Origin of the sequence: Tenacibaculum sp. SDUM215027, from assembly GCF_050566205.1 — a bacterium.
In the GTDB taxonomy this organism is placed as follows: domain Bacteria; phylum Bacteroidota; class Bacteroidia; order Flavobacteriales; family Flavobacteriaceae; genus Polaribacter.
In genome coordinates this window covers 908403-966073 of record NZ_JBNXUE010000001.1, presented here as the reverse complement: position 1 = coordinate 966073, position 57671 = coordinate 908403, and the positions used below count along the sequence as shown (strand labels likewise).

The following is a 57671-nucleotide window of genomic DNA, read 5'->3' as shown; positions in this document are numbered from 1 at the left end:
GCCCCAAGCCATTCCATTATTCTCCGTAAAATGGATTCTAAACCAATCACTAAAAACAACAACTTCTTCTCCTAATTGGAAATGTGTTTTGATATAAATTTTACTTATTTGATCAATTAAAATTGCCAAAATTACGGTAAGTATTGCGATGTTTTTTTTAGACATTTTTTTTATTTAATGGAAACAAAAATAAGAAAACTATTTTTATGTTTTTCTTCTGATTTTTAGAAAGAAAAAAGACCAATATGCCTTTTAGGCATATTGGCCTTTAATATATGGTTAGTTAAAAGATATTATCCTTTTAACCAAGCTTTTCTTAGCTCTCTTTGTTCTTGTGTTGCTTTTGGGTTTTCTTTTAAGCTAGTTCCTTTTGTATACGATTGAGTTAATATTGCTTTAATCATTACCTCTTTACCACCTCTTTCTAATTTTACCTCAACTTTATTTCCAGGTTGCCACATAAACATTTTAGTAAAGATTTGGTTTGCGCTTTCCTTTGTTACAGCTACTCCATCCACTTCTTTGATAGCATCGTTAGGTTGTGCTCCGTTTTCAGCCCAAAAACTATTGTCTTTCACTGCTTCTGTAAATTGGATAGTTTTTGTCGCTTGATCTGCTCTCACAATCATAGCTCCATTATTTTGGATATAATTTGTTTTCACTTTTGATTCGTCTAACACTAATCCTGCCTTAGCAAAAAACTCATTGTAGTTTATCGGTGTATTTCCTACCACATGTGTATTCAAAAATTCTCCTATTGAAGGGTATGTCATTTTAGTAATCTCCTCAATTAACTTATCGTCTTCAAATGGTTTGTTTTTTCCATATTTTAATGACAATTCTTTCATTAAAGATAATACTCCTCTATTTCCATTACTTTCTTCACGCATTAAAATATCTATACACATTCCAATTAAAGCTCCCTTTTGGTATACATTATAATATTGAGAAGCATATGGTTCGTCTAATACATTTTCACTCATTTTAGTAAAACTCATTGAGTCATTCATAGAAGATGCTGTTTTAATTTTACCCATAACTTTACTGTAAAATTCATCTTCTGTAACCAAGTCTTGATTTACTTGAAAAAGTGTTGCGAAATATTCTGTAATCCCTTCATACATCCATAAATGTTTAGAGAATGTTGGTTGATTATAATCAAAATAATGTACGTCTTCTGAATGTACACTCAACGGAGTTACAATATGGAAAAACTCATGAGAAACAACATCTATCATACTTTTTGATAATGCTTCATCTGGCATTGCTTCAGGTAATACTACTACTGTTGATGTATGATGCTCTAATGCTCCAAAGCCTTTAGGTGCTTTTTCTGTTCCGTCAGATAAGTATAAATAAATGTCATAACGTGCAGTACTATTAACACTTCCTAAATATGCTTTTTGTGCTTGCATCATTTTCTCCATAACTTTTTTAAGCTTCTCTGCTGAGTGCTTTTTGTTTGGAGAGTATACACTTAATACAATTTTAATATCGCCAACTTTGAACTCTTCTACATCTAATTCTCCATAAAACATTGGATTATCAGTAATATCAAAATAACGTGGTGCAAAATAACTTGAAGTTAACGTTGAACCATCCTCACTTGTTTTTGTTCCTACTTCTTGTAACGCAGATGTTCTTGCAAAATTGGTAGGTGAAACAACATCTAATTTGTACTGATTACTTTTTAAAGAATCAAAATATCCTACAAATCCATGAAGGTTTAATACATAATTTGTAGACTCAATATTGGTTCCTGCTGGTGAAAATGGTGTATCTCCTCCAATTCCTCCTGAAACTTCCATATCAAAAGTATCGTTTACCAAATAGGTTACTTTATCTAATGTTTGGGCATTGGTGATTTCCCAAGTATTGGTATCAACTTTTGTTACTTCTAATTCGTTTCCTTCGTAGTCTAAAGCCTTAAAACTATCAATATATTTACCAAAATCACTTACAGAATAAGTTCCTTGTACCACTCTTGGTAAACGATAGGTTACTTTTTCAATTGTAAATCTACCCGGGTTTACTGTTACAGGTACTTTATCGTTATCAACCTTAGTTAAATCTAAAGTAGTTACAATTGGAGTTTGAACGGCTAAATCGTTTGTTGTCTTTTTTGTAGAATTACAGCTTGTTAATATCAATGCTGCAATAGCTGAAGCTAGTATACTTTTGTTCATTTCTTAGTTTTTAATTACTCATTAGACAAAGTAGCTCTTCTTTTGTTACGTGTAAAAATTATAATTTTTTGTTAATTACTCAAGTTCTATGTTAATATTAGCATGAATGGAGTTTATAGTAAGTGTATTGGGAGCAGATGAATTTTCTTTAAGAAAAGGAGATGCTTTTTTTTCATCATTTATAAGAATTGCTCCTTTGTTAGTTGTTAAACTTAGTTTACTTCTTAGGGTTGTTTGTGCAAATACATTTCCTTGGAAAAGATGCACACTTGTATTTCCTACAATAGTATTCAATTGTATATTTCCTCTTTCAATATAAATACTTAAATCCCCCGCATAACTTTTTGAGTTAACACCAATAGTTTCTCCATGAACACTTATATGTTTATTCTTAGGAACTTTTATAATTACTCTGGCTCTTTCTAGTCTTCTAGTTATATATTTTCGAAAAACATCATCTTTAAATGTTAAAAGGTGTAATTCAAATGCCACTATAAGAACTTCTTTTTCTTTTTTAAAAAGTATATTATGTTTATGTGTATTTTCATCAAGTAAGATTACCTCTAATTTGTCATCTTTTGAGTTTTCTATTACAATATCATCCAACCCGTAAGTAATTATTTCAAGCTCATTTGCTAATATTGTTCTTTCTTGTATTATTTTTTCTTGACAGAAAAGAAATCGAGTACTTAGAACCAGTAATAAAAACACATATTTTTTCATACAAAAAAAGCCTCTAAAAGAGGCTCTGTTTATTTTTAATTTTAATAAGTTATTGTTTGCGTTTTGCTTCAATACTTAAAGTAGCATGAGGCACTAACTTTAAGCGTTCTTTCTGAATTAACTTACCAGTAACTCTACAAATACCATAGGTTTTATTTTCAATACGAACTAAGGCATTTTTTAAGTCACGAATAAATTTTTCTTGACGTATGGCTAACTGCATATTTGCTTCTTTAGCCATAGTATCTGATCCTTCTTCAAAAGATTTAAATGTTGGCGACGTATCGTCGGTTCCATTATCTGAACCGTTTTTATACGATGCTTGTAACAATTTTAAATCTTCTTCAGCTTTTTCAATTTTCTTTTGAATGATTTCCTTAAACTCTAGTAAATCACTATCTGAATATCTTATTTTAACATCATCCATAATGCTATATTTTTTCAATTAACATTCTACTTTTAATGGTATCAAACTCAATTTCTGTACCATTCTTTAAATCATTAACAAAAACTAATTCGTTTGTTAATGTTTCTGCTTTTATGTAGTTTTCATTTGCCAATACCGATTCTCTTAAATCATCAGCTTGTAAAATGGTTAATTTTATTTTATCAGTTACTTCTAAACCTGTGTCTTTTCGTGCGTTTTGAATTCTATTGATTAATTCTCTTGCCACACCTTCTTTGCGTAATTCGTCGTTTATTGTAACATCTAAAGCTACGGTTAACCCTTCTGCATTGGCTACTAACCACCCTTCGATATCTTTCGATGAAATCTCCACATCAGCGGTTTCTAAAGTAATCAATTTATCGTTAATTTCCACAGAAATCTCACCTTCTTTTTCAATTTTGATGATATCCTCCTGTCCAAACCCTTGTATCATATTAGCTATCAGCTTCATATCCTTACCAAACTTTGGCCCTAAAGCTTTAAAGTTTGGTTTGATTTGTTTTACTAAAATCCCTGAAGCATCGTCTAATAGCTCTATCTCCTTAACGTTAACTTCTGATTTTATTAAGTCTGCTACTGCTAAAATTTCTTCCTTTTGAGTTGCATCCAATACAGGAATCATAATTTTTTGTAACGGCTGACGTACTTTTATCTTTTCCTTTGCTCTTAGGGATAAAACTAACGATGAAATAGTTTGTGCATTTTCCATTTTACGTTCCAATGACTTATCTACTAAATCAGCATTGTACTTAGGAAACTCTGCTATATGTACACTTTCAAAGCTTTCTACTCCCGTAGCTTTTGTTAAATCCTTGTACAAACGATCCATAAAGAAAGGCGCTACTGGAGAACCTAACTTAGCAACTGTTAACATACAAGTATATAAAGTTTGGTATGCCGATATTTTATCTTGTGCATATTCTCCTTTCCAGAAACGTCTTCTACATAAACGCACATACCAGTTACTTAAATGATCTTGTACAAAGTCAGAAATAGCTCTAGTTGCTTTGGTTGGTTCATATTCAGCATAGAATTTATCTACTTTTTGAACCAATGTATTTAATTCAGATAAAATCCAACGGTCGATTTCTGGTCGTTCATTAATTGAAATTTCTGCTTCGCTATAGGTAAAATTATCAATATTCGCATATAAAGAGAAGAATGAATAGGTATTGTATAAGGTTCCGAAGAACTTACGTTTTACTTCTTCTATTCCTGCTAAATCAAACTTTAAGTTATCCCATGGATTTGCATTGGATATCATATACCAACGTGTAGCATCAGGTCCAAATTCAGACAATGTAGTAAATGGATCAACAGCATTTCCTAAACGCTTCGACATTTTTTGTCCGTTCTTATCTAACACTAATCCGTTAGATACTACATTTTTATAAGCTACAGAATCAAACACCATAGTTCCAATGGCATGTAATGTATAGAACCATCCACGAGTTTGGTCTACTCCTTCAGCAATAAAATTAGCCGGATAACTTTCTTTATTATCAATTAATTCTTTGTTTTCAAATGGATAATGCCATTGTGCATACGGCATAGAACCAGAATCGAACCAAACATCAATTAAATCGCTTTCACGGTGCATTGGTTTTCCTAAGGCAGAAACTAATACGATTTTATCAACTACATTTTTATGTAAATCAATTTTATCATAGTTATCTTCTGACATATTTCCTACTTCAAAATCAGCAAAAATATCTTCAGATAGTACGCCCGCATCAACTGACTTTTGAATCTCTTTTTTTAATTCAGCTACAGAACCTATACAAATTTGCTCTGTTCCGTCTTCAGTACGCCAAATTGGTAATGGAATTCCCCAAAAACGAGAACGTGATAAGTTCCAATCATTCGCATTTTTTAACCAGTTACCAAAACGTCCTTCTCCTGTTGATTTTGGTTTCCAGTTAATAGTTTCGTTTAAATCGAACATTTTATCCTTTACATTGGTTACCTTGATAAACCAAGAATCTAATGGATAATATAAAATTGGTTTATCCGTACGCCAACAGTTTGGATAGCTGTGCACATATTTTTCAACCTTAAAGGCTTTGTTCTCTGTTTTTAATTGAATCGCTAGCTCTACATCTACCGATTTTTCTGGAGCCCCACCATCAGTATAGTATTCGTTCTTTACATATTTACCTGCATATTCTCCCATTTCTGGGCGAAACTTCCCTTGTAAATCTACTAATGGAACTGGATTCTCATTTTCATCTAACACTAACATTGGCGGTACTTCTGGAGTTGCTTGTTTTGCTACTAAAGCATCATCAGCACCAAATGTTGGGGCTGTATGTACGATACCTGTACCATCTTCTGTCGTAACAAAATCTCCTGAAATTACTCTAAAAGCGTTTTCTGGATTTTGATATGGTAAAGCAAATGGTAATAATTGCTCGTATTTAACACCTACCAAATCTTTTCCTATAAATTCTTTTACAACTGCATATGGAATTTGCTTATCTCCTTCAGCATAATTTGCTAATTCCGCTACATCTTCTACTTGATTAAACTTCTTCCCTGCAAATTGTTTTGATACTAAGTTTTTAGCCAATACTACTTGAATTGACTCAAATGTATATTGATTGAATGTTTTTACTAAAACGTATTCAATCTTTGCTCCCACAGTTAATGCTGTATTAGATGGAAGTGTCCACGGTGTAGTTGTCCATGCTAAAAAGTGTACATCTCCATCAACTTGTAAAAAGTCTGGTAATGTTTCTTTTATCGTTTTAAACTGAGCAACTACCGTAGTATCTGTAACATCTTGATACGTTCCTGGTTGATTTAACTCATGCGAACTTAATCCTGTTCCTGCTTTTGGTGAATACGGTTGAATCGTATATCCTTTATATAATAAATTTTTATCATAGATTTGCTTTAACAACCACCAAACCGATTCCATATATTTTGGCTTATAAGTAATATATGGATCTTCCATATCTACCCAATACCCCATTTTTTGAGTTAGGTCATTCCAAATATCGGTATAACGCATTACAGCTTTTTTACACGCTTCGTTGTATTCTTCAACCGTAATTTTGGTTCCGATATCTTCTTTGGTGATTCCTAACTCTTTTTCAACCCCCAATTCTACAGGTAAACCATGCGTGTCCCAACCTGCTTTACGCTTAACTTGGTATCCTTTTTGGGTTTTATAACGACAAAAAATATCTTTAATGGCACGTGCCATTACGTGGTGAATTCCTGGTAAACCGTTTGCTGAAGGTGGCCCTTCAAAAAACACAAATGGTTCGTTTCCTTCACGTGTAGTAATACTTTTTTCAAAGATGTTGTTTTCCTCCCAATAGTTTAATATTTCTTCTGCTACTTTTGGTAAATCCAAGCCTTTGTATTCAGTAAACTTCTTACTCATTTTGTCGGTGTATTAATTGAATGTGCGAAATTACGTATTTTCTTGTAATTGTTGAATTTGAGACATAAAAAAACACCTCAACATTGAGCTGTTTTTTACATAATTCTTAATTTTATATGAAGATATTAATTAATTCCTCGTTCTTTTTTAATTTGTTCGTAAGCTGCCTGTATTTTTTGAAACTTCTCTTTTGCTCCATTTCTATGCTCGTCTCCTAAGTTTTGTAGCTTATCTGGGTGATGTTTTTTTGCCATTCTACGATATGCTTTTTTTACTTCATCGTTAGTTGATTCCTTCGTTATTTCAAGCATTTTATAGGCTCCATCAGACTCATCATAAAACATAGCTTTTATTGATGAATAATCATATTCGTTAATATACAAATAACTTGCTATTTTTCTGATTTCTTCTTCTTCAACACTAGTTACTTGCCCATCAGCTTTTGCTATTCCAAACAAAAAATGCAGTAATTGTAATCGCGTAGCATGCGACATATACTGACGTATTTGTAGACAAACTTGGCGTGTAGATATTTCCTTTTTAATAATCCCACTAAACAATTTGAATGCATGATTTGCTCGTTCTTTGCCATACATTTTCACAAAGTATGAACGAACATAATCTAACTCACGTTTATCTATCTTTCCATCAGATTTTATAACTACAGACGCTAATATTAATAAGCTTATTTCAAAATCACCTGACGTGGCTCTTCCTCTTCTTGGTTGACCTCCTGTCTTTTTTTGATATTCTTGCTGTTCTTGTACGAAATCTTCTGCAGAAATTCCATCAATAAAACTTCCTACAGCAAACCCAATAATGGCTCCTATTGGCCCACCTAATGTAAAGCCAGCTCCTGCTCCAAGCCATTTTCCAAATTTTCCCATTGTTTGTTTTTTTAGAGGCCACAAAGATAAAACATTACCAATCTATCTCCATATATATTTCAAGTTGATTGTTGCCATGAAAAGAAGTATCTTTGCCTTAAATTTTAATTCAAAAATATGTATCCAGAAGAATTAGTAAAACCAATGCGCGATCAATTAATCGATGCTGGTTTTGAAGCTTTATATACTGCTGAAGATGTTGACAATGCTTTAGCTAAAGAAGGAACTACGTTAGTAATGGTAAATTCTGTTTGTGGATGTGCTGCAGGTACTGCGCGACCAGGAGCTATCGCTTCATTAGGAGCTGATAAAACTCCTACTAACTTAACTACAGTTTTTGCAGGTGTAGAAAAAGAATCTACAGCGAAGGCAAGAGAATATATGATTCCTTTTCCTCCATCATCTCCTGCAATTGCTTTATTTAAAGATGGTAGTTTAGTACATATGTTAGAGCGTCATCACATTGAAGGACGTTCTGCACAAGCTATTGCACAAAATTTAGCAGCTGCTTATGACGAGTTTTGTTAATTTTTATTTAGAACAAAACCTATTGAAATAAAAAAATCCAGCAGTTTGCTGGATTTTTTATTTTCGTTTTTTTGCCAATAATTTTCTAATAATCTTGACCCAAAAATTCCATTTACTTTTTTTATGCTTTTTTGAAAAGTTGTTTTCAAGTTTATCGAATCCATCTTCAATTAAAGCATTGTGTAAGGAATGAATTGCTAAAAACCAAATTATTGTTCCTTTTCCAGCTGTGTTCATATCAATTGTATGCTTGATCTCCGTTTTTTCTTTAGACAATTCTTTTATCTCAAACTTATGAATTCCGTTAAATCCAGTTGGTTTTAAAAACCTAAATTGAATAATTTCATTCGGGTTATACTTTTCAATTGAATATCGTATTGGTCCATGCCCTCCTTTTTCCCCAACATTAATCCCTCCTTTAAATCTCATTGCTGGCCATTTTTCTTTTGGCCAAATTCTATCATTTTCAGTCGCTAAGGTTTTTAATAGTTCTGCTATCTCGCTTTTTGGTTGATTTAATGTTCGTTTATGAATATTTAATACTCTCATTCTTTTTCAATTTTTAATACAAATTCGGATATAGTTTTAATTTACACATCACCTTTCAGCAAAGCAGTCTTAATTCTCCTTTTTTACACTTTCTTAATTACATTGGTTACAACCCCCCAAATGATAAAATTGTTTTCCTCAGTGATTTTTATAATGGGGTAATCTGGATTTTCAGGTTGTAGCCAAACTTCACTACCTTCTACTCGCAGACGTTTTACGGTAAACTCACCATCTAAAAAACAAACTGCAATTTTATTATTGGTTGGTGGAATACTTCTGTCGATTACCAGCAAGTCATTATCATCCAAACCCGCACCAATCATCGATTGTCCGCTTACTCGTGCAAAAAAAGTAGCTTCTTTATTTCTAATCAGCTCCTCATCTAGCGAAATTCTAGTTTCTCTGAAGTCATCCGCTGGAGAAGGAAATCCTGCAGAAATCCCTGTATCCATTAAAATAGCTCCTTCGCTTTCATTTAACTCTTTTGGTAAGAAAAAAGTTAATGCTTCTGATGCTTTTACTGGTTTTAATTTTCGTAACATCTTATTGTTTCTTATTTAACTAAACTTACTTTGCCTTAATAATATCGTTAATATTAGTGGTGTATTTGGGTGATAATCGTTCTTGACGCATCTTCCAAGTACGTTGTAAATCTTGATTGGCTAATTTAATCTTATCTGCTTTATAAGTTTGATTAATTTTATCAATCGCACTCATTAAAGAAGCATGTTTTGGGTTTTCGCTTGCAAACATATCTATCTGATAATTATCTGAAGGAACCAATCCTGTTACAATAACTCCTGCTCTTTTATACTTTATTTCTTCTTTAAAAATAGTTGTTACTGCTTGTACTGCACTTTTACTTATTGTTAGTGTGGAATTTGTTGGATATGGAAACACAACTGTTTTACTTACTCGATGTTGTTCAGTATCTTTTTTATGATAATCACTTCGTAACAAAACAATCACCATATGACAACTAGAGTTTTGTTTGCGTAATTTTTCTGCACAACTCACTGCAAAGGTTGAAATTCTTTCTTTTATATTATCTAAGTCAGAAAATGTGTACTCAAAACTTCGTGTTGTTGCTATTGCTTTTTTGTTAGTAGGTTCATCTAACAATATTTTAGATTCTCCTTCTAAATCTTTTTTCAACTTCCAACCAGTTATAGAAAGATTTTTCAACACCCAGTCATCATTTAACTGCGTAAAATCGTATGCTTTTTTACATCCTTTGGCGAGCAACCTCTTCTGTATACCTCTCCCAATTCCCCAAACACTTTCTATAGGAGTCCATTGCAATGCTTTGATTCTTTTTTCTTCGGAACTGATTACATATACTCCACCTGTTTCTTTCGGAAATTTACGAGCAATTTTGTTGGCTACTTTACTTAGCGCTTTTGTTGGCGCAATTCCTACACAAGTTGGAATCCCTGTCCACTGCAACAGCCGTTCTCTAATTTCTTTTCCGTAGGAATCAAAATTATACTCATCAAATCCTTTAAACTGTAAAAAAGCTTCATCAATAGAATACACTTCAACATCAGGAGAAAACTGCTCTAAAATTTTCATTACTCGAGCACTCATATCTCCATATAAAGGATAGTTTGAGGACAACACCGAGATATTGTTGTTTTTACAAAACTGATCCCACTTAAAAATAGGTGCTCCAAATGGAAGTTGTAACTTTTTTGCTTCATCACTCATTGAAATAACACAACCATCATTATTGCTTAAAATAGCTACTGGTTTTCCTTGCAAATTCGGATTAAAAACCCGTTCGCAAGAAGCATAAAAGTTATTACAATCTACCAACGCATACATAACTGTAAAGGTACTGAATCTTCAGTTTTACTCCTCTACAAACTCTAAAATATCTGCTGGCTGACAACCTAATGCTTTACAAATAGCTTCTAACGTAGAAAAACGAATAGCTTTGGCTTTTCCTGACTTTAGAATAGATAAATTTGCCGTAGTAATTCCCACAACTTCTGCCAGTTCTTTGCTTTTCATCTTCCGTTTAGCAAGCATTACATCTAAGTTTACAATAATTGGCATAATTATATTGTTAAATCATTTTCTTCTTTCAATACATTCCCCTTTACTACAATAAATGAGATAAATTGTACAAATAAAGCCATTACAAATACTGATAAAACTTTATTTACCGCTCCCCCTATAAGACGTCCAAGATCATACCCAGGACTAGGTTTGTTTATTAGAATTCCTAAAAGAACATAAAAAAGAAACATAATAACTCCGTAGATTATCCCACCCCGACCTACTCTTCTTAATTGATTACTATTTTCTTCAGTAAACACTTCGTTCTTTGAAAAATTAAAAATTACTTGTCTAAAATCAACCATTAAAAGAACCATATAAATAATTAGAATTAAAGAAGTAATTGATAAAAGGTTATACACACCATCGGGCCAATTACCCGGTATTTGCATATTAAAAACTAAAGATCTTTCTCCTCCATTAAACAAATAATAGAAAATTTTATGTAGCCTTTTTATAAAATCGACAAACACGCTAACTACTAATAATGTACAAAAAACTTTTAAAATACTTAATATTGATTTCATCTCTATTCTTTTCGTAAACATATTTAAATCGTTAAGTTATTCTCCTCTTGCAGAGCATTTCCTTTTACTACAATGAAAGAAATAAATTGCACAAATAAGGCCACCACAAATATTGGTAACACTTTACTTATTGAAGTACCTATTGTATACCCAAACACATATCCTGCACTATAGACTGGGTCTGAGTTCATACTTAAAGGTCTACCTCCATCAATTACTAAACCCAATATTGTTGCCAAACACAAAACTATAACTCCATAAATAATTAAACCTTTTCCTACTTTTCGCAATCGATTACTATTTTCTTTTGTAAAAACATCATTTTTCGAAAAATTAAAAATGACTTTTCTAAACACTACTACTAAATATAGTAAGTATCCTATCAGGATTAAGGTTATCAATAATAAAGAGTAATAATATCCGTCATTCCAGCTTTCTGGGATTGACAACTTAAATACTTTTGTTTTGCTCCCTCTATAAATAGCATAATGAAATATTCTAAATAATTTTTCGAAAAACTTTACACTTATACTGACTACTAGCAGCGTACAAAAAACTTTTAAAATACTTAATATTGATTTCATATTCAATTTTTGATTAATTAATGAGGGTTCAAATATAACAAAATTATTGAAAAACAATAATTTATTGTTTTTTATTGATAATTAAACTTTCCTTATTTTTGTTTCATGGTTAGAAAATTAAAAATTGATGGAATTGATAAAATCATTATCAAACGCCTTGTAAAAGATGCACGCACTCCTATTTTAAGCATTGCTCGAGAAGTGGGGATATCTGGTGCTGCCATTCATCAACGATTACGAAAGTTAGACGAATCGGATTTAATTGATGGTTACAAAATGATATTAAATCCAAAAGCATTAGGATATACTACTACGGCTTTTGTTGGGGTATTTTTAGATTCTTCTAGCCTATACTCTTCAGCAATTAAACGTTTAAAAGAAATTCCTGAAATTGTAGAAAGTCACTACACTACGGGTAACTATGCTATTTTCATTAAAATACTGTGTAAAAACAACGAAGACTTAATGCATTTGTTAAATAAGGATATTCAAACCATAAAAGGGGTTTCAAGAACCGAAACTTTTATATCTTTAGACCAACAAATAGATCGACAAATAAAAATTTAAAAACCCCGAATGAACGATTTTATCTTCTACTTTAAAATGGGCTTGTTTCATGTACTAGATTTTAAAGCCTATGACCACATTTTATTCTTAATTGTATTAGCTGTTGTATACCAATTTAAACAATGGACAAAAGTTTTATGGTTAATTACCTTATTTACTATTGGACACTCAATAACTTTAGCACTTTCAGCTTATGGAATATTAAATGTCCGAGCAGATTTAATTGAGTTTTTAATTCCATTAACCATTTTTATTACTGGATTAATGAATGTATTAACTGCTAAAAAGGCATCAGTAGGAAAAGAAAATCAGAATTTATTTTTTGCTTTATTTTTCGGATTAATTCACGGACTTGGTTTTTCTAATTATTTTAAAATTATGATTGGAAAAACTTCTGATAAATTTTTACCTTTAATAGAGTTTGCATTAGGTGTAGAAGTAGCACAAATTATTATTGTGTTAGGTATTTTATTAATTGGAGCACTAGTGCAATCAATCTTTAGTGTAAACCGTCGTGATTGGATTTTAATCATGTCTTCTATCGTTATAGGCTTTGCTTTACAAATGATGTTTGACCGCGTTTTTTGGTAAAAATTAACACCTAACTAACTCAAATCTAATTACCTTAGCTTATCTAAGAAAAATCACACCAAAAATTTTGAAGAAAAAACAATTAAAATATGACATTGCCTATTTAAAAATGGCAAATGAATGGGGACAACTTTCTCACTGTATTCGTAAAAAAGTAGGTGCCTTAATTGTTAAAGATCGAATGATTATTTCTGATGGTTATAATGGTACTCCTTCTGGTTTTGAAAATTATTGTGAAGATGAAGAAGGGTACACAAAATGGTATGTATTACATGCCGAGGCAAACGCCATTTTAAAAGTAGCTTCTTCAACACAATCGTGTAAAGGTGCTACTTTATACATTACACTTTCACCTTGCCAACAATGTAGTAAACTCATACATCAAGCAGGAATAAAACGTGTAGTATATTCCAATGCATACAAAGACCGATCAGGATTAGATTTTTTAGAGAAAGCAGGTGTTGAACTGACGTATTTACCTTATGAACAAGAATAATTTACCTATATATTTATCTATTGCTGTAGTATTCGGTATTCTTATCGGAACTTTTTTTAGCAACGGAAACCCAAGTAATCTTATTGGAAAAAGCTCATCAAGCGAACGAAAAATAAAACGTTTGATTGACTATATTCAAAGTGATTATGTTGACAGTGTAAATACTGATGAGTTACTAGACGGAGCGATTGCAGAAATGCTAGGTAAATTAGACCCACACTCAGTATATATTCCGAAAGAAAACTTACAATTGGTTACCGAAAACATGCAAGGTAATTTTGTTGGAATTGGTGTTCAATTTCGTATGATTGGTGACACTATAACAGTTATTGAACCTATTAAAGGTGGTCCAAGTATAGAAGCTGGCATTAAAGCAGGTGATAGAATTTTGCTTGCAGATAAAGACACCCTTCATGGAAAAAAACTGCAAACTTCCCAAATAATGAAAGCTTTAAAAGGGAAGCCAAATACTAAAGTTAATTTACAGGTTTACAGAAAAACCAATGATAGTATTTTTGATATTACTATTAATCGTGGTAAAGTAAACATTAAGAGTGTTGATATTGCTTATATGCTAAACGATAGTGTTGGTTACATAAAACTAGATCGTTTTGCACGTAACACCTATATTGAATTTAAATCTTCTTTAAATAAACTACTTACCAAAGGAATGACTGACTTAGTATTAGATCTTCGTGGGAACGGTGGTGGTTTTATTGATATTGCTAATGATATTGTAGATGAGTTTTTAGAAGATGAGAAACTCATTGTATTTACAAAAAATAATAAAGGTGATATTGTAGAGTCTTTCGCCACCGATAAAGGTGATTTTGAACACGGTGGTTTATATGTGTTGATAGACGAAAACTCTGCTTCTGCTTCTGAAATTGTAGCCGGTGCTTTACAAGACAATGACAAAGGAATTATTATTGGTCGTCGCTCTTTTGGAAAAGGATTGGTACAACAAGAGATGGACTTAGGTGATGGATCTGCAGTACGATTAACTACTGCTAGATATTATACTCCAACAGGGAGATCTATTCAAAAGCCTTATAAAAAAGATGCAGATTCTGAAGAGTATAGTCACGATTTTGAGCATCGATTAGAAAATGGTGAATTATTCACCAAAGACAGTATTAAAACTGTTGATAGTTTAAAATACACAACACCTAAAGGAAAAGTAGTATATGGTGGAGGTGGAATTATTCCTGATTATTTTGTCGCTGTAGATACCTCAGCATATGTTCCTACAATCTTTTTCCGTCCTTTAAATGATTTCGCTTTTTCGTATGTAGATGATAACCGTAAAAAGTTAGCTTCATTAACAGTTGAAGATTTTATTAACAACTTTGATAAAAACAATGAAATTTCTAATAAATTCTTGGTTGAACTAAAAGACTTTAGACTTTCTGAAAGAACAAAAAATCAACTTCGTAGTAATTTAAAAGTATTGATAGCTCGTGAACTTTTTAGCGATGAAGGATTGTATAAGGTAGATCAAAAAGATGATAAAATGCTTCAAAAAGTGTTTGAATTAGAAAAACGACAAAATAAATAAGAAAATATTTAAACTCATCGGGGTATTACTTCAATAATATTGACTTATGAATTCTTTAGTTTTATTATAGAGAACTTCATCTACGGATGGAATACCCCTAGCTAAAATCTCTTTTTAACCTAAATTTTAGTTTTAGCATTACTTTGTTATATACATAATAGTAAATTTGTACTACATGTAAATTAATAAAGAGTACGCTACAACGAATGAAAAAATCTGCGAACACAAGAGCAACTATTTTACAACAAGCTTTTGAACTTATTTATAAAAAGGGATATCAATCAACCAGTATCGATGAAATAATAGCTACTACTAAAGTTACAAAAGGTGCTTTTTATTATCATTTCAAGAATAAAAAGCAAATGGGAATTGCTGTTATCAAAGAGGTTATACAACCAAAAACTATTGACTTATCTATTAGCTCTCTCTCTTCTTCTAATAGTTTATGTGATTCTTTATACACAATGATTGAAGAATTACTTTTACACAACTCTTTTTTAACGATAGAACATGGTTGTCCTCTAGCCAACTTAACTCAAGAAATGTCTCCTTTAGATAATGATTTTAAAGAGGCTCTTGATGAAGCTAAATCATTGTGGACAAATGCTATTGCCACTTCTATTACCAAAGAACAACAAAACAATACTATTAATATAAATAGTAACGCCGAAGAAATTGCTGATTTTATCATAGCTAGCTATTGGGGCGCTAGAACTCTTGGTAAGTTAAGTTATAAAACAAACTCGTACAATCATCATTTAAAGCAATTAAAACTTTACTTAACTACTTTAAAGTAATCTTAATCAAAAAAAACATACCGCTTAGTATGTTTTTGTTTTATCTTTGTTTTGTCTTAAAAAACAAACAATGCAAATACATAATAACCATAGTCCATCTGTACTCAACAGAAAAGAAATCCAGCAGTTTAAAAAGCTCTTAATTACTTCTAAATTAAAAGAAACTTATACTAAGTTCTTATATAAAACTGGTATTAAATCTAAACTAAATTTTGATATTGACGTTGTTAAAATTCCAGATTCTAAGCTATCTCATCTTGCTTTAGAAGAAGCAAAAGAGTTATGTAACCCAATACTTTTATATCACTCTTATAGAACCTTTTTTTGGTCTGCTGGAATTGCTCTTTCAGAAAAATTACATTACGATAAAGAATTACTTTTTGTATCTTCAATGCTACATGATATCGGTTTAACTGATTCTCACAATCATATATGTAGTCAACAATGCTTTGCTAATTATGGTGGTTCTTATGCTAATGATTTCGTAAAGAAAAATGACACTGAAAATAAAGCTGCCATTATTAAAACTGCTATTGAAATGCACTTATACCCTTCTGTAGATAAAAATAAATTTGGTAATGAAGCTTATTTACTGTCAAAAGGGGCAGCTATGGACGTGATTGGCTCACACTGTTTCCAAGTTCCCACTCCTTTTATTAAAGAAGTTCATAAAACTTATCATAGAAATGGTTTTAAGGAAGATATTATTGAAACTATGGAATCATTAAACCATAAAGAGAATACCAGAGCAGATATTCTATACAAAATGGGGTTTGCCTCTATGGCTTCTAAAAATATTTTAGATTCTGAAAAGTTTACTTCTTAGGTTTAAACTTCGCTTCCCTCTTACTCTTATAAACCTCTTTAATGGTTGGGTTTTGAGGGCAGCTTTTTATCTGTTCAAATTCATCTCCAGCTTTTACAAAACCTGTTTGAAGTATTTTAAAATAAACTCCTGGTATATTTTGTTGCCAAAACTGTTTTACAATTTTCATATCGTTAAAACGAACACCTAATTTCATACAAGGTTGACGCGGCTTGGTAACTTCAATAATAACCTCACCCACTTTAAAAGTATCACCTACATGTAGTTGGCTTTCATCTAAATCATCTATAGTTAAGTTCTCACCAAACATTCCAAGCTTCCAATCTAAATTAGGGTACAGTTCTTTCCAGTACGAATAATGGTTCTCTGAGTAAGCATAAACTGCTTGATCTATTCCTCCATGATGTTCTCTATTACAAATAACATCATCTTTTACTTTTTCAACATCTAAAAAGATAGGTTTTTCTACAGGAAACTTAAAAATACCTGTGGTAACAGTTTTTCCTTTCCAATCAATTTCTTTTCTTTCTCCTATATTTGTTGCTACTATTTTCATTTTCTTTATTCTACTAAAAAATTTTGTAATACTTCTGCTATTTTTCGATTGTCTGATAATTGTGGAATCTTATTCTGGCCTCCAAACTTTCCTATGTATTTCATATACTCGTGAAAACCTCCCTTTATCACTTTTCTAATGATTAGAGGACGTAAAATTTTACCTTCAATTAAATCGAAGTAATATACATTTTGCTCTTGCATAGAAGCATCAATTTTAGATGTTAACTCATCCAAATTCTCAGGTTCATTTTCAAACTCAATAAACCACTCGTGATATGGCAATCCGCTTTCTGGGTTCACTTGCGGAGCAACTGTAAACTCACTCACGTTAACACCTGTTCCTTTTATAGCATCATTTAACGCTTTTTCAACCTCTTTCCCTATAACGTGCTCTCCAAAGGCAGAAATAAAGTGCTTTATACGTCCTGTTACTTTTATTCTATAAGGTTTTAACGAAGTAAACTCAACTGTATCTCCAATATTATATCCCCATAATCCGGCTGAAGTATTAAGAATAATAACATAATTCACTCCTAACTGAACATCTTTTAATGATATTCTTGTCGGGGTTTCATCAAAAAACTCATTCGCGGGAATAAACTCATAAAACATTCCGGAGTTTAATTGTAATAACATACCTTTTTCGGTTTGCGAATCTTGGTATGCAATAAACCCTTCAGATGCAGGATACAACTCTACATAGTCTATTTTCTTTCCTATTAACGCTTCAAACTTATTTTTGTATGGTTCGAAGTTTACCCCTCCATACACGAAGAAGTTAAAGTTTGGAAAGAGTTCAGAGACATTTTTACCTGTTTTCTCTATCAAACGTTCAAAATACATTTGTACCCACGACGGAATTCCGCTTATGACCGTCATATTCTCTGGTAACGTTTCTTCAACAACTTTATCTACTTTGGTATCCCAATCTTCAATACAGTTAGTTTCCCAACTCGGTAAACGGTTTTTTAAGAGGTAATTTGGGACATAGTGCGCTGCTATACCACTCAAACGTCCTAATTTCACTCCGTTTTTATCTTCTAAAACTGGACTTCCTTGTAAAAAAATCATCTTCCCATCAACAAAGCTAGCATCGTTTGTTTCTGTTATATAAAACAACAAAGCATTTCGAGCTGCTTTGATATGTGTGGGCATGGATTCTTTACTTATAGGAATATACTTTGCTCCTGAGGTTGTTCCTGAAGTTTTAGCAAAGTATAAAGGTTTTCCTTTCCACAAAACATTCTCTTCTCCGGCTACAACTCTATCTACATAATGACGTAAACCTTCATAATCATTAATCGGAACTCTTTTTTTAAAATCTTGGTAATTATTGATTGATATAAAATCATGATCTTTTCCAAACGCTGTTTTACATCCTTCTGTAACCAAATATTCAAAAACTTTTTCTTGAGTTTTGTGTGGGTTGTTTGCCCATTTATATACTTGCTTACGAATAATTTTCGCAAATGGAATTGCTAATGCTGATTTTATACTCATTATCTCTTTACTATTTTAAATATGATTCAATGCTGTTTTTAGCTATATCATCTTTACTCTTACTTACTGAAAATCTATATAGTTTGTTGGGTTAACTGGAAATCCGTTATTCCACAATTCAAAGTGTAAATGAGGCCCTGTGGTTAATTCTCCTGTAGAACCTACACTTGCAATTGCTTCTCCCGATTTTATAACATCACCTTGTTGCTTTAATAAAGTTCCATTATGCTTATAAACTGATATAAATTCGTTAGAATGCTGTATAGTTATTACATACCCTGTTTCTGCAGTCCATTCCGCTAAAATAACTGTTCCGTCTGCTACTGCTTTTACAGGTGTACCTGTTTTTGCTACTATATCAATAGCATAATGTTTGTCATTAACATCAAATGGTTGTGATATACTTCCTGTTAAAGGAGAAAAGAATACATTTTTAGCTCTATTTGCCCCACCATTATACAAAGGAAACAAGTCCTTTCCTTCAATTTTTTCTCTAAACAATGAATCTTCCCTAGATGCCTGTAACTTACTTTCATCAAAAGCAATAGTTTTCATTTCATTTGTTATGGAATCTATTTTTTCTGGCTTTATTTCCCCTGTTAAAACAGGTTTCAACGCTTTTGTGTAGCTTTCAAGAACCGACAACCTAGTTTTTAGTGAATCTGCCTCATACGTTAATCTGGTAGCCTTCTTTTTTAAAGCTGTTGAAGAATATCCTGGTATGTATTCTCGTATACCTGTGAATGCTATTAACAAAGTAGTAAGTACAATGAGAAGTACGGAAAAAACTCCTCCAAATACAAAAACATTTAATCGTGATAACTTTAAAGAAAATCGTTCTTGAAACGTATCTTCGTTTATAATTACTAAGCGATATTTATCAGTAAGTTTTTGTTTAAGCTTTCGCTTTTTTTTATCTTTTGCCACGTTTTATACTTGTTTGGATTTCAAATATACAACGAAAAAACGGCGAAACTATTTTTTATAAAAATTCATCTCATCTATATACTTCCACACCTTCTCAGACAACAAAGGTTTGCAGTTTTTTTCTTCATTTATCGCATTACGAATCATGGTTGAAGATATTTGTACAATAGGTGCTTCAACTCTATGAATTTTCTTATGATTTTTAAATTGATTTTCTACAGTACCGTTTGACACTCTAGGGTAAACATAAATATTATAATCCTCTAAAATAAACTCATAGTTTTTCCATTTGTGTAGACTTTTCAGATTGTCTTCCCCCATAATTAAGCTAAACTTATAATTAGGGTGTTTTTCTGAAATATGAGCTAACGTATTTATGGTGTAATTTGGTTGTGGTAGTTTAAACTCGATATCTGAAGGCTGAATTTTCTCATATCCTTCAGTTGCTAAATACACCATTTCTAAACGATGATGATTATCTAACAACGAGCTTTTCTTTTTAAAAGGGTTATGGGGTGTTACCACCATCCAGATTTCATCTAAATCTGAGTTTTCAACCAGATGATTGGCTATAATTAAATGCCCTATATGAATTGGATTAAAAGTTCCAAAGTATAATCCGATGTTTTTCATATTTATAGATACTAGAGTCTAGATCTAAAAGATGCTAGACTTATCCTTTAACTTCTTTTTCTATTTCTAAAAAATCATCTACTAAATCTTCTGCTTCTTGTAAAGCTACTGGTAAATCGTAGTTTTTGATGATTTTATCAAACTGTGGCGCTGTAGCTAATTCTACTGATGCTTTAGCTATACGCATATTAATTTTGTCTTCGCTTTCGGTGCTTCTTTTCTTTAAACGAATCTTCAATTCATCAACACTAGGTGGCTTTACAAAAACAGCTAAGGTTTCTTCTGGAAACTTCTTCTTAATACGTAAACCTCCAACTACATCAATATCAAAAATCACATGTTTTCCTTGTGCCCAAATTCGTTCAACTTCTGTTTTTAACGTTCCATAAAAATTATCACGATACACCTCTTCCCACTCTAAAAATTCGTCGTTTTTTATTTTTTGCTTGAATTCTTTTGCAGAGATAAAATAATAATCTTTCCCATCAACTTCTTCACCTCTTGGGGCTCTTGAAGTAGCAGAGATTGAAAACTCCAAATTAAAACGTTCTTGTGCCAACAAGTGACGCACAATAGTAGTTTTACCTGAACCTGATGGTGCTGAAAACACAAATAATTTCCCTTTAAACTCTTTCGACATTTTTATAAAACGTTTAAAATTTGCTCTTTTATTTTTTCTAACTCGTCTTTCATTTGGATTACTAGCTTTTGCATTGGTGCAAAATTAGCTTTCGATCCTGTTGTGTTGATTTCTCTTCCTATTTCTTGTACGATAAATCCTAACTTTTTTCCATTAGAGTCCTTTGTATCTAACTGTTCTAAGAAATACTCTAAGTGATTGGCTAAACGTACTTTTTCCTCGTTAATATCTAGCTTTTCTAGATAATAAATTAACTCTTGTTCAAAACGGTTCTCATCAACCTCAACTTTTAAATCAGTCAATGCTTTTTGTAAGCGTTCTTTAACATTTTCTATTCTATCACCGTCTAATTTTTTAACCTCTTCTAAAGCAGATTGAATATTTAGTATTCTAGTTTTAAAGTCTTCTTCTAACGATTTGGCTTCGTCAATTCTATACTGAATAATTTCTTTTAATGCTATATCGATGTGTGCATCTATCTGTTTCCATTCTTCTTCATCTAACTCTTCTCTTTCAGTTTTTAATGCATCTGGCATTCTAACAGCCATTTTCATTAACTCAACATCATCAGAAGATCCTACTTGAGTTACATTTCTTAATTGTTGCATGTACTCTTTTACCACACCTGTATTCACCGTAGTTGAAGTTTCATCTGCAGTCATTTCTACATAAATAGAAAAATCTACTTTACCTCTTACTAAACTACTAGCTAGCTTTTTTCGAACATTTAGTTCCTTTTCTCTATAATATGAAGGAATTCTTGTGTTTAAATCTAAATTTTTACTGTTTAAAGATTTAACTTCGATTGTTACTTTTTTTGAGGGTAAATGTAGTACGGATTTACCGTAACCCGTCATAGACTGTATCATAACTTCGGTTTAATAATCCGCAAAGATACGTTTATTTATTGGGAGTTTCAGTTGGGCGTTTGGTAACTAAAAATACTCCTAAAAATATTAATAATGCTGCTCCTATTTTAATCAAATCTAAATGATCGCTTCCTACAATCAAAGCATAAATAGCTGCTACCACTGGTTGTAAGTACATAAAAACACTTACTGTCGTTGGTTTTAGTTTTGATAATGCAAATAAGTTAAACAAGTAAGTAATGCAGGTAGTGAATAACACTACAAAACCTACTTTTAAGAAAATTGAAACTGGCATCATTTGCCATTGTACTTCTAACAATTCAGAAAAACCGAAGGGAAGCACAAGTATCAACCCAAAAAGATATAACCATTTTACAAAAACAATAGGATTGTATTTTGTTATCAGTTTTTTAACAACAACCAAATACATACCATACGATGCTGCATTAATGAATACTAAGAAATTCCCTAACACCATGTTGGTTGCATCTCCTTTAAGCGGATTCCCGTAAGCTATTAAAACTATTGCTCCCACCATACCAACAATAACTCCTGCAATTTTTCTTAAAATTAGCTTTTCTTTTAAAAGAATACTCGCAAAAATCAACACTAAAATAGGTGTGGTTACCATCATTACTGATGCATTGATGGGTGTAGTATAACTTAATCCTTTAAAAAAAGTAAGCATATTAAAAGCAATTCCAAAAAAGGCTGCCATTGCTACTCTTTTGTAATCTCCTTTATCAATAGATGGTGCTTTCACAAAAAGCCCTAATAACCAAAAAATTATAGCAGCTCCTCCAACACGAATTAATATAAACCCGAAAGGCTGAACATATCCTTCCATCACTTCCTTAGCAACAGTAAAAGTAATTCCGTAAATAAGTGTCGCGATAGATGCTGCGGTAAGTGCTAACGCTCTTTGGTTCATTTTTATGGTTTTAAGAACAGGTGCAAAGATGATGATAATTTTATTCTTTTCTACTACTTTTTTATCCTATACCGTTCTTTAAATACCTTATTTTTTAAACTAAAAAAGCACTGCAAATGCAGTGCTTTTCCCTTTGGTTGATTAACTTCTGATTAGTCCACTAAAGGTGGTATTCTTAATACTTGTCCTGGATAAATTTTGTCAGGGTGTGTTAACATTGGCTTATTAGCTTCAAAAATTACTGGATACTTCATTGCATCACCATAAAATTCTTTAGCAATTTTACTTAATGAATCACCACTTACTACTGTGTGAAACTGAGCCATTGCAGCTTCTTCAATTACTTCAACTTCCGCAACCGTCATGTTATCTTCTACAGAAGCAATACCTTCTGTATTACCTACTACTAAAACTACTTTTTCTTTAGTAGCTAAATCCGAAGCTTCACCTACTACTGTAGCTTTATCATCATCTACATTAATAGCTAAGTTTTCAACAGAAAGCTCTAGTTTTTTTACTGCATCTACTAATTTTGCAGCTTTTTCTGTAGCTTCTTCTTCAGTTGTTTTTCCGATACCGAAAACTTTTGCTCCGGCATTTTTAATAAATGAAAAAATTCCCATTCTCTTTTTTGATTTTTTGTTAATAATCTTTTTTCTGTCTGACCAAGATACAATTTTTATACCAAAAATTCTACTCCATAAATAGTTTAAAAGAATTCTCTTTAACAAAAAAAGCATCCCAATTAGGATGCTTAATCTATTTATTTTGCTGCTCTTTTTACTCTTTATTAAAAGAGTTCCAACCTTGCGCTTTTAGTTCTATTTCTTGATTAGCACGAGTTACTAAATTCATTCCTTCGTTTTTCTCGGTAATATGACCAATAACTGTAAAGTTAGGATTTCCTTTTATTTTATCATAATCATCTATAGAAGCTGTAAACAATAACTCATAATCTTCTCCTCCACTTAAAGCTATCATCGTACTATCCATGTTAAACTCTTCTGAAGTAGAAATTACTTGAGGATCTAAAGGTAATTTATCCTCATATATCTTACACCCTGTTTTACTCTGTGTACAGATATGCATGATTTCTGAAGACAATCCGTCAGAAATATCAATCATAGAAGTAGGTTTTACTTCTAACTCTTCTAATATCTTAGGAATATCTTTACGTGCTTCAGGTTTTAATTGACGTTCTATTATGTAAGTATATTTACTTAAATCTGGTTGATTTTTAGGATTCACCTGAAACACTTGTTTTTCACGCTCTAATACCTGTAAGCCTAAATACGCTCCACCTAAATCACCAGAAACAACAATTAAATCGGTAGGTTTAGCCCCATTTCTATATACAATATCTTCTTTTTTAGCTTTACCAATAGCTGTAATAGAAATTAATATTCCTTTCGTTGAAGATGTTGTATCTCCTCCAATTAAATCTACTTGATATGTATCACACGCTAATTGTATTCCTGCATATAATTCCTCAATAGCTTCTAATGGAAAACGGTTAGACACAGCAATTGACACTGTAATCTGTTCCGCATTAGCATTCATAGCATACACATCTGATAAGTTAACCATTACCGCTTTATACCCTAAATGCTTTAAAGGCATATAACTCAAGTCGAAATGCACACCTTCTACCAATAAATCGGTAGTAATTATAGTTTCTTTATCCGATGCATTAATTACAGCTGCATCGTCTCCAACTCCTTTTACTGTTGAAGAATGATACATTTTAAAATGCTTTGTTAAATGGTTTATTAACCCAAACTCTCCAAGCTCAGCTAACGAAGTTCTTTCTTGATTTTTATCTTCTAACATGCTGCAAAGATAACGACTAGCAAATAAAGAAACCTATTTTGCTTAACGTAATCTACACAAAATAAAAATAGGGTTTTGCTGTTTTTGTATGTTATATAAATAGTTAATTACTTAATTTAGTGATTTTAAACCCCGATTTATGAAAAACCTTAAAATTCTATTTGTTTTAGTTGGGATGTTATTTTTAACTTCTTGCTCATCCTCTTCAAATGAAGATCCTGTAAAGGATCAGGATAACGACGGTATTGTGGATACTCAAGATAACTGTCCAGCAACCGCAAATCCAAACCAAGAAGACGCAGATGGCGATGGCATTGGTGATGTATGTGATGATAATACCCCTACTAATAAAAAACCTTGTGAAAATGGAATGGCAGATGGTTTTCCTTGTAGTGGTTACGACCTCCTATTAAATATCCCTGTAAATACGTTTAATGCAACAGAAGTAAATGATAGCTGGGGATGGACAGATCCAACAAGTAATAAAGAATACGCTATTGTAGGTTTAGATAATGGGACTGCTTTTGTTGACATAACTGACACTGAAAACCCAGTATATTTAGGCAAACTTCCTACTCCTACTATTAGCAGTGATTGGAGAGATGTAAAAGTATATAATAATCATGCGTTTATCGTTGCCGACAATAACCAAGGAGATACTGGGCATGGTATGCAAGTGTTTGATTTAACTAGATTAAGAAATGTTACTAATCCTCCCAACACGTTTACAACAGATACACATTTTACCGATTTTGGAAAAGCGCATAATATTGTAATTAATGAAGATACTGGTTATGCATATCCTGTAGGTACTGATAGAACTGGAACGTATAAAGGAGGTCCTTTATTCATCAATATCCAAGACCCTAAAAACCCTGTAAGTGAAGGCGGTTGGGGAACTGATAATTACAGTCACGATGCTCAGGTAATTACTTATAATGGACCTGACACCGATTATACTGGTAAAGAAATTTTAATAGGAAGCAATGAAAATGAAGTTGTAATTGTTAACATTACCGATAAATCAAATCCTGTAACTATTTCTAAAATTTCATATGCAAATGTAGGATACACCCATCAAGGTTGGTTTACTGAAGATCAAAAATATTTTATTTTAGGAGATGAGTTGGATGAACAAAAATTTGGTAACAACACAAGAACAATTGTTTTTGATTTTTCCGATTTAGATAACCCTAAACAACATTTTACTTATAACGGACCTACCAAAGCAATCGACCATAATTTATACGTGAGTGGAACTACTCTTTATTTAGCTAATTACACTTCGGGTATTCGTTTTATTGATATTTCAAGCATTGAAAGTAAAAGCATCACTGAAGTAGCTTATTTTGATACCCATCCAGAAAATGACAATGCTAATTTTAATGGAGCTTGGAATGTATACCCTTTCTTTAAAAGTGGTAAAATTGTTGTAAGTGATATTAACAGAGGCTTATTTATCCTTAAAAAACAATAAATGCTCAAAAAACTCTCATTATTACTTCTCATATTAATCGTTTATAGCTGTAATAAAGGTGAAGGCATACAAATTAGCCCTTCTTCAAAAGCTCCTGAAGTTAGCTTAATTAAAACTCTTGGAGGTTCAGTAAATGAAAGTGGCAGAAGCGTAATTAACACTCCTGACAATGGTTATATTGTAGCTGGCTTTACACAAAGTATTGATGGTGATATAAAAACAACTAGAAGTTCAATTCAATATGATTTTTGGCTTTTAAAGTTTGATGCAAACGACAATCTTCAATGGCAAAAGACCTACGGAGGCTCAAGAGACGACAAAGCATTTAAAATTATTCAAACAAATGACAATGGTTTTGCTATTGTAGGCTATGGAAAAAGTGATGATGGAGATGTAGACACCAATCAGGGCTTTGATGATGTTTGGATATTAAAACTAGACAGTAACGGTACAATAGTTTGGAAAAAAACCACTGGTTTCTCTGGAGCTGACCAAGGGTTTTCAATCATTCAAACTTCTGATGGGGGTTATTTTATTGGAAGTATTATAGACGTTACAGCATCTGGTGGTTTAGGTAACTCTAAACAATCAGCAAAGCATGCTGGTGGAGACTATTGGGGTATTAAACTTAATACTAATGGAGGTATTGAATGGAGAAAGTATTTTGGAGGAACAAATACCGATACTTGTTACGACATAACAGAAGCTACCAATGGCTATTTATTAGTTGGTTCTTCTGACAGCAATGATGTAGACATAAAAAAAAATAAAGGCTCTTATGACTTTTGGATTGTTAAAATTGATAAAAGCGGAAATTTACTTTGGGAAAAGTCTTTTGGTGGTACAGAAATTGATGAAGCTAGAGCAATAACAAAAACCAACGATGAAAATTTTATTATCGTAGGAGATACACGAAGTTCAGATAAAGATATTTCCCAAAACAATGGTGGCGCCGATTTATGGGCATTAAAAATAACTAGCCAAGGTGAACTACTTTGGCAAAAAAACTATGGTGGCTCAAGCTTTGATGTTGGTCGATCGATTAAAAAGACTTCAAACGGAAACTTTTTAATATCTGGAAGTTCAAGAAGCGCTGACAACAATTTTACCAATAAAGGTCAAAATGACGCGTTAATTATGAAAATTGATACAGATGGAAATCTCCTTTGGCAAAAAACAGTTGGAGGAACAGAAATAGATTTTTGCTACGATGCTGTTGAACTAACAAACGGAAATATTATTGCTGTGGGCGAAAGCAGCAGCAATAATCAAGATATAATAACTAACAAGGGATTTTCAGACCTACTAATTATCAAACTAAAATAATAAATGAAATATTTTTTAACTTTCTTCCTTAGTGCATTACTATTTTCTTGTAGCTCAGACAATGATGAGTCTATCAAAGAAGTTTCGGTAAAACTAAAATTCAGTCAAAACTGGGATGGTACATTGATTGAAAAATCTGACTTAGAAAACACCGAATTCACCAACAAAACAGGAAGCAAACTCTCTATAAGCAGGCTACGCTATTTAATCTCACGTATTAGCCTTGTTAACGGAGCAGGAGACACAACTAAGTTTGACAGTTACAAGCTAATTGATGTAAACAAACCAGATAGTTTAACCTACGCCCTTTCTAAAAAAGTATCAGAAGGAAGCTATAAACTCCTTTTTACTTTCGGCTTTAATAATAATGACAATGAAAGTGGAGTATATCCAGATTTAAACTCTGCTGATTGGAATGTACCCGATATGATGGGGGGAGGGTATCACTACATGCAACTAGACGGTAAATACAAAGACACTTTAGGAGTAGAAAACCCATATAATTTTCATACTGTAAGAGCTTACGATAAAGAAAAAGACTCTATTTTAGATACTTCTTTTGGAGTTGAAACTGGTTCTATTCTATTAAAAAACAATGCTACTATAGAAATAAAAATGAATGTGGCTGGGTGGTTTAAAAGTCCTAATGATTGGGATTTAAATGAAAAAAGTGTTGATTTAATGATGGACTTTGAAGCTCAGAAAGAGATATCAGAAAACGGTAAAAGTGGTGTATTTAGTTTAGGACCTATTTCTCAGTAAAAATAAAATGACACAAAAAAGTATATATATTTTCTCATTACTACTCTTTTTAATCAGTTGCTCTTCAAAAGAAGAGGAAGAAAATGTATACACTCCTGTTTCTGCTAATTTAGAAATCCCTGAGTTATTTCAACAAAAATTAATTGCTCCTATTATTCCAACCAACAACCCTTTAACAGAAGAAGGCATAACGCTTGGTAAAAAACTGTTTTTTGATCCAATTTTATCTAAAGACAATACGCAATCTTGTGCAAGTTGTCACGACCCAAAAAATGCTTTTACCGACGACACTCGTTTTAGTGAAGGTATTGACGGTAAATTTGGAACAAGAAATTCAATGCCACTATTTAATTTAGCTTGGAACTTTGATGAACGTTTTATGTGGGATGGAAAAGAACTCAGTATTGAACGTCAAGCATTTTCACCTGTTCGTAACCCAATTGAAATGCATAGTGATTGGAAAAATGTAGCTAAAAAACTACAAGAACACGCTGAATACTCAACACTTTTCCAACAAGCTTTCGGAACATCTAAAATAGACTCAACCTTAGTTACAAAAGCACTCGCTCAATTTGAGAGAACCTTGATTTCAGGAAACTCAAAGTTTGATCAATTTCTTTTAGGAAAAGTTGAATTGACTCCTGAAGAACAAAACGGATTTAATGTTTTTATGGAGGAAACTAGAGGTGATTGTTTTCATTGTCACGGAAGCGACAACAACCCACTTTGGACAGACAATCAATTTCACAACAACGGATTAGACGAAACTTTTACTGATTTAGGCCTAGGTGGTGTTACAGGTGACCCCAACGATAATGGAAAGTTTAGAAGTCCATCTTTACGAAACTTAAAATTCACTGCTCCCTACATGCACGATGGACGATTTGCTACTTTAGAAGAAGTAATTAATCATTATTCTGAAGGATTAAAAAACTCTTCAACTATCGATCCTTTAATGAAAAAAGTGAATCAAGGAGGTGTACAACTCTCAAACAAAGATAAAGCTGACTTAAAAGCTTTTCTTTTGAGTCTTTCTGATACAAATTTTGTAAACAATCCTGATTTTCAGCAATAATCTTCTAACAATCAGTAAGTAGATTTAAAGTATAGACAATTTTTATCGCTTAATAACTATATTCATTTCAAAAAATGATATAAATCATATTTTGTCATTATCTTTGCAGTCACTTAGATTTAATCTATTTAAACGATGATAAAAGTTTCAGACACAGCAAAAAAGAAAGTCATTGAACTAATGACCGATGACGGATTTGATACCACAACCGACTTTGTTCGTGTTGGAGTGAAAAGTGGCGGTTGTTCAGGATTATCATACGACTTAACTTTTGACAAATCCCAACAAGAAAACGATAAGGTTTTTGAAGATAATAACGTAAAAATTGTTGTTGACAAAAAGAGTTTTTTATACTTAGTTGGAACAACTTTAGAATATTCTGGAGGTTTAAACGGTAAAGGATTCGTATTTAACAATCCTAATGCTAACAGAACTTGTGGTTGTGGAGAGAGTTTCTCTCTATAAGCCTTACATCACAAAAAGAATACAAAAAACTGATGAGTAAATACACCGAGGACGATTTAAGAGAAGAATTAAAAACCAAAGAGTACGAGTATGGTTTTTATACTGATATTGAAAGTGATAAGTTTCCTAATGGGCTAAACGAGGATATCGTTCGTGCCATTTCTAAAAAGAAAAATGAGCCAGAATGGATGACTGAATGGCGTTTAGAAGCTTTTAGAATTTGGGAACAAATGGAAGAACCAGAGTGGGCAAATGTTACCTATAAAAAACCAAGTTTTCAAGACATTTCATACTACTCTGCACCTAAACAGAAACCCAAATTAAACAGCTTAGACGAGGTTGATCCTGATTTACTAGCTACGTTTGAAAAACTTGGAATTTCTTTAGATGAGCAAAAAAAACTAGCTAATGTAGCAGTTGATATTGTAATGGATTCTGTTTCAGTAGCCACTACATTTAAAGAAACACTGGCTGAAAAAGGCATCATTTTTATGCCTATTTCTGAAGCAATTCAAGAGCATCCAGAATTAGTAAAAAAATATATTGGTTCAGTAGTACCTCCAACAGATAATTTTTATGCTGCATTAAATTCAGCAGTATTCTCTGATGGGTCTTTTTGTTACATTCCAAAAGGAGTTCGTTGTCCTATGGAACTATCTACCTACTTCCGTATTAATGAAGGAGGAACAGGTCAGTTCGAGCGTACATTAGTAGTTGCTGATGAAAGCAGTTACGTTTCTTATTTAGAAGGATGTACCGCCCCACAACGTGATGAAAACCAATTACACGCAGCAGTTGTTGAACTTATTGCTTTAGACGACTCTGAAATAAAATATTCAACGGTACAAAACTGGTTCCCTGGAGACTCAGAAGGAAAAGGGGGAGTTTTCAACTTCGTTACCAAAAGAGGTTTATGTGAAACCAATGCTAAAATCTCTTGGACACAAGTTGAAACGGGTTCAGCAATTACCTGGAAATATCCAAGTTGTATTTTAAAAGGGAATAATTCTGTAGGTGAGTTTTATTCAATCGCTGTAACCAACAATCATCAACAAGCTGATACTGGTACTAAGATGATTCACTTAGGAAAAAACACCAAATCAACTATTATTTCTAAAGGAATTTCAGCAGGTAAATCGCAAAATAGTTACCGTGGTTTAGTACAAGTAAATTCTAGAGCAGAAAACGCTCGTAACTTTTCACAATGTGATTCTTTATTAATGGGTAATGAGTGTGGTGCACACACTTTCCCTTACATAGAAGTTAAAAATAAATCAGCTCAAATTGAGCACGAGGCTACCACTAGTAAAATTGGTGAAGATCAATTATTTTACTGTAATCAGCGTGGTATTGATACAGAAAAAGCCATTGCATTAATTGTAAACGGATTTAGTAAAGAAGTATTAAATAAGTTACCAATGGAGTTTGCAGTTGAAGCTCAAAAACTATTAGAAATTAGTTTAGAAGGAAGTGTAGGCTAACAAAAAATCGCAAGTAAAATGAAGAAAATATTTTTATTGGCTCTTATAGGTATTATTACAATTAATTGTAAAAACGCTGAAAAGAAGCAAACAACAGAAGAAAAAACAATTGAAAAGCCTCAGGTAAAACTTCATGTTTTAGATGGTGGATCAATTTTAGTTAACAAACTTGAAGTTTTTTCTCAAGACACAACATATACAGGACAGTCTAAAAAACTTTCAGATGGTTTTTATGTAATATCTCACCCAAAAGGAAACTTAATGTGGGATGCTGGCTTACCAGAAGCTTTAATTGTAAATGAACCTTTTACTGAGCCTACTGGTACTTTTACATTACAACGTAAAGACTCTTTAAAAAATCAGTTAAAATCTTTAGGTTTAACTATAGATGATTTTAAATACATTGCTCTATCTCACCCACATTTTGATCATACTGGTCATGCTAACTACTTTAAGAATTCAACGTGGTTAGTTCAAGAGAATGAGTATGATTTTATAACTAGTGATTCTGCAAAAGTTAAGGACCCTGACACATATAATTCCATTAAGGAATTAAAAAATGTAGAAAAAATAAATGGTGACCATGATATTTTTGGAGACGGTACAGTGATTATAAAATATATGCCTGGTCATACCATAGGTCATCAAGCTTTATATGTTGAAGCTGGTTTAGAAAAACCAATCTTATTAACGGGTGATTTATATCACTTTGAAGAAAACAGAGAAACTAAAGGTATTCCTTCTTTTAATTATGATGTTGGGCAAACTCTAGAAAGTATGAAGAAGTTTGAAGCTTTCGCAAAAGAAAAGAATGCTGAGGTGATTATACAACACTCACCAAAAGATTTCAAAAAATTACAAAATCTATTAAAAAAGTAACTATACAGTAATGTTAAAAATAGAAAACTTACACGCACAGGTAGAAGGTAAAGATATTCTTAAAGGAATCAACTTAGAAGTAAAAGCAGGGGAGATTCATGCAATTATGGGTCCAAATGGTGCTGGTAAAAGTACCTTATCATCTGTAATTGCTGGTAATGAAACTTACGACGTAACTTCTGGTTCTATCGAGTTAGAAGGTGAAGATATTAGTGAATTAGCTCCTGAAGAAAGAGCTCATGCTGGTGTATTCTTATCATTTCAATACCCAGTAGAAATTCCTGGTGTTACTGTTACTAACTTTATTAAAACAGCAATTAACGAATCTCGAAAAGCAAAAGGTTTAGAAGAAATGCCGGCTAAAGATATGCTTAAAAAGATTCGTGAAAAATCAGAATTATTAGAAATTGATCGTAAATTCTTATCTCGTTCATTAAACGAAGGTTTTTCAGGAGGAGAAAAGAAACGTAATGAGATTTTTCAAATGGCTATGTTAGAACCTAAATTAGCTATTTTAGATGAAACTGATTCTGGTTTAGATATCGATGCTTTACGTATTGTTGCTAATGGAGTTAATAAATTAAAATCTAAAGATAACGCTGTAGTAGTTATTACTCACTATCAACGTTTATTAGAATATATCATTCCTGATTATGTACATGTTTTACACGATGGAAGAATCGTTAAAACAGGAGATGCTTCCCTTGCCTTAGAGCTTGAAGAAAAAGGATACGATTGGATTAAAGCAGAGTTAAAATAGTTAGAAAAGTTGAAAAGTAAAGAGTGAAAAGTAGTCCTATAATAAGCTTCTTTTCAGTTTTACAAACTTTTATACTTTATAAACTTTACAACTAAAAACAATGGAGTTGAGAGAAAAAATATTATCATCATACGTAGCTTTTGAAGACAGTGTAAACATCAATTCAGATTTACACGAAATAAGAACAAAAGCCCTACAAAATTTTGAAAAACTAGGCTTCCCTACTAAAAAATTAGAAGCTTGGAAATACACTTCTTTAAATTCAGTTTTAAAAGAAGACTATAGTATATTTCCTGACAGAGATGCTTCGGTAGAATTTGCCGATGTGAAAAAATATTTCATTCACGAAATAGACAGCTATAAAATAGTTTTTGTAGATGGAAAGTACAGCTCTTTTTTATCAACTACTACCCATGATGGAAAAGATGTTTGTTTATTATCTGCCGCTTTTTCAAAAGAAAAATACAAACCTATTGTTGAAAAATATTTTAACAAAATAGCAAAGCAAGATAATTTAACTTCTTTAAATACTGCTTTTGCTACTGAAGGTGCATTTATTCACATTCCTAAAAATGTTGAAGTTGAAAAACCTATTCAAATAATTAATTTTACTACGGGTAAAGAGCATGCAACCATGTTACAGCCTCGTAATTTAATTATTGTAGAGCAAAATGCACATGTTCAAATTATAGAACGTCATCAAAACCTTAATGATAATGCTGTGTTAACAAATTCTGTAACTGAAATTTATACAGATACACATGCTACAGTAGACTATTATAAGATTCAAAATGACAACAATAATGCTTCTTTAGTTGATAACACATATATCGAACAGCAGAAAGAAAGTACTTGTTCTGTACATACTTTTTCTTTCGGTGGAAATATCACTAGAAACAACTTGAACTTCTACCAAAAAGGAGAACATATTAATTCTATTTTAAAAGGAATTACTATTATTGAAGGAAAGCAGCATGTTGACCATCATACACTAGTAAACCATATAGAACCTAACTGTGAAAGCCACCAAGACTACAAAGGTATTTATGGTGATCGTTCTACAGGTGTTTTTAACGGTAAAGTTATTGTTGAAAAAGAAGCTCAGAAAACTAATGCTTATCAACAAAACAACAATGTTTTAATAAGTGATAAAGCAACTATAAATGCTAAACCTCAATTAGAGATTTTTGCAGATGATGTAAAATGTTCTCATGGTTGTACTATCGGTCAATTAGATGATCAAGCATTGTTTTATATGCAACAAAGGGGTATTCCTAAAAAAGAGGCAAAAGCCTTATTAATGTATGCATTTGCTAATACAGTTTTAGAAAGTGTTAAAATACCTGAAGTTAAGAAACGAATTACCAAATTAATTGCCAATAAATTAGGCGTTAACATCGGTTTTGAACTATAAAAGAAAAAGGCATTATTAAAAATAATGCCTTTTTTAATTCTTTAATGTTAGCAATCCTTTTTTACAAACAAACTGTACACTTCTTTAACTTCTGATATAGTTACGCTTTTCATTAATCAAAAATATCTCTCTGCTTCTACACTCACACATTTAGAAAAGAAAAATGGCATGAAATGTTCTTTATTTGTGATAAAAAGGCTCTTTTATTACTATAAATACTTAGTGAATTTGTTCGTTTAGCTTTCTAATTTGTTTTTCTTATCTTTAAAAGAAACAATTCTATTATGAACAACTCACTTAAAACAGTTGCTTTAATTTCTGGAATAGTAATTTTAGCATACGGAGTATACACTCTTTTTAAACCAGAAACTCAAATTTCTATTGGTGATGTAGACCTAATAGAAGCTCAAGATAATACCAACTCATATATTACAATTGCGGTCGGTATTGTTATTGTTGCCCTAAGTTCAATTATAGGTAAAAAATAAAAACCACTATTTCACAATTTAAAAACCATCTCTTATAGGTGGTTTTTTTCTTCTATAAAATTTTATGTAATGAATTAAATCTATCTACGTCAAAAGTATCGTAAACTAATTTATTTACTTAAAATTTAAAAAATGCGAAAAACAATTACCCTCACTTTTACCTGTTTACTACTTTTCTTGAGTATTAAATCACAAGCACAAGCTGATGTATATGATGCCTTATTGAAAACCTATGTTGATTCTCATGGTAATGTAGATTATAAAGGACTAAGAAAAAACCGAGCAGTTTTAGATATTTATATAAAGTATTTAGATAACACCATACCTAGTAATAAGTGGTCACAAAATCAAGCTAAAGCTTTCTGGATAAACGCCTACAATGCATATACTATCAAATTAATTTTGGATAGTTATCCTTTAAAAAAAATTACCGATATAAAACGTAAAGGGAGAAATGCTTGGAAAATTCCTTTTGCTTCTGTTGGTAAAAAATTATACTCGTTAGACTATATTGAACATAAAATACTTCGTAGATGGCATGATGATCCAAGAATCCATGTTGCCTTAAATGCTGCTTCTAAATCTGGACCTCGGTTTGTAAACTTTGCCTTTACAAAAGGTAATATAGAAAAGGAATTAGAAAACTTAATGAAAGCTTTTATAAACGACTCTACGAAAAATAAGATTACATTAACTAAAGTTGAAGTTTCAAAGGTATTTCAATGGTACCAAGAAGACTTTACTTCTCGTAACACCTTAGTAGACTATATAAATAAGTACTCTGACATTAAAGCTAATGATAATGCCGAAGTCGTATACTTAGATTACGATTGGAATTTAAATGATAAGTAAGTTTTAACTCATCCTCGAAAGATGAAAAACACTAACTGTTTTTCGTCTTTTTTATACATGTTGATCTATTAAAATTGTGTTTCCATCAGGATCGAAGAAAACGATACTGGCAGGACCTGAAGTCTCTTTGTCTACCTCTCTTTTCAATTTGATGTGATTTTCTTTTAAATGTTGTTGAATGGCTCTTACATCGTCAAAATCATCTAATGTATTAGCCTTTTCATCCCAACCTGGATTAAAAGTGAGTATATTATTTTCAAACATTCCTTGAAACAACCCAATTAATGAATTTCCGTTTTTCATAATCAAATAATTCTTTTCTATTTGACCAGCAAACACAGTAAAACCCAACATTTCATAAAAATCTTTTGATTTATCAATATCTTTCACTGATAAACTGATTGAAAAAGCCCCTAGTTTCATAATCTTATAATTTTAATTTCTCTCTTCAAAAGGTATAATAATCCCTTTTTCTACATAATTTTTTAGTCCGTTTAATAACAATGCCCAACAATAAGAAGAATGTTTAAAATGATCATTTTGTTCAGCCCATCCTTTATGAAAAAAATGTATCCATGTAACACCATCATCTTTTTCAAACAAGTCAAAACCAAAAGTAGTCGAATTCCAATCATCTTCAGATTTTGTCATTTTTATGTAAAAAGAAGTGCTCTCTTTACATTGAACTACATCACCATACCAATTGTAAGCTCCTCCAAAAAAAAGATTGTATTCTGCCCCTACTTTAGGAGTTCCAGTGCATTTAAGTGGCCACCAATGTATCAAATCATCTGGGTTAGTAATTGCCTTAAAAACCTTATTAGATAATTCTTTTATAGGAAAGTTATGGTAAACAGTAAAACCTTCTTCATTAACTTTCATAATCAGTTGATTTTATAGCTATTAAAGTTACTAAAAAATAAACAAAAAAATCCCACACAAAATGTGCGGGATTTCAATATCTAAAAAATCTAATTGTCAGAAATTCTAACAATCTTAATTTACATTTCTAAAGCTTTAGTTGGGTTGTTATCCATTAACAACTCTACTGGGTTTTCTAAAGCTTCTTTTACAGCCACTAAGAACCCTACAGACTCTTTACCATCAATAATTCTATGATCGTAAGATAACGCTAAATACATAATTGGCTGAATCACTACTTCTCCATTCACCGCCATTGGACGATTTACAATGTTGTGCATTCCTAAGATTGCACTCTGTGGAGGGTTGATAATTGGCGTAGATAGCATAGATCCGAATACTCCACCATTCGTAATTGTAAACGTACCTCCTGTCATTTCATCAACAGTTATTTGCCCATCACGAGCACGAATTGCTAAACGTTTTACTTCGCTTTCAACACCTCTAAACGTTAAGTTTTCAGCATTTCTAATTACTGGAACCATTAATCCTTTAGGACCTGATACTGCAATTGAAATATCTTGAAAATCGAACGATACCATTTCTTTACCATCAATCATTGAGTTTACAGCTGGATACATTTGTAATGCACGTACTACTGCTTTTGTAAAGAAAGACATAAACCCTAAACCAACTCCGTGTTTCGCTTTAAAATCTTCTTTATACTCATTACGTAAATCGAAAATTGGTTGCATGTTTACTTCGTTAAACGTAGTTAACATTGCTGTTTCGTTCTTCACAGACACTAAACGCTCTGCAACCTTACGACGTAACATTGATAATTTTTTACGCTCTGTACCACGAGACCCCATTCCTGGAGTTCCCATTGAAGGTACTGCCTTTACAGCGTCCTCTTTTGTTACACGACCGTCTTTACCTGTTCCTTTAACGTCAAATGCATTCATTCCTTTTTCAGCTAATACTTTCTTAGCTGCTGGAGATGCTGTACCTGTCGCATATGTTTCTTTTGCTGGTTCAGCTTTAGGCGCTTCTTTCTTCTCTTCAGTTTTTGGTGCTGCTGCTTTAGCCGCTCCAGCTCCTTCTGGTTTTGCAGCATCCATATCAATATGACAAACTACTGCACCTACTGCCACTGCATCACCCTCTTCAGCTTTTAAAGTGATTATTCCACTTTCTTCCGCAGGCAATTCTAACGTTGCTTTGTCAGAATCTACTTCAGCAATTGGTTGATCTTTCTCAACGTAATCACCATCTTCAACTAACCAAGTTGCAATTTCTACTTCTGTAATTGATTCCCCCGGAGAAGGAACTTTCATTTCTAAAACCATCAGTTCTAAATTTTATATATCTGAATTATTTTATTTCTTTTATTTGGGCGTTTCCCTAACGGGTCGGGCTTTTCGCGCTACATGGTAGCTTGCTACAATCCCTAACGCATTATTCTGTTTTTAATCAAAAACCTTATCTATAATAGCTTGATGACGTCTTTTAAAACGTGCACTTGAACCTGCAGCTGGTGCCGAACGGTATTCTTCCGAAGCACATTCTAATCTAGCTAGTTCAAAACGTTCTAACATATAACCCCAAGCTCCCATATTTTTAGGTTCTTCTTGAGCCCAAACATAACGCTCTACATTTGGATACTTATCCATTACTGCTTTAATATTATCATTATGTAATGGGAATAATTGCTCAATACGGATTAACGCTACGTCTTCTCTACCTAACTTTTCACGTTCTGCTAATAAGTCGTAATAGAACTTACCTGTACAGAATACCATTTTTTTAGCTTTTGAAGTATCAATAGTATCATCAATTACTTCTTGGAATGTTCCGTTTGCTAAATCTTCAATAGTATTTACTGCTTTTGGTAAACGTAATAAACTTTTTGGTGTAAATACAATTAACGGCTTTCTAAAATCACGTTTCATCTGACGACGCAATATGTGATACATATTTGCTGGTGTTGAACAATTTGCTATTGTCCAGTTATCAGTTGATGATGATTGTAAGAATCGTTCAATTCTTCCTGATGAATGCTCTGGCCCTTGTCCTTCATATCCATGAGGTAATAACATTACCAATCCGTTTTGTAACTTCCATTTAGCTTCTGCCGAAGAAATGTATTGATCGAACATGATTTGTGCTCCATTTGCAAAATCACCAAACTGAGCTTCCCAAATTGTTAATGTATTTGGAGCTGCCATTGCATACCCATAATCAAATCCTAAAACACCATATTCTGATAAGTGAGAGTTGTAAATAGTCATCTCTCCTTTACTCTTAGGATTCGTATTTAATAAGTTTACACGTTCTAAAGTTTCTTCATCACGCATAATTGCATGACGGTGAGAGAACGTTCCTCTTTCTACATCTTCTCCAGAAATACGTACATCATAACCTTCTTCTAATAAGGTACCATATGCTAAGTTCTCAGCAGTACCCCAATCTAGCAAGTTATCTTCAAAAACCATTTTTTCACGACCTTTTAATATACGTTCTGCTTTACGTACAAATTTGTGTCCTTCTGGCGTTCTTGAAATTACTCTTGCAATGTCTTTTAAATCTTCTACCGAATAAGTTGTATCAACAGGCTGTAACATTTCTTGCAATTGCTTGCGTATAAATCCATCCCATACATCTGGCATAAATTCCTGAATTTTTGACGTTTCCTTCTTTTTAGATTCTGTAAACTCAGCTTCTAAATGCGTCTTGAATTCATCTGTAATTCTCTGTAAGTAGTCAGCTGTTATGCTTCCTTCTTCTATTAATTTATTTGCATAAATTTCTCTTGCATTTTTATGCTTAGAAATTGCCTTGTATAATTTTGGTTGTGTAAAACGTGGCTCATCTCCTTCATTATGTCCGTACTTACGGTATCCTAACAAATCAATAAAAATGTCTTTGTTGAATTTCATACGATATTCAACTGCCATTTCCATTGCATGACATACAGCTTCTGCATCGTCTGCATTTACATGTAGTACTGGAGATAAAGTTACCTTAGCTACATCAGTACAATAGGTACTTGAACGTGCATCTAAGTAATTGGTTGTAAAACCTACTTGGTTATTTACCACTACATGAATAGTACCTCCTGTTTTGTACCCGTTTAATTGTGCCATTTGCACAACTTCGTATACAATTCCTTGGGCTGCTACGGCTGCATCACCATGTACTAAAATTGGAAGTATTTTATTTTCGTTCCCTTCGTAGTCTTTGTCTATTTTAGCTCTAACTATCCCCTCTGCAACAGCATCTACTGTTTCTAAGTGAGATGGGTTTGGAACTAAATTCATTTTCATTTTTTGACCTCCTTGATACGCTTTACTTAACGTTAAACCTAGGTGATACTTTACATCTCCATCAATTTCTTGGTCTTCAAAATCTTTTCCTTCAAACTCACTAAATAAATCGCGAATTGGCTTTTTGAAAATGTTTACTAAAGTATTTAAACGTCCACGGTGTGCCATTCCTAACACACATTCTTCTACTCCATATTCTTCAGCTGCGTCTCTTAACGCCACACTAACTCCTGGAATCAAAGTTTCTCCTCCTTCTACAGAGAATCTTTTTTGACCTACGTACTTCGTTTGTAAAAAGCTCTCGAAAGTTGAAGCTTGGTTAAGCTTTGTAAGAATATATTTTTTAGATTCTACATCGTAACTAGGATGGTTTGCGTTTTTATTCAAACGATCGTTCCACCATTTTAACTCTTCAGGATTTCGTACATACATGTACTCTACTCCGATGCTTTCGCAGAAAACAGACTTTAAATAGTTTATGATTTCTGCCAAACTTTTAGGCCCTATACCTAAAATTTCTCCTGCACTGAAAACCTTAGATAAATCTGTTTGGTTTAACCCAAAGTTCTCAATATCTAATGTTGGGGTGTATGTTCTTCTATTTCGTACAGGGTTTGTTTTGGTAAACAAATGACCGCGGGTACGGTAACCGTTGATTAAATCGATTACTAAAAATTCTTTACGTACTTCTTCAGGGACTTCTACCGAAACTTCTTCATCTGTTAATGAGTAACTCTCGTTAGCCAAATCATATCCTTGAAAAAAACTTCTCCAACTTGGTTCTATCGCATCAGGATTTTTTTGATATTGTTCATACAAATCACCTATAAAACCTGCATGTGCTGCGTTTAAGAACGAAAACTTGTCCATATATTTTGTTATACTTTTCTATCTATAAGAATAATGGTGACAAAAGTACAACTTTTACGAAAAATACCATTCCTTTTTAGTCTAATTTTAAACTCTTTAACGAGTATTAGCTTTTTGTTAAATTTCAGTTAAAAGCATCTTTTTTGTAAAAATAAATTACTAAAAATCAGGAATAAAAAAAATTACCTGTACATTTTATCAAAAATAATTTGCAGATATAAAAAAAGCACTTAAATTTGCACTCGCATTTTAAGACAAGTATGTTTTAAATTCCTCCTTAGCTCAGTTGGTTAGAGCATCTGACTGTTAATCAGAGGGTCCTTGGTTCGAGTCCAAGAGGGGGAGCAAAGGCAACGTAGAAGCCGATAATTTCTACAACACATATATATTGTTCTAAAAGAACATTCCTCCTTAGCTCAGTTGGTTAGAGCATCTGACTGTTAATCAGAGGGTCCTTGGTTCGAGTCCAAGAGGGGGAGCTACAAAAAAACCAATCTATCACAGGTTGGTTTTTTGTTTTAATTATGTTTCCTCTTAAAATATAAGCTTCTACGAAAATGATTTACTTTATAAAAAACAATAACGATAAACAATAGTTTGCCGAATTTTTTTATTGCGTAAATGCTTGTTCACTAAAAAGACCTACCAGATCTTTTCTTTACACTCCTCCCCATAAATATCCAACTCACGCTCCCAAACTTTGTTCCCTTTATCGTTGTATGAAACTACAAATAGCTTATTGCAAAATGTAAAAACCAAACGATTTGCGCAATAAAAAAACCACAACGCTTACGTTGTGGCTCTTTCTTTTTTTATTGTTTTTTACTCGTAACGGCACTCGTTACAAACGAACGCTAGCTGGGATCACCTTTATCAGGATATATTTTCTTAGGAAGTTCTCCTGGATTTACAGGGAACCATTTAGCCTCTTTCCATTCTATTTTATTTTTAAATATTTCTCTAATACTTTTTTCGATTTCTTTGTATTCAGAATCTTTATTTAATAAAATTTCAAACTCTAAACTGTGATTTTCATCACATAAAAAATCTGCTAAATCATCGTGACGATCAACCACAATAATAGAATGTTGATTTAGTATTCCTTTTGCTTTTAATCTACCATCTTGGTTCTTGTAAGGCAATGATATATTAAAAACTTTTTCCATTTTTGATATTAAATCTTTGAAAGGAATATCTTCTAATAAATCAAAACTTAAGCAATTTTCTTCCATTTCTATATTATTTAATGACACTTTAACCTAACTTGAACATCGTCTTTTCTTACCAAATCATCTAATTCCCAAGACTTGAATATTCTAAAACCAAATTTTTCTCCTTTAAATTTATTATTTGGAAATGCTTCACGTAATTGTTTGCCTATAGATACCTCAATATCAGACATATCCTTAACTTTACTTGCATCTCGACTTTTTTTGTCAAAACTTTCTACTAAATAATCACTTTGAATAAAACCATCTACATCAAAATTATTTGGCTTAAAAGGTTTTGAAACACTTGGATCGTGTGCTTTACTAATACCACTCGCAGCACTACCTCTATAACCTATAGTAGCATTTGGGCCTATTGGTTATAGGTAATCAATATACTCAGCATTAAGATTCTTTTTTTTATAATTTCATTTTCCCATTCATAATATTCATCAAAACCTAATTTGATATAATTAGGGTGATTCCAATATTCATCTCCGTATAATGCCATCATAGCAATATCCATATATCAATTCATTATCTAATAAAGCAACTTCATTATATGTTTTTGGAGGAAAATTAGCTTTCTCAAAAAACGAACTATTGTTTAAGGTTTCAATGGATTCTATTCTTGTTTTATTAGCATATTTTTCCACACAAGATAATACTATTTCAAAATATGTTTTAGAATCAAAAATAATTTTTGCCCCATCCTCTCCGAAGTATTCTATAATATCTTTATTAACCACAGACTTTTACTTTTAAATGTTTATCAAAAAAATTGGTCGCTTTATCATTTTATGATAACTATAGATCGCTTATTCCAAAATATAAAAACCAAACACTTTGCGCAACAAAAAAACCACAACACGAATGCTGTGGCTATATGTTTTAATATTTTATCGCCTATACCGCTATGAGGCTATTGTATTTTATCATTCCTAAAAAATAAAAACTTCTTCTTTTAAATTATTCTCCTTTATATAATTTGTTTCCCAATTATCGTATGATTCAGGAATTTGAACTAATTCAGGTTTGTTTTTCCAATACATATCTCCATAGTAACATATCATAGCCCAATGATACGGATGTTCATGTGAAAAAAAATATACATCATTAGTCGAAGATATAGGTGATTTGAAGGTTTTACAATCTTCGACAGATTTGGTTGCCTCTTCCATAGATGTATTACAGTACTTATTAATACAACCTTTTAGTATTTCACAAAACGTATAAAGATTAAATACAACCTCCTCTTGTGTTGTTTCATCTGTAAATTTCAACCCATCATTTTTCATAAATAAAATTTAATTAACTACACTTAATTTTTCCTTTGTTATGTTTATCAAATAATTTAGCAGCTTTATCTGTAAATATTGCCAACTGATGACCAATAGCTTTAGGCTTTCCTCCTCTAGGGTTAGCGAGCATAGGACCATCAATTCCATCAAAAGCATGGTTTAAAGTTCCTTTTCTTCCTAATTTCACTGTATCAGCCCATTCGCCGGTAGCATCATCAAAAGTTTTTATCTTCAACTTTACTAACTCCTCATCTGGAACATCGAAATGTAACACTTCTCCGCCTTTTCTATTAGCCCAAGATTGTGCCTGCGCAAGATCATTTGTTACATAAAACCCACCTTGTCCCGAAGGGTTAAAGTCCAAATTAGGTCTACCTTTAGACGGATCTATACCTCTCATAACAGCATTAGTAGCTTGAGGACTACTTGTTGCATGATAAAAGTCTAGTAAACCAAAAGGATCTAATATTAAAGTTGTATTTCTAGAATATTCATATAATCTACTTCCTCCACTAAGCCCTATCGGATCTTGAGAGATATAAGTTCCACTATCGTGCGAGTAGTAACGAAACCTGTTATAGGCTAATTCTGTCTCCTCATCGTAATACTACCCTTGGTAACGAAAAGGAATGAACGTTTTTTCTCCCGTAAAACTACGAGCTTTTCCGTATATATCCAACTCACATTCCCATACTTTTTTACCTTTATCGTTGTACGAGGAAAAAAAGGGGGAGGGATTTAATTTAGCTCAAAAAAATTTTCTAAAAATTCATTAAAACTATTCCACTTTTTATCAAATTCTTCTTTCTTTAATTTTATATCATTTCCACCCTCAATCAAGACAACACTATCATCATCTTTGTTATATAACAAATAATCATCAACCTCTAAATTAAATAATGAAATATACTTCTCTGGAACTCCATAATTATCTCCTAAATGTTTTGTAATACCCTTCTCAAAATCCATTATGTCATCATTCATAACATCATGTAAAAGACCTTCAGAACCATAGTGTTCATCACTATATTTAATCATAAACTCAATGAAACTTCCATTAATTTTTTCATTAAAACCAAGTTTTTCAAGTTTATCTTTATATTTTAACTGAAATTCAGGCAGCACTGAATCTGCATTTTCATTGAGATATCTTATAATTTTATTGGATAACATATTTTATGAATTAAATTTACTTACAACCTTTTAATTGCGCTCGTCTTGCTTGTTCCGCTCGTGCCCTATCTTTCCAATAATTTGGTCTATCTACATTTTCAAAAGGTTTTCTTTGTACTGGATCAAATGGATTAAATTTAGTTCCATCTGCATTTGGTGTAACTCTATAAGGATGTAAAGCATTCGTGTGCCCATGTTTTGTATGAACATCATTAGTTACTTCAAAAAGAGGACCGTGCCCTTGTTGTTTAGAATGATGTAGATTTATAGATTTTCCATCAGAACCTAAAGGAGCATTACCTTTTGACATTCTTTCTAAATTTGTTCTACCTTTAGAATCCACTGCATCAAAATCAATACCTTGTTGAAATACCTTATATGTATTCCCTGTACCTGTACTAGGAGCAGTCCAAACTGTAGAAGTTGGGAATATAGAACTTAACCCAAATATATCTACTAAGCTATTACTATCATTAACATAAGCATATAAATTAGGTTCACCAGATTGTAACCTAATCGGGTCTTGCGATATGTAAGTTCCGGTATCGGACGAGTAATATCTGAACCGATTATAATATAACCCCGTTTCTTTATCTTCATACTGCCCTTGGTAACGAAAAGGAATGAACGTTTTTTCTCCCGTAAAATTACGAGCTTTTCCGTATATATCCAACTCACATCCCCAAACTTTGTTACCTTTATCGTTGTACGAGGAAAAAGGGGAGAGATGGGCGGGAAAACCCATAAATAAAGGGGTTACAGTAAATAGTAGTAATTATTAATAACTTTCTTTAAAATGGCTTAAAACGAAGTTTTTGAGCGTAAAAAAACCACAAATTAAAATTTGTGGTTTTATCTTTTTACACTTTCTTTATCAGCACAAGAAAAATGCTTGCGTTAGAAGAGCGGGTTTAAATTACTTTATCTTTTATCATTCATTACTTATCCTCTTTGACGGCACGAGCGAGACGCTCGCGCTAGCGGGGTGTCTATTAAACTACACTTTTCTATTAAAAACACAACAACCCAAATCCCCTTATCGCTCAGTAGTTCTCAATTTAAGCCCATAGTAGATACTGAATTGTTGTGAGGATTTGTGAGATTTAAGCTTTTTCTTTGCTAATAGTATTATTAAACCTTACTAATAAAGTTTCTCTCCATTCTTCACTTGGACACTTTTCAATTAATTCTTTATAATCAGAGTTTTCAATACTATTAAATAAAGACTCTATTAGATGTAACAAAGTCCAATGTAAATCATAAAAAGCATTTTGAGGAAACAAACTAATAAGTATTTCAGCTTCTTCTGATGTTATTGGTTTTTCAATGCTTTCTAATAATTCATCGTATCGGTCAATAACATCATCAATTGAATCTGGATCGTCCAAACTTTCATTAGGCATTCTACCCATTTTTTTCAATTCTTCTATACTTTCCCTAATCATAATAAGTGTTATTGTTTAATGGCATTTTATTTTCTTTAAATCTAATTCTCCTTTTTTAAGAAGTCCATTCGTTTCATATTCTTTTATTATTTTTTCTATTGAATCATCATATTTAGAACCTCCTATTTTTCTTAAATCTGCTAAGTCATCAGCTAATACATCTTTAAACGCTCTATTTTTATCTACTGCTGCTGTTTTTCTCCCTTTAGACTTATATGTTCTTGTTTGAGCATGTTCTTCTTTAGGCATTACAACTGCTATGCCATCTTTTCTTGGTAGATGTCCTAATTTATCTTGGGGAATGTGATGTAAATCTAAATTATCACCAACATCACTAGCTTTTACTAAATCACTATAAGTCCCTACTTGACCTGGTGTTACAGTAAGACCAAAAATGTCAACTGAAAGATTTGTATTACTTACATAAGAGTATTTGTTTAATTCACCACTTAATAACCCAATCGGGTCTTGACTTATATAAGTTCCGCTGTCAGGAGAATAATATCTAAATCGATTATAGGCTAACTCCGTTTCACTATCATAGTATTGTCCTTGATACAAGAAAGGACAAAACAAATTGTCGCCTTTTATAGCCTTACCATAAATATCCAACTCACATTCCCATACTTTTTTACCTTATTGTTGTATAAAGCTGTAGTTTCCTATCTCTATACTTTATACCCTCACGAGCAAGATGCTCAAGTTAGCTGGGAACGTGGCAATGTAAAGCCTTCTATTAATGCTATAAAAGAATTGCTGACTTATTAGATACTATAGTAGCTTATTTGACTGAAGAAAGCGACTATCAATTTGTGTTTGAATACAAAAAATATTACAATGACTGAAAGATCTGTTTTTTTATTTCCAAAACCCTGCATGAGAATTTTGAAATTGATATTTCAAAGCTAAAGACTCAAACTCATTATTTTCAGAATTATTCTTACTTCTGAAATAAAAAGTATCTAATAATACATTCTTAGCTATCTTTATAATTTCTCCAAATTCTACATTGGCATCTGTTATTGCTAATTTTTCCAATTTTTTATATGAAGTTATATTATCGATAGTCTGTAAGTTTTTACAATTTAAAAATTCTAGTCTTTTAATTATTTTAGACTTCAAGTAAGGAACTTCTGTGATAGTATTTACTATGTTGAATGATATGTTTTCTAAATCTAATAATTCATTTAAAAATGAGAAATCAGTAATCTTCTTACAAAAACTAAATTTTACAGTTTTTAAACTGGGATATTTTTGTGTCAGCAAATGTTCATTTTGCATACTATCAAGAATAACGAGTTCTTTTAAATTAGTATTCGTTGAAACATATTCTAAATTAATATTTTTTAATTTCATCTTCTCTAAAGAATCTTTGATTAGACTATAATCTTTTTTGTTTATTGAATGCTCAAAACTTAATTCTTTAAGATTATTATATTTTTTTAGAACATCTAAGTTTATTTTTTTGTTGTAAAACCCACTTAGAGAAAATGATTGTAAATCTTTGATGTAATTAATCTTATCTATACTTTCAAGAGGAATTGAAGAACCAACAATAATACTAATATTTTTCAAATTATTTAAAAATTGTAATACATCTAAGTTTCTAAATAAATTATCTCTACTTATTTTCTTTGGATCACAAAATAAAATTAATTTTACACTAGACATATTATTAAGAATTTCATTCAATTTATTCAAAACATCTGCGCTAACTCCTTTTTCTATAGTTATGATATTGTCCTCTTTCAAAAAAGAAATATTATTTCTCAAATAAGATAGGTCTTTCTTGTCTAAATTCATATTTTAATTATTTACACATTCCTTTAGGTTTATAATGATCTTTAACTCTTTTGTCTATTATTTCATCATAATCATCACCAAAAGTATCAATCAACCATTTTTCACCTAAATCTCTTCTATAGACTTTTTTCTTATTGTCCATATTTACAGGCCTTTGTGCATTAGTCATGGAGTCAATCTCTCCTGCTGCTTCCATTTTTTTCATTCTTTCATAAGTAATTTGTTCAACCCCTTGAGCGGTATCAGTATTAGGAATACCATCAAAAACATCTGTAGCTATATTTTTATTTCCATATCTTTTAGCAGCATTATGCTTTGCCTTTCCCACATATACTTCTTTGTTTCTTAAGTAAACTGTAGAAAGTCCAAAAGGATCTATCCATATATTAGAATTATTTACATAGCTGTAAAAATTCGGTTCCCCAGAATGTAATCCTATTGGATCTTGGCTTATATATGTTCCAGTCTCTGGAGAGTAATACCTAAATCTATTATAATACAACCCTGTCTCCTCATCTTCATACTGCCCTTGGTAACGAAAAGGAATGAACGTTTTTTCTCCTGTAAATTAATCTATAAGAGCTTAAGCTATTACGTCCACCTACCTGTGGCTATGTGATTATAAAAGAACTCTACGTGCTTATCATTAATAAAATTATTGTTATGTAAATAATTGATTATATCATCAGCTATTTCTTGATCTTCAGCACATCCAGTAGATTTTGCTAAAACCAACAAAATCTCATTTATGACACTTAGATTTTCATCTTTCAAATCTATAATTAACTGTTTAAGCTCGTTCTTCAAACGCTTATTATACTCACAATCTTCTTTTTCACTTTCAAAAGACATTTCATAATAATCTTGAATTTTTTTTTGAATTTTTTTTAATCTTTCCATAAAGTTCATATTATTTACATACTACTGTATAAGCTCCCTTAGGTATCTCTCCTTCTATTAATACTTCAGCATCTTTTGTAGCGTATCTTAATGCCGGCATGCTAAGTTTTTTACCTGTTTGAGGGTCCATTCCACTAGACATATCAAATACTTTATTAGCATCTATTTTATCAGTATCAATAGCTATTATAGTGCTCTTTTTATTTTTCCTCTTTTTGGATTTGGTTTTGCATAAAATTCTGCAGTTCCTTTTTTCTTTGTTGTAGATATATATTGAGTTTGCAACCTACCATTGTCTATATGTTCTTGAATAGTATACGCTGCTTTCATATCTTTTGGCTGAATAGCATTTCCTGCTAATGCACTTGCTTCCTGTCCTCCATTCAATGCCCTATATACAATTATTAATCCTAAAGGGTCTAACTGAGTATTAGTGTCATAAACGTAAGCGTACATATTTGGCATTCCACCAGCCAATCCAATCGGGTCTTGACTTATATATGTACCACTCTCAGGCGAATAGTATCTAAATCTATTATAATACAACCCCGTTTCTTCATCTTCATACTGCCCTTGGTAACGAAAAGGAATGAACGTTTTTTCTCCCGTAAAACTACGAGTTCTTACATAAACATAACATTCTAATTACCAACACACTAACCTGCCTTGTATTTATTTCACAAAATATAAAAAACCAATTGAGAAATTGAATATATTCAATTTCATCTCATATGTGTTTGTTAAGAGTATCATTAAGTATTTTGCATAAAAAACAATCCTGCTTCGTCTCCTGACTGTAATTTCTTAATATTTCTATCCAAATAGAAGTAACCTATCCCTGATTGAAAAATATTAAGGTCACTTTCAATATCTTCTTCCAATAATTGTAAACAGAAAGAATATTTACGAGGAGGTGTGATTATATCTTGTTCAAAATACGGGATACCTTGTAATTTAGATATATCCAACCCCATACCATGTTCTTCAAAAAACTTGTGTTCTTCTTCCATATATTTATCATCATCTGGTATGATTTCAAAATATTTCTTACTCAAATTTATTTCTGCCAATGACAATTCATTTTCATTATCGCTAACATCATAAATTAAAGCTTTACTATATCCTTGAGATAATAAATTTAAATCATTCCTTTGATTTACAGTATATCTAGATGAAATACCTTCTTTAACACCTCCTAAAGGGTGTTTTTCTACTGAAATAAAGACAGAAATCCTTTTGTCTTTATCTATACTTCCATTTCTAAAAAAGTTTGGAAAAACAGTAAATAAATGTGTTTGATAAGTTTTTTTTTCAGGGCATTTCGGCCAGAAATTCTCATCCATTTCTGACACTCCACCTCCAACATACCCAATACTATTATTAGTTTTTTCTTTTGTGAAAATTAATTTTGACATAATAAATTTTAATAACAACCTTTAGATTTCGCAAATTTCTCGACTTGTCGCCTCATATTCCTCAACTGCTGCTGACTGATTTTCCCTGTATCAACCAACACTTCCTGCATTGCTTGGTACATAACCCTAATATTACCTTTAGCTCTTTTAAAATACTGATTTCTAGACATACCTATAGATGCTTTTATTCTAGCTTCCGCATCATGTACAGCTTTATGTAAAGGTTTATCTAACGCCATTGCAGGATTACCTTTAGCTCCTGACCTTGTTGTTATATCTGTCAAAGGACTATCCTTTAAAAAAGCATTTCGTAACATTTCATGAGCATCTAAACCATCACCTGCATGAGCTTTAGAACCATACCCTGCAACTTCTCCAACCCTCAATAAACCTAGTGGATCAATCCACGCATTACTATCGTGCACATAAGAATACATATTAGGCATATTCCCTAATAGTCCAATCGGGTCTTGGGACATATAAGTTCCTGTATCAGGTGAATAATATCTAAACCTATTATAATACAAGCCCGTTTCTACATCTTCGTATTGCCCTTGATATCTAAAAGGAATGAACGTTTTTTCTCCCGTAAAACTACGAGCTTTTCCGTATATATCCAACTCACATTCCCATACTTTTTTACCTTTATCGCTGTATGAGGAAAAAAAGGGGAATGGGCGGGAACACCCATAAATAAAGGGGTTATAGTAAAAGTAGTAATTATTAATAACTTTCTTTAAAATGGCTTAAAACGAAGTTTTTGAGCGTAAAAAAACCACAAATTAAAATTTGTGGTTTTATCTTTTTACACTTTCTTTATCAGCACAAGAAAAATGCTTGCGTTAGAAGAGCGGGTTTAAATTACTTTATCTTTTATCATTCATTACTTATCCTCTTTGACGGCACGAGCGAGACGCTCGCGCTAGCGGGGGCTAATTTGACACACTACTGGTAACGAGCGGGACGCTTGCGCTAGCGGAGTTTTGTTTTTACAAGTAATTTGTATCATTACCTAAGCATCTGTATAAATAGAATGTCCTTCCTCTATAAAGTTAATTCCTTTTAAGTTAGCTTTTTCACACTTATTTTTAAAAACTTCTGTAACTATAATATAAGATTTATGTTCTTCCATTCTTACTATATCCATATTTTTCAAAGCACCTTTAATAAAATGAAGTTTTTTAATTTTTAAAGTACCATATCTGGTTTTTTCTGTAATTGATTTTTCTTCATCCATACAAGAAATTACATTTAGAATATTCAAAGCGAAAAAGTTAGTATTTTTATTTTGCTTATCATCTCTAATTATAACAGGAATAAACTCTATTTGGCTTTTAGTTAAATCAAGAAAAGTATCTCTAAATTTTTCACTTACTAATGGTAGACCAATAGTTGGTAATAAATCATAAGAGTTTATATAGCTATCTATTTTATCAACTGTATATAAAAAGGGGGATGCGAATTGTATTTTTTTCCCTCATTTAAAGTAGAAAAGTCTATATCGTTTTCATCATCGAAAACAAAACTAACATCTCTTTTGTAGAAATCTGAAAATTGATAATTCATTAATATAATTAGTCTGATAAATTATCAACAAATGTTTTGAAATGCTCTTTAAAGCTATCAGAAACTTTAACAGGTTCAGCCAATTTATTATCATATTTTATATCAAAACTAAAAATTGGTGAATCCTCTAGTTCTTCATCTAAAGAACACTTTAACGCATACAAATTTTCATAATCTTGATATTCAATAACCACAAACTCACCTCCAAGAGAAAATTCATCTCTTGCAAATAAAGTATCCCCTAAAACTGTACCTCTTTCTTCATTTTCTCCATCTGAATCTAAACCAAGTAATATACTATCACCAAAACCTATATATCCACATTCTGAAATATATTTTTTGTACTCTTTAGGTAATTTTAGACCAAGAATCTTTTCACATTCATTTATTATTCCACCTGATACATTTCCATCACTATAAAAAGTATCATCTTCTATGTTTTTTATAACATCAATATAACTCATGTTCTATAAAATTATTAATAACAACTTAATCCTTTAGCTCTTTCTTTCCAATATTTTTTTCTAAAAACTTTCATAAGCATTATGCAATGCTTTATTGTTTCTAAAACTTCGTTTATTTTCTATTAAACCATGTAGTGCTTTATGATGTTTTTTATGGAATGAAGAAGTAAGCTCTACCATTGGCCCAGGTTCTTGCCCTATAACATGATGTAGATTTATTTGTTTTCCATCTATTCCTATAGGAGCATTCCCTGTTTTCATCAAATCTAAATTGGTAGCCCCATTGGCAATTCTCTTTCTAATGTGTTTATTAACACTTGAATCAACAATATCAGGAGTTCCTGTGACAAAATCTGTTCCGTTTTGATATACCTTTCTTCCTAAAACTTCGATAGGATTAAACTTTGTAAGTCCTAGAGGGTCAACCCAAACATTAGAATCACCAACATAGGCATACATATTCGGCATACCTCCTGCCAACCCAATCGGGTCTTGAGACATATAAGTTCCTGTATCAGGTGAATAATATCTAAACCTATTGTAATACAAGCCCGTTTCTTCATCTTCATACTGCCCTTGGTAACGAAAAGGAATGAACGTTTTTTCTCCCGTAAAATTACGAGCTTTTCCGTATATATCCAACTCACATTCCCATACTTTTTTACCTTTATCGCTGTATGAGGAAAAAGGGGAGGGATGGGCGGAAACACCCATAAATAAAGAGATTAAGGCGAAACGCTACAATGTTAATAAGTTTCTTTAAAATGGCTAAAAACGAAGTTTTTGAACATAAAAAACCACAACATTGCTGCTGTGGTCTTATACGCTTTGGGTTACCATTAACGGCACAAGCGTGGACGCTTGCGCTAGCAGGGGGAAGCAGGGATTTAACAAAAAGCTACATCTCCATCTCCAATTTCTGTTATTTCAAAATCATCTCCTTTAATTTTTAAACCACATCCATGTTCAATATCAAAGTCAACTCTAAATTGTAGTCCGTAAAGTTCTTGCTCATTTTGTTCATAAAGGACAAAAATATTCATAAGCTTAATATTATTTTGATTGACTTCTATATTAAGCTCTTTTTTAGCCCAATTTATAATAGCAGTAGCTGCTTTCTCATACCAAATAGAAGAACTATTTATAAATGTTGCTATTTGAGATTTATATGACTCTGTTAATTCTTCCTCAGATGCCTCTAAAGCATCAGATAGAGTTACACAAATTTCATTATTAGACACTTCTATTGAAGTGTAGAACTCTAAATCTTCATCAAAAATTACATCATTATTATTCATATACTTTTCATTTAATGACATTTTGCATTTAATTTTTTTGCTTTCTTTTTTGCTTCTGGGCTTTCATACTCTGTTCCTGTTGCCTTTTCAAAAGCAGCTACAGACCCTTTATGTGGTTTACTTGCATTATGATCTTCTGAACTAACTAACTGCATTTTAGCTGTATTAGTTTTAGGGTCATAATCTACATGATGCCAAACTACATCACCATGTTGATATTTGTGAGCATCTATTGTAACCTTACCACTTTTACCTGTAAGACCTACATTTTCATTTGCTGCCTTAAAGTCCCAATTTCTAGAACCTTTCATTTGAATAGTTGTTTCTGCTATAACTTTGTTTTTTGGAAATACTACTTCTTCTAAAAGACCTAACCTATCAACAAAGTAATTACTATCACTTACATAAGCATACATATTAGGCATTCCCCCAGCCAACCCAATTGGGTCTTGAGAACAGTACATCCCAGTATCAGGAGAATAGTACCTAAATCGATTATAAGCTAAATCGGTTTCCTCATCATAGTATTGTCCTTTTTATTTATTTTAATCATAGAATACGAGGGGATTCAGGTTATAATCTTTGATAAAAAGCCCAATCGTTAAGGTTAATAGAATCTTGGTTGACATCATCAAATTCTTCGCATATTACTTCAAATGTGTTGAAAAAAGGATCTTGAATTCTAGCGGAATATCCTCCGCTATGAGAGAGCATTGTTAAAACAACTACTTTATTATCAACCAATTTTTTAATAAATGACAGAAAATTATTTTCTATTTCGTAACGAAATAGAGGGAATCTTACAGAATTATTCTGCAAATATGGATATTTCTCTAATTGTTCGTTACGAATAATTTGATAAAGGATTTCAACATTATTATTGCTATTAGGTAGAAATAAAGTATAGTTTTCTTGATGAAACTTTAAGGTTTCAATGTAGAATTCATTTGCTTTTTCTTCATTAAAAATTGGTAATAGTATACTAATCATAATTTATCTACAACTTATTTTAGACTTTGGTCTATTGCTAGTTTTTGTATTCCCTCGGGCTTTTGCTATTTGTTTTTTACTTCCTTTATACGTAGTAGCGTCTAAATTCGAAAGAGTAGCTTTTTCTGTTTTGTAAAACGAACTTCTATTAAGAGCATTATCCTCTCCTATATCTATAAATTTATATCCGTCATTATGTCTGTCAACTATCCAATCAGCATTACCTTGGTTTGCTTTTATTTCCCATTCTGCACTACCGAATACCTCTTTATTAGCTCCTGATTTCCTAACGAGACTATTCCAATCTTTTTTTATAGTTCTAAATTCAGAATTAGGAAATAGCTCTTTCATTTGTTTTGCATAGTTTTCTACAGCTGATTGTCCTTCCCCTACAATAACATACATGTCTAACCCAAAAGGATCAACCCAACTATTACTATCAGCTACATAAGCATAAAAGTTCGGATTATTCCCAAGAAGCCCAATCGGGTCTTGGGAGATATAAGTTCCGCTATCAGGAGAGTAGTACCTAAACCTGTTATAATAAAGCCCAGTTTCAATATCTTCATACTGCCCCTGATATCTAAAAGGAATGAACGTTTTTTCTCCCGTAAAACTACGAGCTTTTCCATATATATCCAACTCACATTCCCATACTTTTTTACCACTACTATGATATGCCTGTATAGGTGTGCCTAAATGATCGGTTATAATGGAATAAGTCTCATTGTTTTGTATTTTTGCTTGTGGCACAAAGCTATCCTCTTCAAAAACCCAAGTAACTAAATCTTCCTTATCCGACAAACTCCATTCGTGTAAGGGCACATTTTTATCGTACACCCAATAGGTTATTTTTTGGTCGTTGCACTGCTTACTTATACGTCTTCCTAAAGCATCGTAAGTAAACGAAATAACATCTTTATTAGGTTTTATTACCTGTGAGAGCATTCCATTTTCTTCCCATGTATAAAGCCAAACCTCAACGCTTTTTTTAGCTCTTTTTTCTACTAAATTACCATTAGCATCATAGCTATATTCAAAATCTGGACATGATAATAACTGACCTGCTTTACCATAGGTTCGTTCGTTTTGTGCTTCGGTTTGGTATAAGTTTCCTACCGTATCGGGTAGTTTATAGTCAAAACTACCATCAGAGTACGCTGCTTTGGCTAAGTTATTAAAAGCATCATAACTAAAAGCGACTCCTTTGTTTGCTATGTTATCAAAAATTCGGGTAAGCTTGTCGTTAATATCCCAACTATAACGCCTATGTGTGGTTTGTTTTTCATTTACTGAGACCGCATGTACTTCAGGTTTTCCGTCGGGTCTTCTTTGCCATGTATTGGTTACTCCTCCTGGTAGGTTACGTTCTATTTCTAAGCCTAAAGCATCATAGGTATATTGTGCTTGCCAACTCGCTTCTTCTGTTTTAGCTAACGTATTGGCTACTGAGTTGTCTTTATTACGAGTAATAGCTATGTTAGCTCCTAAACTACTTTCTAAATGGGTACGATACCCCATAGCATTGTAGGTGCTTTTTACTTCGATACCGTTTTGGGTTTCGGTTACTATATTCCCTATTTCATCTCGTTTAAAAACAACGGTAGCGTCTTTGTTTATTGCTTGTACTAAGAGCCCGTTTTTATCATACTGGTAGGTTTCTTTATGCCCGCTAGGGTAAGCTACTTCACTTACTTTTCCTAAACGATCGTATGTTATTTTGGTACTTGCTCCTAAAGGATCTGTTTTTTCAACTACATTCCCTACTGGGTTTGTTAAATAACGTTGGGTTTTACCATCAAATCCTATTTCTTTAACGATGTGTCCTGCGGCATTACGTTTAAAACTGTATACGTTTTTTTCTTCGTTAACAATGGCATTTAGGTTATCGGCTCTGTCGTATTTAAATAGTATTTCTGTATTATTTTGTTTACGACTTAAAAGCTTGCCCGCAGGGTTGTATTTAAAGTTTATATTGTGTTGAGCATCTTTTAATTGTATTACATTACCTAAAGCATCGTATTCTAATTTAATATGATTGGCTTCCATAGTAACAATACTTGTTACGCGCCCTAAACTATCGTATCGATAATTTTCTGCTATATTTTCGCTGTTTTTTACTGTTAGCACTCTACCCAACTCATCGTATTTCCACTGGGTTACTACTTTATTATGGTCGGTTATTGTATTTAATTGGTACTGCTTTGTATAGGTAATATAGGTTCGTAAACCGTTGGCATTAATAACAGTGGTTAGTAAATTATTTTCATATTCGTAACGTGTAATGTCGTTACTATACCCTATTTGCGTAACGAGCTGCCCTATTTCGTTATATTCTAACAACATAACAGCTCCCATAGCATTAGTTGTACTTGTTAATTTATTATTTTCGTAAGTATACAATAATTCTGCTCCATTAGGTAACCGAATATGGGTTTGATTTCCATATAAATCGTAACCATAATAGGTATTTTGCCCAAGAGCATCGGTATAACAAATTAAATCGTCATTTAAATCATACTCCCAATATTCACTATATCCCAAAGGGTTTTGTACTTGTACTATTTTTTCATCATCAATATAATACGTAGTCGTGTTTCCTTTGCCGTCGGTTATTTTGGTAATGCCTTTTTCGTAAGCAAACTTCTCTACACTTGTACCATCTGTAAATCCTCGTTTGGTACATTTTGGTTCGTCTGTTTTGTTTTCATACTCCCAATAAAACACACCTCCGTTACCATCTGTTTTTCTCGTTAAAAAGTTGTTATTGTATTCAAATTTTTCGGTAACTCCTTCACTGTTGGTTACAGCAATTAGCCTATTTTCTTCATCGTATTCATAGCTAACCAAAGTGTGTATCTTTCCCTCAGCTAGTACTTGTACGTGCGCTACAAGGTTTTTATCGTTACGTAGCAAGGTAATTTCACGATTGGCTGTATCGGTAATAACAGCTAACAATCCGTTTTTATAATTCAAATCAATACTAAATTGATATTTTTGAATACTGGTAAGCTTATAATGGTTGTTTCCTAAAAAAATATCTTTGGTAAACACATACCATAAATCTTCTTCGTAATTTTCTATAATAATTTGATTGCCTTTGCGTTGGTAGATGATTTTTTCATCTTTAAACACATTTTCCTCCCCTTCTTCTATGTAAGGTATGGATACAATACTACCATTATTTTTTTTCCAGTTTATATATTGTTCGGTCACAACGAACTCTAGATATTGATCGAAATTATGCGTCCAAATAGTACCTAAATCGCTTTTATTGTAGGTTACCCAAGATTGGTTATTTCGTTTCCATGCAAATGGGATAATTCCTGGTAATTCAAAATCTATATCTTGGACATTTAACTGACCTGTTGGGATATGTAACATAGCTTTTTCTTTTTTTTAAGGTTTTTATGACGGGCAATTACAACCTTTCTTTAATTTTTTAGCAAGTTTTTTAAAGGTTTT

Annotated in this window: 67 protein-coding genes, 2 tRNA genes and 2 pseudogenes (2 of these 71 cut by a window edge); 20 read left to right on the top strand and 51 right to left on the bottom strand. The window is 32.1% G+C overall.

All coding sequences use genetic code 11. From position 1 onward, the window contains the following. The 6 genes from ACQYZ7_RS04505 to ACQYZ7_RS04480 form a co-directional block, all read right to left on the bottom strand. Positions 1–165, bottom strand: partial view of a lipoprotein signal peptidase gene (locus ACQYZ7_RS04505; RefSeq protein ID WP_430728577.1) — the 5' end (the start) only. The gene continues 429 nt to the left of window position 1, outside the view; only the first 165 of its 594 coding nucleotides appear in the window; its start codon is at positions 163–165; its stop codon lies off the left edge, out of view. 128 nt (positions 166–293) lie between these two features. Continuing rightward, positions 294–2186 carry a peptidase M61 gene (locus ACQYZ7_RS04500; RefSeq protein ID WP_430728576.1) on the bottom strand — a complete coding sequence of 631 codons (1893 nt, stop codon included), beginning with the start codon at positions 2184–2186 and terminating at the stop codon, positions 294–296. A gap of 75 nt (positions 2187–2261) precedes the next feature. Next, positions 2262–2909 carry a hypothetical protein gene (locus ACQYZ7_RS04495; protein ID WP_430728575.1) on the bottom strand — a complete coding sequence of 216 codons (648 nt, stop codon included), beginning with the start codon at positions 2907–2909 and terminating at the stop codon, positions 2262–2264. 49 nt (positions 2910–2958) lie between these two features. Next, positions 2959–3336 carry a TraR/DksA family transcriptional regulator gene (locus ACQYZ7_RS04490; protein ID WP_115900129.1) on the bottom strand — a complete coding sequence of 126 codons (378 nt, stop codon included), beginning with the start codon at positions 3334–3336 and terminating at the stop codon, positions 2959–2961. A 4-nt stretch (positions 3337–3340) separates the two neighbouring features. Continuing rightward, positions 3341–6748, bottom strand: a complete 3408-nt coding sequence (gene ileS, locus ACQYZ7_RS04485; RefSeq protein WP_430728574.1) for an isoleucine--tRNA ligase — start codon at positions 6746–6748, stop codon at positions 3341–3343. Positions 6749–6873: 125 nt separating this feature from the next. Beyond that, positions 6874–7635 (bottom strand): TerB family tellurite resistance protein, encoded by a 762-nt coding sequence (locus tag ACQYZ7_RS04480; protein ID WP_430728573.1) that lies wholly within the window; start codon positions 7633–7635, stop codon positions 6874–6876. Positions 7636–7752: 117 nt separating this feature from the next. Here ACQYZ7_RS04480 and ACQYZ7_RS04475 point away from each other — a divergent pair, with 117 nt between their 5' ends. After that, positions 7753–8163 carry a BrxA/BrxB family bacilliredoxin gene (locus ACQYZ7_RS04475; protein WP_430728572.1) on the top strand — a complete coding sequence of 137 codons (411 nt, stop codon included), beginning with the start codon at positions 7753–7755 and terminating at the stop codon, positions 8161–8163. A gap of 57 nt (positions 8164–8220) precedes the next feature. Here the strand turns inward: ACQYZ7_RS04475 and ACQYZ7_RS04470 are convergent, their stop codons facing one another. The 6 genes from ACQYZ7_RS04470 to ACQYZ7_RS04445 form a co-directional block, all read right to left on the bottom strand. Beyond that, complete coding sequence (locus ACQYZ7_RS04470) at positions 8221–8712, bottom strand: hypothetical protein (protein ID WP_430728571.1); 492 nt, start codon at positions 8710–8712, stop codon at positions 8221–8223. 83 nt (positions 8713–8795) lie between these two features. Further along, positions 8796–9254, bottom strand: a complete 459-nt coding sequence (locus tag ACQYZ7_RS04465; protein WP_099214650.1) for a LexA family protein — start codon at positions 9252–9254, stop codon at positions 8796–8798. Positions 9255–9279: 25 nt separating this feature from the next. Then, entirely contained in the window at positions 9280–10536 is a 1257-nt protein-coding gene (locus ACQYZ7_RS04460) for a Y-family DNA polymerase (protein WP_430728570.1), read from the bottom strand. 27 nt (positions 10537–10563) lie between these two features. After that, entirely contained in the window at positions 10564–10770 is a 207-nt protein-coding gene (locus ACQYZ7_RS04455; RefSeq protein WP_430728569.1) for a helix-turn-helix domain-containing protein, read from the bottom strand. A 2-nt stretch (positions 10771–10772) separates the two neighbouring features. Further along, positions 10773–11300, bottom strand: coding sequence for a DUF2975 domain-containing protein (locus ACQYZ7_RS04450; RefSeq protein ID WP_430728568.1), 528 nt, complete (start codon positions 11298–11300; stop codon positions 10773–10775). Between the two features lie 23 nt (positions 11301–11323). After that, entirely contained in the window at positions 11324–11884 is a 561-nt protein-coding gene (locus ACQYZ7_RS04445) for a DUF2975 domain-containing protein (protein WP_430728567.1), read from the bottom strand. A gap of 105 nt (positions 11885–11989) precedes the next feature. On the opposite strand from ACQYZ7_RS04445, the gene ACQYZ7_RS04440 reads away from it, so the two are divergent. The 6 genes from ACQYZ7_RS04440 (at position 11990) to ACQYZ7_RS04415 (ending at position 16719) form a co-directional block, all read left to right on the top strand. Further along, entirely contained in the window at positions 11990–12451 is a 462-nt protein-coding gene (locus ACQYZ7_RS04440; RefSeq protein WP_047789927.1) for an Lrp/AsnC ligand binding domain-containing protein, read from the top strand. Positions 12452–12460: 9 nt separating this feature from the next. Further along, the gene (locus tag ACQYZ7_RS04435; protein ID WP_430728566.1) at positions 12461–13042 is read left to right on the top strand and encodes a HupE/UreJ family protein; all 582 of its coding nucleotides are present in this window, start codon (positions 12461–12463) and stop codon (positions 13040–13042) included. A gap of 64 nt (positions 13043–13106) precedes the next feature. After that, positions 13107–13538 carry a deoxycytidylate deaminase gene (locus ACQYZ7_RS04430; protein ID WP_430728877.1) on the top strand — a complete coding sequence of 144 codons (432 nt, stop codon included), beginning with the start codon at positions 13107–13109 and terminating at the stop codon, positions 13536–13538. Continuing rightward, positions 13525–15096, top strand: a complete 1572-nt coding sequence (locus tag ACQYZ7_RS04425; protein ID WP_430728565.1) for a S41 family peptidase — start codon at positions 13525–13527, stop codon at positions 15094–15096. The genes ACQYZ7_RS04430 and ACQYZ7_RS04425 overlap by 14 nt, the downstream gene beginning before the upstream one ends. A gap of 206 nt (positions 15097–15302) precedes the next feature. Next, the gene (locus ACQYZ7_RS04420) at positions 15303–15893 is read left to right on the top strand and encodes a TetR/AcrR family transcriptional regulator (protein ID WP_430728564.1); all 591 of its coding nucleotides are present in this window, start codon (positions 15303–15305) and stop codon (positions 15891–15893) included. A gap of 70 nt (positions 15894–15963) precedes the next feature. Continuing rightward, a complete protein-coding gene (locus tag ACQYZ7_RS04415) occupies positions 15964–16719 on the top strand; it encodes a nitrile hydratase (protein ID WP_430728563.1) in 756 nt (251 codons plus the stop codon). Here the strand turns inward: ACQYZ7_RS04415 and ACQYZ7_RS04410 are convergent. The 9 genes from ACQYZ7_RS04410 to thiL form a co-directional block, all read right to left on the bottom strand. After that, entirely contained in the window at positions 16709–17275 is a 567-nt protein-coding gene (locus tag ACQYZ7_RS04410) for an MOSC domain-containing protein (RefSeq protein ID WP_430728562.1), read from the bottom strand. The two genes, ACQYZ7_RS04415 and ACQYZ7_RS04410, sit on opposite strands and share 11 nt — an antisense overlap. Positions 17276–17280: 5 nt before the next feature. Continuing rightward, positions 17281–18777, bottom strand: coding sequence for a GH3 auxin-responsive promoter family protein (locus tag ACQYZ7_RS04405; RefSeq protein ID WP_430728561.1), 1497 nt, complete (start codon positions 18775–18777; stop codon positions 17281–17283). Positions 18778–18840: 63 nt separating this feature from the next. Continuing rightward, positions 18841–19704: a M23 family metallopeptidase gene (locus ACQYZ7_RS04400; protein WP_430728560.1), complete on the bottom strand. Its 864-nt coding sequence runs from the start codon at positions 19702–19704 to the stop codon at positions 18841–18843. Between the two features lie 48 nt (positions 19705–19752). Next, entirely contained in the window at positions 19753–20337 is a 585-nt protein-coding gene (gene nadD, locus ACQYZ7_RS04395) for a nicotinate (nicotinamide) nucleotide adenylyltransferase (protein ID WP_430728559.1), read from the bottom strand. Positions 20338–20377: 40 nt separating this feature from the next. Next, entirely contained in the window at positions 20378–20977 is a 600-nt protein-coding gene (gmk, locus tag ACQYZ7_RS04390) for a guanylate kinase (protein WP_430728558.1), read from the bottom strand. Between the two features lie 2 nt (positions 20978–20979). Further along, positions 20980–21846: a YicC/YloC family endoribonuclease gene (locus tag ACQYZ7_RS04385; protein WP_430728557.1), complete on the bottom strand. Its 867-nt coding sequence runs from the start codon at positions 21844–21846 to the stop codon at positions 20980–20982. Between the two features lie 31 nt (positions 21847–21877). Further along, on the bottom strand, positions 21878–22777 hold the full coding sequence (locus tag ACQYZ7_RS04380; RefSeq protein ID WP_430728556.1) for a DMT family transporter: 900 nt from the start codon (positions 22775–22777) through the stop codon (positions 21878–21880). Between the two features lie 152 nt (positions 22778–22929). Continuing rightward, positions 22930–23400 carry a peptidoglycan-binding protein LysM gene (gene lysM, locus ACQYZ7_RS04375; RefSeq protein WP_115900127.1) on the bottom strand — a complete coding sequence of 157 codons (471 nt, stop codon included), beginning with the start codon at positions 23398–23400 and terminating at the stop codon, positions 22930–22932. A gap of 157 nt (positions 23401–23557) precedes the next feature. Next, entirely contained in the window at positions 23558–24607 is a 1050-nt protein-coding gene (thiL, locus tag ACQYZ7_RS04370; protein ID WP_430728555.1) for a thiamine-phosphate kinase, read from the bottom strand. Between the two features lie 139 nt (positions 24608–24746). On the opposite strand from thiL, the gene ACQYZ7_RS04365 reads away from it, so the two are divergent. The 11 genes from ACQYZ7_RS04365 (at position 24747) to ACQYZ7_RS04315 (ending at position 35586) form a co-directional block, all read left to right on the top strand. Further along, complete coding sequence (locus tag ACQYZ7_RS04365; protein ID WP_430728554.1) at positions 24747–26084, top strand: choice-of-anchor B family protein; 1338 nt, start codon at positions 24747–24749, stop codon at positions 26082–26084. Continuing rightward, complete coding sequence (locus ACQYZ7_RS04360) at positions 26085–27410, top strand: hypothetical protein (RefSeq protein ID WP_430728553.1); 1326 nt, start codon at positions 26085–26087, stop codon at positions 27408–27410. 3 nt (positions 27411–27413) lie between these two features. Beyond that, a complete protein-coding gene (locus ACQYZ7_RS04355; RefSeq protein ID WP_430728552.1) occupies positions 27414–28172 on the top strand; it encodes an MbnP family protein in 759 nt (252 codons plus the stop codon). Between the two features lie 7 nt (positions 28173–28179). Continuing rightward, positions 28180–29247: a cytochrome-c peroxidase gene (locus tag ACQYZ7_RS04350; RefSeq protein WP_430728551.1), complete on the top strand. Its 1068-nt coding sequence runs from the start codon at positions 28180–28182 to the stop codon at positions 29245–29247. A gap of 135 nt (positions 29248–29382) precedes the next feature. After that, positions 29383–29712, top strand: a complete 330-nt coding sequence (locus tag ACQYZ7_RS04345; RefSeq protein ID WP_430728550.1) for a HesB/IscA family protein — start codon at positions 29383–29385, stop codon at positions 29710–29712. 32 nt (positions 29713–29744) lie between these two features. Continuing rightward, positions 29745–31193, top strand: a complete 1449-nt coding sequence (sufB, locus tag ACQYZ7_RS04340) for a Fe-S cluster assembly protein SufB (protein ID WP_430728549.1) — start codon at positions 29745–29747, stop codon at positions 31191–31193. Positions 31194–31211: 18 nt separating this feature from the next. After that, positions 31212–32072 carry an N-acyl homoserine lactonase family protein gene (locus ACQYZ7_RS04335; protein WP_430728548.1) on the top strand — a complete coding sequence of 287 codons (861 nt, stop codon included), beginning with the start codon at positions 31212–31214 and terminating at the stop codon, positions 32070–32072. 10 nt (positions 32073–32082) lie between these two features. Continuing rightward, the gene (gene sufC / locus ACQYZ7_RS04330; protein ID WP_430728547.1) at positions 32083–32832 is read left to right on the top strand and encodes a Fe-S cluster assembly ATPase SufC; all 750 of its coding nucleotides are present in this window, start codon (positions 32083–32085) and stop codon (positions 32830–32832) included. Positions 32833–32932: 100 nt separating this feature from the next. Beyond that, positions 32933–34246, top strand: coding sequence for a Fe-S cluster assembly protein SufD (gene sufD, locus ACQYZ7_RS04325; protein ID WP_430728546.1), 1314 nt, complete (start codon positions 32933–32935; stop codon positions 34244–34246). 284 nt (positions 34247–34530) lie between these two features. Beyond that, on the top strand, positions 34531–34734 hold the full coding sequence (locus ACQYZ7_RS04320; RefSeq protein ID WP_430728545.1) for a hypothetical protein: 204 nt from the start codon (positions 34531–34533) through the stop codon (positions 34732–34734). Between the two features lie 132 nt (positions 34735–34866). After that, positions 34867–35586, top strand: coding sequence for a DUF547 domain-containing protein (locus ACQYZ7_RS04315; protein WP_430728544.1), 720 nt, complete (start codon positions 34867–34869; stop codon positions 35584–35586). A gap of 51 nt (positions 35587–35637) precedes the next feature. Here ACQYZ7_RS04315 and ACQYZ7_RS04310 read toward each other — a convergent pair whose 3' ends face one another. The 4 genes from ACQYZ7_RS04310 to ACQYZ7_RS04295 all read right to left on the bottom strand — a co-directional run bounded on the left by ACQYZ7_RS04310 (position 35638) and on the right by ACQYZ7_RS04295 (position 40643). Further along, positions 35638–36009 carry a VOC family protein gene (locus ACQYZ7_RS04310; RefSeq protein ID WP_430728543.1) on the bottom strand — a complete coding sequence of 124 codons (372 nt, stop codon included), beginning with the start codon at positions 36007–36009 and terminating at the stop codon, positions 35638–35640. A gap of 12 nt (positions 36010–36021) precedes the next feature. Continuing rightward, on the bottom strand, positions 36022–36468 hold the full coding sequence (locus tag ACQYZ7_RS04305; protein WP_430728542.1) for an SRPBCC family protein: 447 nt from the start codon (positions 36466–36468) through the stop codon (positions 36022–36024). 119 nt (positions 36469–36587) lie between these two features. Next, complete coding sequence (odhB, locus tag ACQYZ7_RS04300; RefSeq protein ID WP_430728541.1) at positions 36588–37796, bottom strand: 2-oxoglutarate dehydrogenase complex dihydrolipoyllysine-residue succinyltransferase; 1209 nt, start codon at positions 37794–37796, stop codon at positions 36588–36590. A 120-nt stretch (positions 37797–37916) separates the two neighbouring features. Next, positions 37917–40643, bottom strand: coding sequence for a 2-oxoglutarate dehydrogenase E1 component (locus ACQYZ7_RS04295; RefSeq protein ID WP_430728540.1), 2727 nt, complete (start codon positions 40641–40643; stop codon positions 37917–37919). Positions 40644–40914: 271 nt separating this feature from the next. Between ACQYZ7_RS04295 and ACQYZ7_RS04290 the strand changes: the two genes are divergently transcribed. Together ACQYZ7_RS04290 and ACQYZ7_RS04285 are read left to right on the top strand one after the other, a co-directional pair. Further along, positions 40915–40988 (top strand) — tRNA-Asn (locus ACQYZ7_RS04290). Positions 40989–41048: 60 nt separating this feature from the next. Continuing rightward, positions 41049–41122 (top strand) — tRNA-Asn (locus ACQYZ7_RS04285). Between the two features lie 375 nt (positions 41123–41497). On the opposite strand, the gene ACQYZ7_RS04280 is transcribed toward ACQYZ7_RS04285, so the two are convergent. From ACQYZ7_RS04280 to ACQYZ7_RS04155, 26 genes and pseudogenes are all read right to left on the bottom strand, one after another. Further along, positions 41498–41875, bottom strand: coding sequence for a hypothetical protein (locus ACQYZ7_RS04280; protein WP_430728539.1), 378 nt, complete (start codon positions 41873–41875; stop codon positions 41498–41500). An 11-nt stretch (positions 41876–41886) separates the two neighbouring features. Then, on the bottom strand, positions 41887–42045 hold the full coding sequence (locus tag ACQYZ7_RS04275) for a hypothetical protein (protein ID WP_430728538.1): 159 nt from the start codon (positions 42043–42045) through the stop codon (positions 41887–41889). A gap of 179 nt (positions 42046–42224) precedes the next feature. Beyond that, positions 42225–42377 (bottom strand): hypothetical protein, encoded by a 153-nt coding sequence (locus ACQYZ7_RS04270; protein ID WP_430728537.1) that lies wholly within the window; start codon positions 42375–42377, stop codon positions 42225–42227. Between the two features lie 415 nt (positions 42378–42792). Beyond that, the gene (locus ACQYZ7_RS04265; RefSeq protein ID WP_430728536.1) at positions 42793–43149 is read right to left on the bottom strand and encodes a hypothetical protein; all 357 of its coding nucleotides are present in this window, start codon (positions 43147–43149) and stop codon (positions 42793–42795) included. A 13-nt stretch (positions 43150–43162) separates the two neighbouring features. Next, on the bottom strand, positions 43163–43552 hold the full coding sequence (locus ACQYZ7_RS04260) for a DUF3990 domain-containing protein (protein ID WP_430728535.1): 390 nt from the start codon (positions 43550–43552) through the stop codon (positions 43163–43165). Positions 43553–43612: 60 nt separating this feature from the next. Further along, a pseudogene (locus ACQYZ7_RS04255) lies at positions 43613–43747 on the bottom strand (RHS repeat-associated core domain-containing protein); the annotation flags it as partial. Between the two features lie 143 nt (positions 43748–43890). Continuing rightward, positions 43891–44325, bottom strand: coding sequence for a hypothetical protein (locus ACQYZ7_RS04250; protein ID WP_430728534.1), 435 nt, complete (start codon positions 44323–44325; stop codon positions 43891–43893). A gap of 16 nt (positions 44326–44341) precedes the next feature. Then, entirely contained in the window at positions 44342–45070 is a 729-nt protein-coding gene (locus ACQYZ7_RS04245) for an RHS repeat-associated core domain-containing protein (RefSeq protein ID WP_430728533.1), read from the bottom strand. A gap of 358 nt (positions 45071–45428) precedes the next feature. Continuing rightward, positions 45429–45770, bottom strand: a complete 342-nt coding sequence (locus ACQYZ7_RS04240; RefSeq protein ID WP_430728532.1) for a hypothetical protein — start codon at positions 45768–45770, stop codon at positions 45429–45431. A 15-nt stretch (positions 45771–45785) separates the two neighbouring features. Beyond that, on the bottom strand, positions 45786–46382 hold the full coding sequence (locus tag ACQYZ7_RS04235; protein WP_430728531.1) for an RHS repeat-associated core domain-containing protein: 597 nt from the start codon (positions 46380–46382) through the stop codon (positions 45786–45788). 246 nt (positions 46383–46628) lie between these two features. After that, positions 46629–47573 carry a hypothetical protein gene (locus ACQYZ7_RS04230; RefSeq protein ID WP_430728530.1) on the bottom strand — a complete coding sequence of 315 codons (945 nt, stop codon included), beginning with the start codon at positions 47571–47573 and terminating at the stop codon, positions 46629–46631. Between the two features lie 7 nt (positions 47574–47580). Continuing rightward, positions 47581–48120 (bottom strand): RHS repeat-associated core domain-containing protein, encoded by a 540-nt coding sequence (locus ACQYZ7_RS04225; RefSeq protein WP_430728876.1) that lies wholly within the window; start codon positions 48118–48120, stop codon positions 47581–47583. A gap of 44 nt (positions 48121–48164) precedes the next feature. Then, complete coding sequence (locus tag ACQYZ7_RS04220; protein WP_430728529.1) at positions 48165–48473, bottom strand: hypothetical protein; 309 nt, start codon at positions 48471–48473, stop codon at positions 48165–48167. 10 nt (positions 48474–48483) lie between these two features. Then, positions 48484–48615, bottom strand: a complete 132-nt coding sequence (locus ACQYZ7_RS04215; protein WP_430728528.1) for a hypothetical protein — start codon at positions 48613–48615, stop codon at positions 48484–48486. A gap of 44 nt (positions 48616–48659) precedes the next feature. Beyond that, a complete protein-coding gene (locus ACQYZ7_RS04210) occupies positions 48660–49064 on the bottom strand; it encodes an RHS repeat-associated core domain-containing protein (RefSeq protein WP_430728875.1) in 405 nt (134 codons plus the stop codon). Between the two features lie 161 nt (positions 49065–49225). After that, on the bottom strand, positions 49226–49888 hold the full coding sequence (locus ACQYZ7_RS04205; RefSeq protein WP_430728527.1) for a hypothetical protein: 663 nt from the start codon (positions 49886–49888) through the stop codon (positions 49226–49228). A gap of 8 nt (positions 49889–49896) precedes the next feature. Next, positions 49897–50508, bottom strand: a complete 612-nt coding sequence (locus ACQYZ7_RS04200) for an RHS repeat-associated core domain-containing protein (protein ID WP_430728526.1) — start codon at positions 50506–50508, stop codon at positions 49897–49899. A gap of 392 nt (positions 50509–50900) precedes the next feature. Further along, on the bottom strand, positions 50901–51305 hold the full coding sequence (locus ACQYZ7_RS04195; protein ID WP_430728874.1) for an imm11 family protein: 405 nt from the start codon (positions 51303–51305) through the stop codon (positions 50901–50903). A gap of 157 nt (positions 51306–51462) precedes the next feature. Next, the gene (locus tag ACQYZ7_RS04190; protein WP_047790867.1) at positions 51463–51918 is read right to left on the bottom strand and encodes an SMI1/KNR4 family protein; all 456 of its coding nucleotides are present in this window, start codon (positions 51916–51918) and stop codon (positions 51463–51465) included. A gap of 60 nt (positions 51919–51978) precedes the next feature. After that, complete coding sequence (locus ACQYZ7_RS04185; RefSeq protein WP_430728525.1) at positions 51979–52632, bottom strand: RHS repeat-associated core domain-containing protein; 654 nt, start codon at positions 52630–52632, stop codon at positions 51979–51981. A gap of 173 nt (positions 52633–52805) precedes the next feature. Beyond that, positions 52806–53237, bottom strand: coding sequence for a hypothetical protein (locus ACQYZ7_RS04180; RefSeq protein WP_430728524.1), 432 nt, complete (start codon positions 53235–53237; stop codon positions 52806–52808). Continuing rightward, on the bottom strand, positions 53228–53527 hold the full coding sequence (locus tag ACQYZ7_RS04175; RefSeq protein WP_430728873.1) for an HNH endonuclease: 300 nt from the start codon (positions 53525–53527) through the stop codon (positions 53228–53230). The genes ACQYZ7_RS04180 and ACQYZ7_RS04175 overlap by 10 nt, the downstream gene beginning before the upstream one ends. A 66-nt stretch (positions 53528–53593) precedes the next feature. Then, positions 53594–53740 (bottom strand): annotated as a pseudogene (locus ACQYZ7_RS04170) (RHS repeat-associated core domain-containing protein); the annotation flags it as partial. A 49-nt stretch (positions 53741–53789) separates the two neighbouring features. Further along, the gene (locus tag ACQYZ7_RS04165; protein WP_430728523.1) at positions 53790–54206 is read right to left on the bottom strand and encodes a hypothetical protein; all 417 of its coding nucleotides are present in this window, start codon (positions 54204–54206) and stop codon (positions 53790–53792) included. Between the two features lie 3 nt (positions 54207–54209). Continuing rightward, positions 54210–57590: an RHS repeat-associated core domain-containing protein gene (locus ACQYZ7_RS04160; RefSeq protein WP_430728522.1), complete on the bottom strand. Its 3381-nt coding sequence runs from the start codon at positions 57588–57590 to the stop codon at positions 54210–54212. A gap of 24 nt (positions 57591–57614) precedes the next feature. After that, positions 57615–57671, bottom strand: the end of a protein-coding gene (locus ACQYZ7_RS04155; RefSeq protein ID WP_430728521.1) for a hypothetical protein. The gene runs 531 nt beyond the window's last position; only the last 57 of its 588 coding nucleotides appear in the window; its start codon lies beyond the right edge, outside the window — the gene reads right to left on this strand; the stop codon is at positions 57615–57617.

Bases quoted from the DNA above. Each gene is read 5' to 3' on its own strand.
- ACQYZ7_RS04500 (WP_430728576.1), bottom strand. From the start codon at position 2,186: ATGAACAAAAGTATACTAGCTTCAGCTATTGCAGCATTGATATTAACA.
- ACQYZ7_RS04495 (WP_430728575.1), bottom strand. From the start codon at position 2,909: ATGAAAAAATATGTGTTTTTATTACTGGTTCTAAGTACTCGATTTCTT.
- ACQYZ7_RS04490 (WP_115900129.1), bottom strand. From the start codon at position 3,336: ATGGATGATGTTAAAATAAGATATTCAGATAGTGATTTACTAGAGTTT.
- ileS (WP_430728574.1), bottom strand. From the start codon at position 6,748: ATGAGTAAGAAGTTTACTGAATACAAAGGCTTGGATTTACCAAAAGTA.
- ACQYZ7_RS04480 (WP_430728573.1), bottom strand. From the start codon at position 7,635: ATGGGAAAATTTGGAAAATGGCTTGGAGCAGGAGCTGGCTTTACATTA.
- ACQYZ7_RS04475 (WP_430728572.1), top strand. From the start codon at position 7,753: ATGTATCCAGAAGAATTAGTAAAACCAATGCGCGATCAATTAATCGAT.
- ACQYZ7_RS04470 (WP_430728571.1), bottom strand. From the start codon at position 8,712: ATGAGAGTATTAAATATTCATAAACGAACATTAAATCAACCAAAAAGC.
- ACQYZ7_RS04465 (WP_099214650.1), bottom strand. From the start codon at position 9,254: ATGTTACGAAAATTAAAACCAGTAAAAGCATCAGAAGCATTAACTTTT.
- ACQYZ7_RS04460 (WP_430728570.1), bottom strand. From the start codon at position 10,536: ATGTATGCGTTGGTAGATTGTAATAACTTTTATGCTTCTTGCGAACGG.
- ACQYZ7_RS04455 (WP_430728569.1), bottom strand. From the start codon at position 10,770: ATGCCAATTATTGTAAACTTAGATGTAATGCTTGCTAAACGGAAGATG.
- ACQYZ7_RS04450 (WP_430728568.1), bottom strand. From the start codon at position 11,300: ATGAAATCAATATTAAGTATTTTAAAAGTTTTTTGTACATTATTAGTA.
- ACQYZ7_RS04445 (WP_430728567.1), bottom strand. From the start codon at position 11,884: ATGAAATCAATATTAAGTATTTTAAAAGTTTTTTGTACGCTGCTAGTA.
- ACQYZ7_RS04440 (WP_047789927.1), top strand. From the start codon at position 11,990: ATGGTTAGAAAATTAAAAATTGATGGAATTGATAAAATCATTATCAAA.
- ACQYZ7_RS04435 (WP_430728566.1), top strand. From the start codon at position 12,461: ATGAACGATTTTATCTTCTACTTTAAAATGGGCTTGTTTCATGTACTA.
- ACQYZ7_RS04425 (WP_430728565.1), top strand. From the start codon at position 13,525: ATGAACAAGAATAATTTACCTATATATTTATCTATTGCTGTAGTATTC.
- ACQYZ7_RS04420 (WP_430728564.1), top strand. From the start codon at position 15,303: ATGAAAAAATCTGCGAACACAAGAGCAACTATTTTACAACAAGCTTTT.
- ACQYZ7_RS04415 (WP_430728563.1), top strand. From the start codon at position 15,964: ATGCAAATACATAATAACCATAGTCCATCTGTACTCAACAGAAAAGAA.
- ACQYZ7_RS04410 (WP_430728562.1), bottom strand. From the start codon at position 17,275: ATGAAAATAGTAGCAACAAATATAGGAGAAAGAAAAGAAATTGATTGG.
- ACQYZ7_RS04405 (WP_430728561.1), bottom strand. From the start codon at position 18,777: ATGAGTATAAAATCAGCATTAGCAATTCCATTTGCGAAAATTATTCGT.
- nadD (WP_430728559.1), bottom strand. From the start codon at position 20,337: ATGAAAAACATCGGATTATACTTTGGAACTTTTAATCCAATTCATATA.
- gmk (WP_430728558.1), bottom strand. From the start codon at position 20,977: ATGTCGAAAGAGTTTAAAGGGAAATTATTTGTGTTTTCAGCACCATCA.
- ACQYZ7_RS04385 (WP_430728557.1), bottom strand. From the start codon at position 21,846: ATGATACAGTCTATGACGGGTTACGGTAAATCCGTACTACATTTACCC.
- ACQYZ7_RS04380 (WP_430728556.1), bottom strand. From the start codon at position 22,777: ATGAACCAAAGAGCGTTAGCACTTACCGCAGCATCTATCGCGACACTT.
- lysM (WP_115900127.1), bottom strand. From the start codon at position 23,400: ATGGGAATTTTTTCATTTATTAAAAATGCCGGAGCAAAAGTTTTCGGT.
- thiL (WP_430728555.1), bottom strand. From the start codon at position 24,607: ATGTTAGAAGATAAAAATCAAGAAAGAACTTCGTTAGCTGAGCTTGGA.
- ACQYZ7_RS04365 (WP_430728554.1), top strand. From the start codon at position 24,747: ATGAAAAACCTTAAAATTCTATTTGTTTTAGTTGGGATGTTATTTTTA.
- ACQYZ7_RS04360 (WP_430728553.1), top strand. From the start codon at position 26,085: ATGCTCAAAAAACTCTCATTATTACTTCTCATATTAATCGTTTATAGC.
- ACQYZ7_RS04355 (WP_430728552.1), top strand. From the start codon at position 27,414: ATGAAATATTTTTTAACTTTCTTCCTTAGTGCATTACTATTTTCTTGT.
- ACQYZ7_RS04350 (WP_430728551.1), top strand. From the start codon at position 28,180: ATGACACAAAAAAGTATATATATTTTCTCATTACTACTCTTTTTAATC.
- ACQYZ7_RS04345 (WP_430728550.1), top strand. From the start codon at position 29,383: ATGATAAAAGTTTCAGACACAGCAAAAAAGAAAGTCATTGAACTAATG.
- sufB (WP_430728549.1), top strand. From the start codon at position 29,745: ATGAGTAAATACACCGAGGACGATTTAAGAGAAGAATTAAAAACCAAA.
- ACQYZ7_RS04335 (WP_430728548.1), top strand. From the start codon at position 31,212: ATGAAGAAAATATTTTTATTGGCTCTTATAGGTATTATTACAATTAAT.
- sufC (WP_430728547.1), top strand. From the start codon at position 32,083: ATGTTAAAAATAGAAAACTTACACGCACAGGTAGAAGGTAAAGATATT.
- sufD (WP_430728546.1), top strand. From the start codon at position 32,933: ATGGAGTTGAGAGAAAAAATATTATCATCATACGTAGCTTTTGAAGAC.
- ACQYZ7_RS04320 (WP_430728545.1), top strand. From the start codon at position 34,531: ATGAACAACTCACTTAAAACAGTTGCTTTAATTTCTGGAATAGTAATT.
- ACQYZ7_RS04315 (WP_430728544.1), top strand. From the start codon at position 34,867: ATGCGAAAAACAATTACCCTCACTTTTACCTGTTTACTACTTTTCTTG.
- ACQYZ7_RS04310 (WP_430728543.1), bottom strand. From the start codon at position 36,009: ATGAAACTAGGGGCTTTTTCAATCAGTTTATCAGTGAAAGATATTGAT.
- ACQYZ7_RS04305 (WP_430728542.1), bottom strand. From the start codon at position 36,468: ATGAAAGTTAATGAAGAAGGTTTTACTGTTTACCATAACTTTCCTATA.
- odhB (WP_430728541.1), bottom strand. From the start codon at position 37,796: ATGGTTTTAGAAATGAAAGTTCCTTCTCCGGGGGAATCAATTACAGAA.
- ACQYZ7_RS04295 (WP_430728540.1), bottom strand. From the start codon at position 40,643: ATGGACAAGTTTTCGTTCTTAAACGCAGCACATGCAGGTTTTATAGGT.
- ACQYZ7_RS04280 (WP_430728539.1), bottom strand. From the start codon at position 41,875: ATGGAAGAAAATTGCTTAAGTTTTGATTTATTAGAAGATATTCCTTTC.
- ACQYZ7_RS04275 (WP_430728538.1), bottom strand. From the start codon at position 42,045: ATGTCTGATATTGAGGTATCTATAGGCAAACAATTACGTGAAGCATTT.
- ACQYZ7_RS04270 (WP_430728537.1), bottom strand. From the start codon at position 42,377: ATGGATATTGCTATGATGGCATTATACGGAGATGAATATTGGAATCAC.
- ACQYZ7_RS04265 (WP_430728536.1), bottom strand. From the start codon at position 43,149: ATGAAAAATGATGGGTTGAAATTTACAGATGAAACAACACAAGAGGAG.
- ACQYZ7_RS04260 (WP_430728535.1), bottom strand. From the start codon at position 43,552: ATGAGAGGTATAGATCCGTCTAAAGGTAGACCTAATTTGGACTTTAAC.
- ACQYZ7_RS04250 (WP_430728534.1), bottom strand. From the start codon at position 44,325: ATGTTATCCAATAAAATTATAAGATATCTCAATGAAAATGCAGATTCA.
- ACQYZ7_RS04245 (WP_430728533.1), bottom strand. From the start codon at position 45,070: ATGGGTTTTCCCGCCCATCTCTCCCCTTTTTCCTCGTACAACGATAAA.
- ACQYZ7_RS04240 (WP_430728532.1), bottom strand. From the start codon at position 45,770: ATGATTAGGGAAAGTATAGAAGAATTGAAAAAAATGGGTAGAATGCCT.
- ACQYZ7_RS04230 (WP_430728530.1), bottom strand. From the start codon at position 47,573: ATGAATTTAGACAAGAAAGACCTATCTTATTTGAGAAATAATATTTCT.
- ACQYZ7_RS04220 (WP_430728529.1), bottom strand. From the start codon at position 48,473: ATGGAAAGATTAAAAAAAATTCAAAAAAAAATTCAAGATTATTATGAA.
- ACQYZ7_RS04215 (WP_430728528.1), bottom strand. From the start codon at position 48,615: ATGTCTAGTGGAATGGACCCTCAAACAGGTAAAAAACTTAGCATGCCG.
- ACQYZ7_RS04205 (WP_430728527.1), bottom strand. From the start codon at position 49,888: ATGTCAAAATTAATTTTCACAAAAGAAAAAACTAATAATAGTATTGGG.
- ACQYZ7_RS04190 (WP_047790867.1), bottom strand. From the start codon at position 51,918: ATGAGTTATATTGATGTTATAAAAAACATAGAAGATGATACTTTTTAT.
- ACQYZ7_RS04185 (WP_430728525.1), bottom strand. From the start codon at position 52,632: ATGGGTGTTTCCGCCCATCCCTCCCCTTTTTCCTCATACAGCGATAAA.
- ACQYZ7_RS04180 (WP_430728524.1), bottom strand. From the start codon at position 53,237: ATGTCATTAAATGAAAAGTATATGAATAATAATGATGTAATTTTTGAT.
- ACQYZ7_RS04175 (WP_430728873.1), bottom strand. From the start codon at position 53,527: ATGAAAGGTTCTAGAAATTGGGACTTTAAGGCAGCAAATGAAAATGTA.
- ACQYZ7_RS04165 (WP_430728523.1), bottom strand. From the start codon at position 54,206: ATGATTAGTATACTATTACCAATTTTTAATGAAGAAAAAGCAAATGAA.
- ACQYZ7_RS04160 (WP_430728522.1), bottom strand. From the start codon at position 57,590: ATGTTACATATCCCAACAGGTCAGTTAAATGTCCAAGATATAGATTTT.